Raw genomic sequence first — 56,234 nt, forward strand, 5'->3', positions numbered from 1 at the left:
TGTCACGCCAGTGGCATCGCCGGGTAGCTATGTTCGGAAGAGATAACCGCTGAAAGCATCTAAGCGGGAAACTCGCCTTAAGATGAGATATCCCTGGGGACTAGATCCCCTTGAAGGGTCGTTCGAGACCAGGACGTTGATAGGTCAGGTGTGTAAGCGCAGTAATGCGTTCAGCTAACTGATACTAATTGCCCGTAAGGCTTGATCCTATAACAAGTCTGCCTTGTAGATCGGCGCCGTGCGAAAGCACCGGCCGCGATCCAAAGCGACAAGTTGGATTCTCGTGTGTGATACACACAACTCAAGATTACTGCTTCTTCCCAGATTGGTCGCGTTGCGAAGCAACGTGACAACCCTCTTTGCCTGATGACCATAGCGAGTCGGTCCCACCCCTTCCCATCCCGAACAGGACCGTGAAACGACTCTACGCCGATGATAGTGCGGATTCCCGTGTGAAAGTAGGTAATCGTCAGGCTCCCTCGAGGGGCAGGGTATCAATTCTCCACGATTGCCTTAACTGGATCCAAATAGCAATCGCATCCTATCGATATACAAATAGGAGCACTAATTATTTCGCCAATTCCTAGAAGGTCACCGTCGCTGCGGCTGAAACCATTTCAAGGATATCGAGAGAGGTGGCGGAACGAGTGCCTAGAGGCGGGTGGTGGTGAGGTTGCTAGCTGGTGGTCTTGCCATAGCGATCGAATGTTGCCCGGAGCGCACATTTTGAGATCGCACGAACGCGACTGTCTATGCTACATTGCTGCGGGTATTGATTTTGTTTCGAGGACGACGCGCAAATGATACCCGACGCATTGACAGCAAAGGAAGCCGCAGAGCGCATTGGCATATCAGAGCAACGTGTCCGTACCTTGCTACGCAACGGTGCCATAAATGGTCGCCAGGTCGGCAAGCAGTGGCTTACGACAGAAAGCGCGGTTTCGGCTTACCTGCAAGATGGCGGGGCAAAGCCGCCTGAAGATCGCAAACGTAAGTTAGGCCCCCTTCCTAGGCTGAAGGCGCTCTCATTTTTTTCTGGTGCGATGGGCCTGGATCTGGGCCTTGAGAAGGCAGGTATCCATGTTTTGCTTGCGTGTGAGGTCGATAAGACGTGCCGGCGTACGATTACGGCTAATCGACCGGATATTGCGTTGCTTGGCGATGTTTGGAAATACGATGCGCAACAGATACGTGAAGCTGCTGGGCTAGGCCCAGGTGATGACGTCGACGTCATGGTCGGTGGTCCCCCATGCCAGGCCTTTTCCACGGCAGGTGCACGACGCGGGTTTCACGATGAGCGCGGCAACGCGCTGTTGCGCTACATCGACCTTATTCTTGAGGTGCGTCCGCGATTTGCCGTGATCGAGAACGTTCGAGGATTGTTGTCTGCACCCATGGTACATACGCCCCATTCGGAGCGCGGTTCAGATTGGAGGCCGGATCCCGAGGAGTGCGCAGGGGGTGCCCTTATGCACGTCGTTAGCATGCTTCGCTCAGGTGGCTATGGAGTGTCGTTTAATCTCTATAACGCTGCAAACTTTGGGGTACCTCAGTCACGTGAGCGAGTAATTATCCTTTGTTCTCGGGATGGTGAGCGGCTGCCACATCTGGTTCCAACTCACTCAGAGAGTGGCGCATTTGGACTGCCGAAATGGCGGACATTGCGTGACGCGCTTGAGGGGGGGAACGTGACAGCTAGTGACCACGAAGAATTTCCGGAGGAGCGCCTGCGTTTTTATCGGATGCTTGGCCCCGGCCAGTACTGGAAGCACCTACCTAAGCATCTTCACCGCGAGGCACTTGGTGGATCCCTCGATTCCGGAGGTGGAAAGACGGGATTTCTGCGTCGTTTGGCTTGGGATAAACCGTCTTGTACGCTGGTAACGTCACCGACAATGCCCGCTACCGATATTTGCCATCCAACGGAAGACAGGCCGCTATCTGTGCAGGAGTATGCACGAATCCAGCAGTTCCCAGACGACTGGGTGTTTTGTGGTTCCCTTTCGGATCGCTATAAGCAAATCGGTAACGCTGTTCCGGTGGGACTAGGTGAGGCGGTGGGGCGCGCTATCCTTGACCATATCGACGGTCGTTCGAAGGCCCCGCCCATCGGATTTCGCTTCAGCCGTTATAAGGATACCGACGACGTTTCGTGGGAAATGCGAACGCGTACCGCCATGGATTTGGACAACATTTCGGAGGTGAGCGTTGAGCAATCTGCTATGCTGACGCAGCCTAAGCCTGCACGCCGGAAAAAGAAGAAACTAGAAGACCAACAACTTGCTCTTTTCTCGACAGAAATGGTGTGAAAATGGTACGAGGAAAAACGGCCTTCATTCTTATTGCATCCAAGGCTGAACTTCTTGATGGCGGAGTCATCCACGCGGAAGAATTGGCTCGCCGCAGATTGAACGCTGGCAAGTGGGGACTTTATATCAATACCCCGCATAAGGCAGAGATCAGACCGGGTGACGCACTTATCGTCTATCTCGCAGGTCCCGGAGGTCAGCGTTTTATTGCTGCAGCGGAGGCAGGCGAGGTCGATTTCAAGGATCGTAGCTATCAAGCCGATGGCGATGCTCTTACGAATCCGCCCGCTGCGGTACTGTCGCTTCATTCAACGGAATTTTTCCCGATACCATTGCCAATTGCCAGAGTAAAGGATCGGTTGGAATTTTTTCCAAAAAATAATCCTAAATGGGGGTGTGTGTTTCAGCGAGGGGTAAAGCGCATTTCTGTTGAAGATGCTATGCTAATACTTGAGGAGGCTGGATCGCTAAAAAAATATCTGACGGAATGGTTAGCCTAAACGGTTAATAAGGGCACGTCGTATTCGTGCTGCGACAGCGTCGGCGTCTCCAAGAGAATGTTCCCAGAAACTAAGTACACGCCAACTAAGACGCCGCAATTGGCGAGCTACTTTTGCATCTCGCTTTCTGTTGCGGGCGATTTTTTCTCGCCAATACTCGACATTGCTCCTAGGCTCTTTATAGCAACGTGGGCAGCCGTGCCAGAAGCATCCGTGAACGAATACAGCTACATGACCTACTGGAAATGCGAAATCTGGCGAGCCTGGAAGTTTCATATGGCGGCGCCAGCCTGATATTTTCTGGGAACGGAGAATTTTCACCATTCTCCGCTCGGTGGATATGTTATCTCGCCCGCGTATGGCGGACATGATTCGGGAGCGCTGTGGCGTTGTGGGCAAGTTGAAGGATCCCATGACGTATAACCTAGAATGCGCCCTTTTGTGTTTCCGTCAAGAAAAGTGCATCGAAGCGCCGAATATCAAGTAGGAACGATGATTTTGCATTTCTATCGGATGGATCCGTTCGGCGAGCATAATGATGTTCTGGAACACCATTATCTATCATAGCAGAAACCTCATGAAATGGAAGAGTGAAAATTCCACCGAGGTAATCTACTTGGATATCTCTGTATTGTGTTTGTGCCCAATCTATCCAAAAGTATATGGCAATTTCTGGATAGAGTGAGTTGTAGCGATCGTAATCCTTTCGGTTGAAGGTAACGGTAAAGCGCGGATCCATTCCGTAGCGTCCTGCTGTAAAGAATGGTGTATTCTGCGTTTTTAGATCGGCTAGAACTCCAGAAACTAATAAATCAGGTGCGGTATTGTCGTGGGATTTCTGTGGGTTGATTTCGGCATCGATGTTTAGTTTGTTGCGGCAGATTTGAACGAACTGATCTTCTAGTAATTGTCCGTGGATATACCACCACGCTCTATCTTCGGTGTCGTGCGATATTCTCGTGTTTCGGTGATTATTGATCATTGTCGATGCACCCGAAGATAGTTTTCGACGAATTTTTTGAATTCATCTTCATTAATAATTTTTCGGAATTCGGTGTCCGGAAATGCTCCCCAGTTTGTTCTTTCTACTCTAGAAAAACTTCGATGCCATTTCTCAATCGGTGTTCCGTTGCGTATTGCGGAGGACGATGAGTTTTCTGAATTGTCGCGATTTTTTACCTGGATAAGTCTTGGTTCGCCATTGACGTCGATCGATGGTTTAATAAAATCCACTGATTTTACAATTGATCCTGAGCACCACACCCAACCCTTCGGTTCTAGAACGGAAGCTAGATATCTCTCGAGGAGATGTCCGACCATATTTTCCGCGCCCATGGATAGAAGGTGCTCGTGCTTTATACGCTCGGCGTCATCTTGATTGATGTTGAAGTACGATACGAGTATGACCGATACCATTGCATCGGGAATGGTTTTAGGGGCCTGCGGAGTTCTCGGTCGTCGCTCATTTGAGAATACAGTCGCCAATCGACGAATATATTCGGGTGACCCAACTGGTGGAGCCTTGGCGCCCTTAAACACTATTGCCATGTCAGGCTGACTAATAAGAAACCTGATAACAGTTGCAAATTTTTCGGTGAGCGTGTAGTCATGCTGCTGCATCGCTTCGTGGGCGATGTCAAGCGTGTTTGCGACGAATGTCATTGTAATTCTCCTTCAGCGAACGAAACTTTAACGCAGAGCGTATGCCGCGTACACCCCCTTATTAAGAAGATTGTTGACACTGTAGATTTTTTTGCCAAAAAAAACCCAATTCCTCGAGATTGGAGAAATTGGGCTCTTTCTAAAAGATCTAAATAGCTTTTTTGGAATGCGTGGTAGACCGTATTGATTTTAAGGGGAGAGAATGATATGCGGATTAGGGTGGGTAGCCTACCAACCACGCATCCTTGGAGCTAGAGCGCGACGTGTAGAAAGACTCATATCGCGAGAAATCGCGCCTTATGGAATAAGGATTCTGAGCAGAGAGCGGACCCATAATCAGAGAAAGTGGACGCATAAATCGAGAAGAACCGTCCAGGCCACCTCGGACTTGTGCCTGAGCTTGTGACGGGACGGGTCCTATCCCACAAGCATCGCTCCCTCAGGTTCGTACAAGGTACCGCAAAAAACTGCGCGTCCGGCAAGGCAATTTAAGCGATTTGTGCTGGCGGACGAAGCCTCTCCTTGCACGCCGGCAGTCAAGAAATGTCCAAGTTTCGGAGACCGGCCTACAAACACGCCAAGCAAATCACGCTGGCCGATTAACGAAGCAGCTACTGAATAAGCCCCTCTCTATCTCGGCCCGCGCCGGTGCCGTCGGTGGCTGGTCGAGGCGCCGGCGTCCGCTCGTCGCAACCTGGCCTGGAGGGCACTCATGAAATCGCCACGCCTCTGTCTCGCCTGTGGCACCGCGTTCGTGCCGCTGCCGCACGTTCCCCGTCAGCGCTATTGCTCATCGGAATCCTGCCAGCGAGCCCGTCGACGTGACTGGCAGAACCACCGGCTCCGTATCGACAGCGACTATCGCGACAACCAGGCACGGGCGCAGGCCAGATGGTGCGCGGGGCACGGCTACTGGCGCGAATATCGAGCCTCGCATTCGGCGTATCGCGAGCGCAATAGCAGCATGCAGCAGACGCGCAACGAACGGCGGAATTTCAGGCCGATTGCAAAGATGGACGTGTCAGGGCGTCCGCAGTCCCTAGGCTCGGGCTTCTACGTCCTGTGCCACGCGGATGACGCCAACGTTGCAAAGATGGACGCGTGGACCGTCCATATAACCGTGCTGTCTGCGCCGACGGCGCCGCCGGTCTGATTGCAAAGAGATGACGTGTTACGCGTAGGCGTCCGGCCTGCTACCTTTGCCTTGTCACCGTTCGCTTTAGAGCGCCACGCCCCGATTTGAGGACGCGGCGTTCGCATTCGGGCTTCTCCCTGCGCATGGTGCCTGCTGCGTGTCTGTGTCTGAGTTGTGGAGCGGAGAATGTCATTCAACAGCGCAGGTGCACCAAGCGTAGCCAGCTCCCTGGCAGGACGGGCAGCTGAGTACGTCCGCATGTCCACGGAACACCAACAGTATTCGACTGAGAATCAGCGCGACCGGATTCGAGACTACGCAACCCGTCGCGGATTCGACATCGTGCGCACATATGCCGATGAAGGGAAAAGCGGTCTTCGAATCGACGGTCGCCAAGCACTTCAGAATCTCATTTCCGATGTGACGAATGGGAAGGCTGATTTCTGCATAATCCTCGTCTATGACGTGAGTCGTTGGGGCAGATTCCAGGATGCCGACGAGAGTGCGTACTACGAATACATTTGCCGCCGTGCGGGAATTCAGGTTGCGTACTGCGCCGAGCAGTTCGAGAACGACGGGTCGCCAGTCTCGACCATTGTGAAGGGGGTGAAGCGCGCAATGGCCGGCGAGTACAGCCGAGAACTGTCTGCGAAGGTGTTTGCCGGCCAGTGTCGTTTGATTGAAAAGGGTTTCCGGCAAGGAGGCCCAGCAGGCTATGGGTTGCGTCGAGTATTGGTCGACGAGCACGGTCTCATGAAAGCGGAGCTGCGTCGAGGCGAACATAAAAGCCTGCAGACGGACAGGGTTGTCCTGATGCCGGGGCCGGAAAGCGAGGTGCGAATCGTCAATTTAATCTATAACTGGTTTATCGACGAATCGCTCGACGAATACGAGATTGCAGCTCGCCTTAACGGTATGAATGTGCGCACTGACCTTGACCGCGAGTGGACGCGGGCGACGGTACGGGAGGTATTGACCAACGAAAAATACATTGGCAATAACGTATACAACCGAGTGTCATTCAAGCTGAAAAAGATGCGTGTGATGAACACCCCCGACATGTGGATTCGAAAGGAGGGAGCATTTCAGGCACTTGTTCCGAGCGAAACCTTCTATACCGCTCAGGGCATCATGAGAGCGAGAGCACGTCACTACTCAAATGAGGAGTTAATTGAGCGATTGCGCAACCTGTACCGTGCCCGCGGATTCCTGTCTGGCGTGGTGATTGACGAAACAGACGGCATGCCTTCTACGTCGGTCTATGTTTATCGCTTTGGCAGTTTAATCCGTGCCTATCAGACTGTCGGTTTCACTCCTGGTCGAGACTATCGTTACATTGAGACCAATCGCTTCTTGCGACAATTGCATCCAGAAATTGTCGCGCAGACGGAGAAGAAAATAGCCGATTTGGGCGGCACGATGATACGCGACACCGCAACCGACCTACTGACAGTGAACGACGAGTTCACAGCGTGTATTGTGCTCGCACGGTGCCAGGCGCATGGCAATGGCCGAAATCATTGGAAGGTGCGCTTCGATACGAGTCTTCTGCCGGACATCACCGTTGCGGTTCGGCTCGACCAGGCGAACGCATCGACGCTCGACTACTACCTGTTGCCGCGTCTCGATTTTGTGCAACCGCGTATTCATCTCGCCGACCAAAATCCAATCGAGTTCGAGAGCTATCGCTTTGACACGTTGGACTACTTGTATGGAATGGCCGAGCGCGCTCGTCTCAGGAGAGTAGCGTGAACTCGCGACAGCAGCCTGGAGAAATTCGGATGATTCCGGTCTCTCAGATTGAAGTCATTAATCCGAGAGAGCGCAATGGTCGGGTCTTCAACGAAATCGTCGACAATATCAAGACCATCGGCCTGAAGAAACCTATCCTGGTCACTCCGCGAGTGACGGCTACGGGCATAGAAAAATACCTGCTTGTATGTGGCGAGGGGCGATTGAAGGCATTTCGCACGCTAGGGGAAGCGACTATTCCCGCACTCGTGGTGCATGTGAGCGACGAGGATGCGTACGTAATGAGTCTGACGGAAAACATCGCGCGCAGACAATGTCGGCCCATCGAGCGGCTTGCCGGCATTCGGCTACTGCAGGAGCAGGGTTATGCGCCGAAAGTCATTGCCGAAAAAACGGGTCTTACATCGACCTACGTTCACGGCATCCTCACGCTATTGCACCAGGGAGAAGAGCGACTTGTCGTTGCAGTGGAGAAAGGCCTCGTTCCCCTCAATGCGGCTCTCATGATTGTTGGTGCCGGCGACGACGACGCTGAAATACAGGCAGCGCTCCAAGAGGCCTATGAGTCGGGAAAATTGCGGGGCAAGCAACTGATGAGTGCTCGCCGCGTCATCGAGCGCAGAAAAGCACTCGGAAAGAGCACCGCGCACAATATGTCGAGCAAGTCCGCCGCCGTCACGACGTCGAGCCTCGTGCGGACGTATGAACGCGAGGTCGAGCGTCAGAAGTCGATGGTGAGAAAAGCGGAGTTCGCGCAGCAACGGTTGTTATTTGTGGTCGGCGCATTGCGGCAACTGTTTGCCGACGAGAACTTCGTTAACCTGTTGCGCGCGGAGGGACTGGCAAGTCTGCCGAAGTATCTTGCCGAACGCGTCTGGCCAAGCGGGAGTGCCACATGACAGGCGTAATTCTTGGGTTCATCCCCGAGCCATTGTCGCTGCCGGTCACCGGCATCTTGCCTTCGCGCAGAGTACCGACACCCGTGGTTGAATCGCGAAAATTCAAGCAGATAAAAGCCTCCATTGAGGAGGTGGGCCTTATCGAACCGCTCTCGGTAACGCCGGTGAACCAGTCGTCGGGGCAGCACATCCTGCTAGACGGGCATCTACGTTTGCGTGCTATCCAGGAGTTGGGCCACGAGCAGGTTGCTTGTCTTGTCGCGACCGACGACGAGAGCTACACCTATAACAATCGTGTCAACCGCCTCTCCACAGTGCAGGAGCATCACATGATTCGGCGAGTGATTGACCGAGGCGTATCACCCGAACGATTGGCGAAGGCTCTTTCCGTCAATGTGTCGCAGATAGTGAAGAAGATGTCATTGCTCGACGGCATTTGTCCGGAAGCGGCTGAGCTTCTGGGAGACCGGCAATTCTCGCCAGAGCTTGTCCGTGCGCTTCGCAAAATGAAACCTACGCGGCAGGTCGAATGCGTTGAACTGATGGTGGCTGCGAACAACGTGTCGGTCGCCTACGCAGAGGCATTGTTGGTGGCAACGCCTGCAGCGCGTCTTGTGGGTGAAAAGAAGCCACGAAAACTCAACGGTGTTAGCCCGGAGCAGATGGCCAGAATGGAGCGAGAGATGAGCAATCTGCAGGCACAGTACAAGCTCGTGGAACAGACATACGGCCAGGACGTGTTGAATTTGGTGCTCGCAAAGGGATATCTGGCCAAGCTCCTCGAAAACGAATCTGCTCGGCAATACGTTGCGCAACACCATCCTGACTTGATGGTGGAGTTCGAATCTATTATTGCAACCATTTCTCTCGACCAGCAGCAAGTCAACGCGGTCCTCTAGTCAAACAGGGACCATCAGCTCAAGGCGACAACTTTCGGCCCTTTTGCAAGACACAAACTGCTTTCGCCTCACGACTTCAGATGAAACCTGCGGTCGGCGGCAGTTACGGGATAGAATTCTCCCAGCAGTCGGTCTCGTGGGTCGAACTTCGGACTTGTACCAATCGGGGAAACGAGTACGTGCGTTCTAAATTGTTCTTTTTTTATTGACCTGACCATTCCGAATAAGACCTGCTTTGTAGGCGAGTCACGGTGATAGTGGATACTCCGACTCGTGCTGCTCAGGCAGAACCATGGGTCATATGGAAATTCCACTAACACATCTCTCGTCTGTGCCCTTGCCATCATCATTGATTCTTCGTTTCCCTCGGACTCTTTGTCTGGGGTGTAGAAGAAGTCTAGCTTTACAGATATAAAATCTCCATTCGTGACCAATTCCGTCAAAAGCTTGGGTTCGTTCAGATAAGGCGTGATATCTAGGACCGCCCTATTTCGTGCCAGCAATTCAATCAGTTGAGTGATGTAGGCGGCGAGGTAGATTTGCTTGTCGCCACTTACAAAGTACCCTCCGTTGTCGCGGGGCGCCTGCCAGTTCTCGTCGACGAAATGTCCATGTTCATTCAGAATTCCAAGTTCGGTCAATCTCTCGCGCGCCAGACCCGTCGGAAAATCGGGGAATTCAAGCGTGCTTTGCAGAACACGACGAAAGTTTACCCAGTCCCAGCGTGCTTCATAAATCCGCCTGGCCGCAGACTCGAGAATCCACCGCTCAATGGATTCGCAAGATTTCTCCCATTTCTTTTTGTAATTTATTATGCGCTCAGGCGTCAAATTCTGCTCCAACTCAAAGTTGGCGTGAGCTTTTGAGTGGTGTGCCGTGCACAATGCGGCAAGATTGGAGATATCATGGTTTTTGGAAATGCTATATTTTTTGATGTGATGAATCACGACCCCAAGTCCCCGCTTTCTGCAAACGCAACATAGCTCGAGATTGCTCGCGAGCACCTGCCGTAGTGTTTTTTCTGGTACAGGTGTTCGTCGCTTATTCAATGACGAGATGACCGATTCGGGCAAGCCCAACTGCATGAGCTTCGATGCGGACAAATTCCGTAAATCTTCTATCGAGTACCTAACCGATAGATTTGCGGCAACTCGAGTGTCACATCCTATGCCAACAAGATAATAAAATGTTGCGTTGGGGGCGTGCAAAGTAGAAGTAATTTCCATATTGCTCGATAGATTTATTGGAGCAACATTAATCGGTGAATTAAAATAATCGATGTCGTTGCGAATCTTGGATGTGTACCCGATTTTCACATAAGTTTCTGGGTAATGCGCGGAAAAACAATCTGATGTCAGGCGCTATCATGTCGCTTGTGACGGCGGCTTTCGCCGAGGTTTACTAGCGCGCTGTCTCGGAATCGCATGCCTGGTCATCATCACAGGATTGATAGTTGGGATGGGGGCAATCAGCTCGAGCCAGGACTCGCGGCCCAAGGTGCGTACGACCTCGATAAGCGTATGCAAGGACGAACCGTTTCCGCTCTCGAGATTCCGGAGCGAACGTACGCTGATGCCTGCTCGTGCCGCCAGCGTCGCTTGGTCAAGATTTCGATGAAGGCGCAGCGTTCTCAAGCTATCGCCCAACTCGATTTCCCACTCCTGGACCGTTCGGATGCGCATCGTTGATTTCCCACGTGAATTGTCGCGTCAACCATGCGTCAAATTATAGGCAATATTTTGCCGATTGAACTGGAAATCTTCAGTTAATGGGCAAGATATTGCCTTTTGTGGTGAGCCAATTAACCGAGGCCAGATGGACACAGCCTGCGCTGATTGCTCCTCTCCGGAACGTCCGTTCGTCGGAGCCCGGATGCAAGTGCGGAAGTCATGCGTCTACTCGGGGCGCTGAACGGCACGGGATGAGCACCTGCGCTCCGTATATCGCCCGCGAGCGTCATGTTGGACCGTTCATAAAAACCAATTCACGCTATAAAGACTTCGTTTTCGATAAGAAGTTTTTATGTGACGTGTTCCTGGGGGGCGGCCCTCGGAGACCCCTATACCGTTCTGCATTGCATTCGCGCTTGCCCGCCGAGTCATCGAGCCGCCGGGCAGGAGTGCCGCCCAACCCGCCTGGTTGGCTTCGGCCGCACGATGCAATGCCGCTTGCGTGAACGGGGGAATCCACCGGCAGCGCGCAGGGGAAAGCCGAGACTGCGGGGATAGCGTCTGAGATATCGGCAACGGGATGGCGAAGCTAGCGTCCCGGAGGGCGCGTATAGGCTGGCGGGCGAGGCGGCTCCATACCGGTGACAATGTGGGTGGAGAGGTCGAGTGGAAGGTTCTCCCGGGCATTGGTGCCGTAGGGAGGGCTGGGCTCAGCCTCACCACCCAGCGACTCAGACCCACGGATATGCTCAAGGCTGAGCCGCTTTGGGATAGTCGCAATCGTTGTGAAACGAGCGGCAGCCGCTACCTGCTGTGTTGCCGATGTGACGCAGGTAGACCGCAAAAGACTACCTTCATCGTCTATCAGAGCAGGTAGCGCCCCTCAGCCGATGATTTTGTCCCATGCCCTATCAACTGCAGATGCCTTTCGCTGGCAGCACGTTCTTCAGGGCAAGTCATCACCGTATCGAGCGCGTCCTGCATTGCTCTCGCAGTCGGCCCCACTGCCGACCGCCCTCGTCTGCACTTCATCGGTGCTGAGGTGCGGCCCAGAGTCCGGGCAATGCTGCTGCCGAAACCCCTAGGTCGACATCGAGCGGGTAGTGCCGAAGCAACCGTACAGCGATTGCTTGAACTGCACTACGGCTAGCGAGGTCGTCGCAAGAGGCAAGCAGCTTCAGGAGCTCGCGCGTCTCAATGACGGCTTTCGTACGTTCATACGGGGTCGTCATCATCACCTCCATCAAGCAGGCGTTCAGTGACGTCGGTGTATGACGTCACCTCGTTCAGTTCGCACCATCTTTTCCAGATGTACTCGCCATCGAGCGACCAGCCTTTCTTGCCGACCAGTTCGTAAACGCGTCCCGATTGAGTCACCCCCTGCAAACTGACCCGGTCGAACGTCAAAATCTGAGAGCTGACTCGTCCCGACGAGTCCAGCATATCCACGCCAACAAAATGTCGGCTCCCATTCTGCGTTTCGAATATGCACCATCGAGATAACGAAATCTTCGGCAGTTCGGACGCGGGGCGTGGTTTCCAGATGGGCATCGCAGTCTCCTAGTGGTGGAAAGTCACATCCTTCTGCTCAGTCACTTGGACCGGGCTGCACTACGTGAGAGTCGAACCACGTCCCGAACGGCGCTTACATCGCCGCTTGAAGCACACTGTCGGTTCGACGTATCGCTTTCTTATTGCGCCAACGATGCAGGAACAAACAGGTCGTGCCCAGCTCTTGCTCCGATAACGGCTAACTGGCCGAGGTCAGCGATACAAATCAGGGCGCCCCGCATTGCGCCATCAGGAAGCCGTTTCGCACCGACCAGTTCGACGCGGGGCAGCAGGCGCGACAACGCCGACGACGTCGTACCCATGGCACGCGCCAGGTCCGCCAGCGGGACGTAGGTCTGCCTGAACGCCAGCAACTGGTGCGGTAGCACGACGTGGCAAGGTTGGCCGCGTCGTTGAATCGACACGGACGCGAGTAATCCTTCGTCCACCCAATGCTGAATGGACTCCCATTTCCAGCCGGTCGCTTTCGCGAGCTGCTGAATCGACATGCCGGATTCGAGCAGCGGCGTACCGAAATACTGCGACACGTCAGCCATCAAGAAGGACAATTCGCCCAGTGTCGGAGCGTGCTTGATGGCTTTCACGTTGCCGTTTGCGATGGCCTGCATCAGCGATTCGATAGCCCGCTGGTCACCCATACGTCGGCTGGTCATTTCCGCCCACGTGAGCGTCGAATCATCGGCAATGGCAGCAGGTTCGACCCGCTGGTCGACCCGCTCGTACAAATCCAGTATGGATTGGTGCTCGACCGGGCCGCCCTTCATCAGGTCTTCCCGCCAGCGGACGTCTGACCGGATTACACCCGCTGCTTTCATGCGTTTGAGTACGGCAGGTGGAACGCCCGCGACTTCACAGGCGTCCCTATCGGAAATCCATTCAGCGCGTTGTTGTTGGATGCGTTCGACTTCAGCGCACGGAATTTCGAATAACTGACCACGCGTGCCGGTGCGCCGTGCACGGTGCTCGCACTCGCCGGCAAGAATGGAGCCATGGAGGCGTGAAACGCTGACGCCGATGGCCTTTGCGGCGTCCGGCGCACGCATGTATCCAGTCGCATCCTCGGCTATTGCCTTGGCCGAATCCAGGCCCAAGACGCAATCGGACTTCTGGGCCGCGACATCGATGATGATTTGCAACAGGGGCTCGAGCTTCGTGCCCTGGCATACCTTGCGCAAATTTACGTACCAGTCGCCCAGCAATGTGTTCAGCGTGCGTGCGTCCTTGCGGCCGGCGGCAATGCGTTGCTCGACGTGATGCCGGAAACCGGTTGGCCAGTCGGCTAGCAAGGATTCGAGCGGCGAGAGATATTCGACCGCCTCCGTGACGAATTTCGGTAATGCCGCGCTGCGCGGCAACCCAGGGTGCGTCGGGGCCGCATGTTGACAGAGTGTACGGATAACCTTCACCAGCACATTGATGTCCACGTCGTGCAGAGAGGGTTTCGCGCTGCCAGCCTGCTGCCCGTTGCTCGCAATCAGCGTCGATAGCCACTGCTGCGCCGGGCTTGCCGGCACACGCGGCATGCTGCTCAAGTCATGACCGCACGAGCACAATCCAATGTAGAGCCGCTCCGGTGAAAGGTGCGTGCCGCACGCGTTGCACTGGTCGACCAGCAGAATTTTATGTTGCGGACATGCTGTGACATAGGCGTGTTCCCAGTGGTGTCGTAGGTAAGGCGATTCAGCCAGACACGCCGGACACACAGCATCAGATTGCGCACGGTGCAGACGTCCCCAATCCCGGCAGAGATGTTCCTGATGTCTGGTGCGTTCGGCCCATGCCGGTTCCAGGCCGAGGTTACGCGCTACATCGTCCGTACGTGTGAGCAAGGCGCGGCGATTGCGCTCGACGCCCGCCGAACTCGCGAGGTCGCGCCAATTGAAAAGCGCATTGTCTGCGGCAAGGCGTCGGTAGTAGCCCATCCCCGACTCGTCGTCCCGGGGAGCGTAGGTGAGAACGAGGCTCATTGTTTGTCTCCTGATTTTTTCCGAACTGGTATGGACGCTGCATTACTGGTCAGGACTTGAACGTATGCCTGTTTCAACGCAGCTGGCTCCACGCCTGCGTCATCGATGCCAGAATCCTGGAATGCCCGTCTGTGCGGTGACCCTGCGTGACTGACCTCTTCAAGCGCCTTTTGGCAGTCGACGTATGTAATGGCGCGCGGTGCCTCGTGTGCCATCAAGCTCGCCAGCTCACGCATGAAGTCAGCGAGGACCCCAACTAGGCCGCCGGTGAGCAAATAGCTTTGCTGCGTCAACACGCGGGCGGGCACGTCAATGGGATAGCCAGCCGCAGCGAACAGGCGCGCGTAATTCACGACACATGAGATGTAGGCAGCCATTTGGTCAGCAATGCTCGCGTCGTACGGTAGAAAATTGCGAGCAGGGCAAGCGCGGCGACGCAGCTGCTCGTTTGCTAAAAAAAGTTTCTCGAGCCGCGGAATGCCGAAGAGAATCAGCGTCATGCCGAGCGTGTCTGTTAGGGTCTTGAGCCAATCGCTAGCGGCGCGCGGAGGCACCCTAGACCCTTCATCAACGAGGTGCGATATCTCATCAAAAATCACGATACGTGTGCCGGCCAGGCGAAGCTGCGTCACCATCAAGTCGAACATCGCACCCGCTGTCATGCTGCCAGGAACCAGGATGCCCAACGCACGCAGCACACTTTTAGGAAGCAGCTTGGCCGTTGCGGATTGGGGTACCTTGACAACCAGCACGGGCACATGGCGCCGCCCATCGATACGAGTTTCAGGATAGTCACGAGACAGTTTGGCGATGAGCGAAGACTTGCCCACACCGCTCGGACCAGGAACACGAACGACTTTGGGTGCGAAGCCATTAAGCGCGTCGTCGATTCGTCGTTTGAGCGCAGTGAGATGCTCCACGAACATAGGATGAGCGAGTTCGCAGGCCTCAATGTCCCTGCGCAGTTGTTGGGCTGGCGTCACAGCAGTTTTTCTCCGGTGTTTCTGTTCACGATGTCCATCACGGGTGCGTCTTCGTACGAGATGGCATCAAACTGAAGGTCTTCCGCCGGCAGCGACGGATTGGTCGAAGGTGATGGCCCGAACGGCGCTGCCGCAGATAGCGGTCGGCCGATGGCTCGCTGGACCGCTGTTCCTTCTTTTGCGCGCCGCACGGTTTCTTGATTTTCTTCGCGCTTACCGCGGCTTCTTCGCTTTTTGGCTGTCCCGTTTTGGGTGACGGCCTCGTCCATGTCGCGCTGGAATTGCACCTTTTCGTCCGGAACTGTCCAGTCATCCATGCCCGCATCGAATCGGGCTTTGGCCTCCGAAAAAGTCCATGCCGGGGTGTCCGGGCGAACGTGTTCGTGCGTCAGCGTGACGAGCGGAAGGTCATCTCCCTCGTACACGTACGCCTGGCGGAAATCGTCCGGGTTGTAGACTATGTGGAGCTGCGCACGGTCGCCGTACCTGGCTAACAAATACGACATGGCTTCACCGCGGTACCTGAATCCATGTTCAAGCGTGATTCCCGTCTTGGCGCTCAAGACGCACTTCTTATGTTCGAACAGTGCCGCCATCCATTCACGACGTGGCGGCGGCATGGTGATGGGGTGGCCCATTTCTTCGGTCTGGTAAGTCAGGCGCTCATGGGGCGTCTTTCCCTTGACCGAGTCGACCAGCAGTTCGTCCCAACGCAGCCGGTCGAGTGGGCTGTTGACCCAATCCTCATAGAGCCACCTGACAATCCACTTCTCGAGTGCTTCGACGCTCATCAACTCGTCGCCCAGCGCCTCTGGGTCACGCATGCCGTCCTTTCCTTCGAAGCGCGTGCAGCCGGGGAGAAGCTGTAATGCCTCCTTGAGCGCTCTGTTCAGGCGCTCGATGAATGGCTTGCCTTGAGCCTCCTTCGCCTTGCAGTGTTTGACGTCCATCCCCAGTCGCTCAAGGCCGACAATTCGTCCGCCTTTGGTTTCCGGGCCGTTATCAAAAATGACTTGTGCGGGCGTGCCATAAATATTCAGCGCATGAGCGATGCCAAATTCCTGGAAGCGGGCCGCCTTGGCAGGCGTCAGGTACATTTCGAGGCATAACAGCGAATCCATCTCGCGCGGCGAACCAATGACAAGGTGCCATCCCACCGGATATCCAGTGCAGACATCAATTGCGAGCACCAGATAAGTGGTTCGGGCAATGCCATGGGGGGTGCGCACAACGAATGGCAGATGGAGGGCATCCTGCTCAATGCGGGCGAACGGGAACGCTGCCCGTATACGCTTCTTCGCGAACGACTTGCCGGCGACCCGATTGAGCGGGTCCATCCGGTCGTATTGAGCATCGACGGTCAAGCCGCGAATTGCGGCGCACACGAACTTGCGGCTGATGGCGTGCTTAGCCACATGCAGGCCTCGACGACGACCTTCACGATTGACGTATCTTGTCACGTCGAGAACCGTCCACTTGGAATCGGTGACCAGGAATTCGTTCTGGATGACCTCTTCGACGAATTCGATAAGGTCCTTCGAATACCTCGCCGTCGCATTGCCCTTGTTCTTGTCCCCCTTGAGGACCGGAAGGCCGAGCAGTTGATTGCAGTGAGCTCGGTACAAGGTTGCGCGCGAAGGAAACGAGCGAACGGGCTTGTCACCGTTTTCCATCAGATAAGCTTCGCGGGCCAGCGGAATCGCTGCGTTAAACGACAAGCCGCGTTGGTCACGGATGGCATCAATACGCCGCAGTGTGTCGTTCAGCAGGCAGACCTTGCCGTGCAATTCCGGATTGTCGTACTGGGCGGCAATGCTGACGCGTGGCATTCCCTTTCGATGCAGGACCAGCCTGCCTTCCGAAATCTGTGCGCGGATGTCATCGTATTTGACGTAGAGGGCTTCACTTTTCTCGACATCGAATAGCTGGATGGCGCCGGCGTGGAGGCGACCATCTATCACCTCGAAGTAGCTGTCCGTTTTCCCGGGAAGCGCCAACTTGTCTCCGGCACGCAGGTCGGACATCATGACCGCAGCTCCTCAATCAAATAGAGGTGGCTCAGGTCACCATATGCGGCCGACAGTTCGAGCGTCGCGCAGATGTGGTGATGCGCGAGGTCTGCTTGCAGTACACCGACAGCGAGCAATGACGGAATCAGGCCCGTCGGAATCTCGAGGTCGGCGCACAGTGCACGCTGCAGCGCCGGACCGGATTCGCAATAGCGTTCGACCCGGTCAATGATGTCCGCCGTCAGGTGTTCGTGGGCCCGAGCTATCGCCGGCTTCAACAGTTGGGCGTTGACAACGGCCGGGTGCCACTCATCCGCGGGCACGACCACCGTGGAGAGCGGATAGCAGTACGCCTCCATGATTTCCCGGGCTCGCTCGACCTTGGCCCAGTACCGCTCATCGCCCTCGAAGCCCTGCAGTTTGACCTCGTATGCACGCTGCAGGCCGTCGGCCTGAACAGTGGCGAAGTCAGGCGTGTACTCGACCTCCCCGGCGCGACCGCTGCGCATCTTGCGTGCTTCGGATAGTTCCTCACGCGTAAACAGCAACCGTTCACCGACCAGGTCGACGGTGAACGGTTGCTGTCTGAAAGAGCGCACGCGCGGGTCAATGCACAGCATGTGCGCTACCAGACGTTCCGCGTCGGATTCGACGGTGATGTGGCCGTCGGCCTTCTCGGCATAGGTGCCGATTCGGGCCTTGCCATACGCACGGGCCGTAAGTCGGACGCCGGCGTTCGCAGCACTCCGGCGACTACGGACGCCATAGGACGGTGCGCTCCTCATTTCGCATCTCCGGCCGGCGCGCGCAATCGGCTGCTGGCCTGGCTGGTCGTGCGGGATGCCGCTGCGGTCCGTCGGGCCGGTGAGTTGGGGTGTAAAGATTTTGTCAGCATTCTGTCCTCGCAAAAATGGCTTGCTAAGGACGTGTAGCGCTGCCGGTTTTGAATCGGTCGTATACGACCGAAATTTGCCGTGACAAAATTCCAGTCCGAGAAAAACAGAGGCGCGAGAAACGTCGAGAGGGAACGATGGAAGAACTGCCGCACAACCGTGTCCGGGCGCCGGGTCAGCCCTACGAGCAGTGGGAAGAAGAAGCGAAGGGGCTGATAGAAGAGCGGATGGTGCGGTGCAAAATCAGCTATAAACAGCTTTCGCGGATGCTCGAAGAGTTGGGAATCGAGGAGTCGCCCGACCAGATAAACCGCAAGGTGAATCGCAAGCGGTTCTCGGCGGCATTCCTGCTCGCCTGCTTGCGCGCCATGGATGGGGAGACTATTTCGCTCAAAAAGGAACTGAGTAATGCGAAGGCGAAGTAGGCGATAGGCCGCCCACTTCGACGGATTAGTCCATAGCCAGACCTGTTTCATCGCCGGCTCCCGTGTCGTACCCTCTCATAAATAGGGGGCCTGACCGTGCGGGCGGTCGATAGACGAATACAGGCTCGTTCTTGGTACTACGCGCCGGCGTTGCACCGGCGTGGGTTTACCACGGTAGGCAATGGTCAGGGGATTTTCAAGCCGGTTGGACTCCCGAGCTGGCGGTGATATCAATAGTTCCCTGGCGGGTAGGGGCAGAGGATGAGTCTGTGGACTTCGCGACCAGGGTTCCATGCGCGTCAGCGTGACATGAGTCCGGGCTCGCCGGCACAGCCTCACCAAGGACAAGGCCCGGCGTGAGTCCGCATCTGGACGCCTCAACGCGCAGCGCTCAAGCCCGTCGGCGAGCCTATGCGGCGTTCACGGTAAAATCGCCGTCGATTTTTTGAGGAACACACCGGCTTATTGTCCTGGATGTGGCCCCTAACTATGAACGGACAATCCTGTACTGATGCTTGACGACATAAAAAAAGCCCTCTGGGCTACCGCCGACAAATTGCGCGCCAATATCGACGCCGCCGAGTACAAGCACATCGTGCTGGGTCTCATCTTTGTCAAGTACATCTCGGATACCTTTGCGGCACGACGGGCCGAGCTGACCCGGCGCTTTACTGACGAGACCGACGAATATTTCCTGCACGATAGCGACGATGAGATGCTCGCTGAGGAACTCGAAGACCGTGACTACTACCGCGAGGTGAATGTCTTCTGGGTGCCCGAAACCGCGCGTTGGGAAAGCCTGCGCGGCGCGGCCAAGCAGCCCGACATAGGCAAGCGCATCGACGAGGCGCTGGCCGAAATCGAGGCGGAGAACCCCAAGCTCAAGGGTATCCTCGACAAGCGTTACGCACGGGCGCATTTGCCGGATGGCAAGCTTGGCGAATTGGTCGACCTTGTTTCCACTATCGGCTTCGGCGATGAGGCGGGCCAAGCTCGCGATGTGCTTGGACAGGTCTACGAATACTTTCTCGGTCAGTTCGCCAGTGCAGAGGGCAAGAAAGGTGGCCAGTTCTACACGCCTGCCTCCATTGTCAAGACGCTGGTCGCGGTCATGGCGCCACATCACGGAAAAGTCTATGACCCGTGCTGCGGCTCTGGTGGCATGTTCGTACAATCCGAAAAGTTCATCGAAGCCCACGGTGGAAAGCTTGGGGATGTGTCCATCTACGGGCAGGAATCCAACCCCACTACCTGGCGGCTGGCGGCGATGAACCTCGCCATTCGGGGTATCGACTACAACCTCGGGCGCGAACCGGCCGACACCTTCGTGCGCAACCAGCATCCGGACCTGCGTGCCGATTTCGTGCTGGCCAATCCGCCCTTCAACGTGAGCGACTGGTGGCACGGCAGTTTGGAGGGTGACCCGCGTTGGATTTATGGGACACCGCCGCAGGGCAACGCAAACTACGCCTGGCTCCAGCACATGCTGTATCACCTTAAGTCCAATGGCCGCGCGGGTATCGTGTTGGCCAATGGCTCGATGAGTTCCAGCCAGAACTCCGAGGGCGACATTCGCCGCGCCATGGTCGACGCCGACGTTGTCGAAGTTATGGTGGCTCTGCCGGGCCAGCTTTTCTTCAACACGCAGATTCCAGCCTGCCTGTGGTTCCTTGCCAAACAAAAGTCCAGCCGCCAAGGAGAAGTGCTGTTCATCGACGCCCGCAAGCTCGGCAGCATGATTAGCCGTGTGCAGGCGGAACTGACCGACGAGACTATTGAGCGCATCGCAAATACTGTCGCCGCCTGGCGTGGCGAGGCGACTGATGGCGTCGGCGAATACTCGGACGTTCCCGGCTACTGCCGGACCGTGAGTCTCGCCGAGATTGCAGAGCACGGTCATGTGCTGACACCGGGTCGCTATGTCGGCGCCGAGGAAGTCGAGGACGACGACGAAGCCTTTGCCGAGAAAATGCAGAAGCTCACGGAAAAGCTGGGTGAGCAGATGGCGAAGGGCGCGGAACTGGACCAGTTGATTCGGCAGAAGTTGGGGGGGCTGGGGTATGAGTTCTGAGTCGTTGCGCAGCCTAAGTCATTACATAACCTTGATACGGGGGACGACGTACAAAGGCAATCTCGTAGGTGCGCCAGGCCCAGCATTGCTAGGACTGGGAGCAATTGAGCCTGGTGGTGGGTTTCGCGAAACGGATTTCAAGACCTACGGCGGTGAGTGTCCTGAGAAGCTAATGCTATTTCCCGGCGATTTATTCGCCGCGCTAAAGGGGGCTACCAAGGACGGCAAGATGATTGGCTCGGTGGCAAGAGTGCCGAAATCCGTGGCGGTCGGCCGCCTGACCCAAGACACTGTAAAGCTAGAGTTCATCGAATCGCACAAAGCCACGAGAACATATATATATTGGCTGCTTCGAACTCCACAGTACCGGGAGTATTGCGCAGGCCGGGCTATGGGTAGCGCTGTCGTCGCGCTAAGTCGAGAGGATTTTCTTTCGTACCCCGTTCCTCCGTTGACGGCTCAGCGAGCGCATATCGTCGATTTGCTGGAAGAGATAGAACATAGATGTCGGGTGCTCCGAGAAACCAATGTGACCCTGGAAGCCATCGCCCACGCTCTGTTCAAGTCCTGGTTTGTCGATTTCGACCCAGTCCGTGCGCGGCAGGACGAGCGCGCGCTCGATGGCATTGGCGAAGCAACCGCAGCGCTATTCCCAGACAGGTTTGAGGAGTCGACCTTGGGGCGGCTGCCGCAGGGTTGGCGGGTGGGCGAACTAGGAGAGTTATCGGTTCTAAATCCCGAGTCTTGGACCTCAAAAAAGCACCCAGAATGCGTTGCTTACATTGATTTGGCAAATGTCAAAGACAATCAAATTGGTGCCGTCACGAATTATTCGTTTGACGAGGCGCCGAGCCGCGCCCGCCGAGTTGTACGCCATGGAGACACGATTGTCGGCACAGTCCGGCCTGGCAATCGCTCCTTCGCCTATATTCACCAACCAATTGAGAACCTGACGGCAAGCACAGGGTTCGCGGTATTGAGGCCCGCTCGCGCCCAGAACACTGAATTCGTGTATCTGGCTGCTACCCGCGAATCGAGTATCGAACATCTCGCACACGTGGCAGACGGTGGCGCATATCCGGCCGTACGGCCAGAGGTCGTCGCCAGCTTGGCGTGCGTCGTGCCGCCAGATGAAGTCATGGCTGCTTTTCATCAAACTACAGCGCCAATCATAAGTAGTGTGGCAGAAAACGAGAAGAAAGCTCAGGTACTTTGTGAGTTACGTGACGCCCTTCTTCTCCGCTTGATTTCGGGCCAACTTCGTTTGCCTGAAGCCGAGGCATTCGCTGCCTGAGACCGACCATGACCGAAGACCAAATCGAACAAGAAACGCTGGACTGGCTGGCCAATGTGGGCTACAGCTGCCGCTTCGGTCCGGACATTGGCCCGGATGGTGACAATTCCGAACGGGCTGACTATCGTCAGGTGTTGTTGGTCGAACGTCTGCGAAGCGCTATCGCGCGTCTTAACCCCGACATCCCGCTCCAGGCTCGCGAGGATGCTGTGCAGGTGGTGCGAGACATGGGTATCCCCGCGCTGCTCTCCGCCAACCGGCGTTTTCATCAGCTGTTGGTCGGTGGCGTGCCGGTGGAGTTTCAGTGCGACGGCGAGACGCGGGGTGATTTCGTACGTCTCGTCGACTGGGCGAACCCAGCGGCGAACGAGTGGCTCGCGGTCAATCAATTCGCCATCAAAGGCCCGCACCACACACGGCGACCAGATGTGCTCATCTTCGTCAATGGCTTGCCGCTGGTGCTCCTGGAGCTGAAAAATCCCGCCGACCAGAACGCCGACATCTGGAAGGCCTACGACCAGATTCAGACCTACAAGGCGCAGATTCCGGACGTCTTCCAGTACAACGAGGTCCTGGTGATTTCGGATGGGTCGCAGGCGCGCATGGGCTCGCTTTCAGCCAATGCAGAGCGCTTCATGCAATGGCGCACCATCGATGGTGTCAGGCTTGACCCGCTCGGCCAGTTCAACGAGCTGGAAACCTTGATACGCGGCGTGCTGGCCCCGGAATACCTGCTGGACTACCTGCGCTTCTTCGTCCTATTCGAGGACGACGGCGGTTTGGTCAAGAAGATTGCCGGCTACCACCAGTTCCACGCGGTGCGCGCGGCTATCCACCAGGTGGTGACGGCATCGCGTCCCGGAGCGAGCCACAAGGGCGGGGTGGTCTGGCACACGCAGGGCAGCGGCAAGAGCATCACGATGACCTGCTTCGCCGCGCGCGTCATGCAGGAAGCGGCAATGGAGAACCCGACCATCGTCGTCATCACCGACCGAAACGACCTCGACGGACAACTTTTCGGTGTGTTTTCGCTGGCACAGGACCTGTTGCGCGAGCAGCCAGTGCAGGCTGGCAACCGCCAGGACTTGCGTTCCAAGCTCGCCTACCGCCCCTCAGGCGGCATCGTGTTTGCCACCATCCAGAAGTTCATGCCCGGCGAGGACGAAGACGTGTTCCCGGTGCTCTCCGACCGAAGCAACATCGTGGTCATCGCCGACGAGGCGCACCGCACCCAGTATGGCTTTGAGGCGCAACTGAAAGGCAAACCCGGCCAGGAGAAATATCAGGTGGGCTACGCGCAGCACCTGCGGGATGCACTTCCCAATGCCACCTTTGTTGCGTTTACCGGCACACCTGTTTCGAGCGAGGACCGTGACACGCGCGCCGTGTTCGGCGAGTACATCCACGTCTACGACATGCAACAGGCCAAGGAGGATGGCGCCACAGTTGCCATTTACTTCGAGTCGCGTCTTGCCAAGCTCTCGCTCAAACCGGAAGACTTGCCGCACATCGACGCGGAGGTCGACGAACTGGCCGAGGACGAGGAGGAAAGCCAGCAGGCCAAGCTCAAGAGCCGCTGGGCCGCATTGGAAAAGGTCGTCGGTGCGGAGCCCCGCGTGGCCGCCGTGGCGGCCGACCTGGTGGCGCACTTCGAGGAACGCAACAAGGCGCAGAACGGCAAGGCTATGGTGGTGGCGATGAGTCGCGAGATTTGCGTCCACCTCTACGACGAAATTATCAAGCTGCGCCCCGACTGGCATGACCCGGACCTAGAGAAAGGCGCTATCAAAATTGTCATGACGGGTTCAGCGAGCGACAAGGCGCTGCTGCGGCCACATATCTACAGCGGCCAGGCCAAGAAGCGGCTGGAAAAGCGGTTCAAGGACCCGGCGGACCCGTTGCGCATCGTTATCGTGCGCGACATGTGGCTGACCGGCTTCGATGCGCCGTGCGTGCATACGTTGTACGTGGACAAGCCCATGAAGGGCCACAACCTGATGCAGGCAATTGCCCGGGTGAACCGCGTTTTCAAGGACAAACAGGGCGGTCTTGTAGTCGACTACATCGGCATCGCCAACGAGTTAAAGAGCGCGCTGAAGGATTACACTGCCAGCAATGGACGGGGACGTCCGACGGTCGACGCGGCCGAGGCCTATTCCGTGCTCGCGGAAAAGCTCGACATCCTGCGCGGGATGCTTCATGGCTACGACTACAGCGACTTCCTGACCGGGGGCCACAAATGCCTCGCCGGGGCGGCCAACCACGTGTTGGGACTGAAGGACGGCAAGAAGCGCTTTGCGGACACGGCGCTCGCAATGAGCAAGGCCTTTACGCTGTGCTGCACGCTCGACGAAGCCAAAGTCGTGCGCGAGGAAGTAGCCTTCATGCAGGCCGTGAAGGTCATTCTCACCAAGCGCGAACTGAGCGACAAGAAGAAGACTAACGAGGAGCGCGAACTCGCCATCCGGCAAATCATCAGCTCGGCCGTGGTGTCCGAGAAGGTGGTGGATGTGTTCGAGGCCGTCGGTCTCGAAAAGCCGAACATTGGCATTCTCGACGAAGACTTCCTCGCCGAGGTTCGCAATCTGCCGGAACGCAATCTGGCCGTGGAACTGCTGGAGCGGCTGCTGGAAGGTGAAATAAAGAGCCGCTTTGCAAGCAATGTCGTGCAGGAGAAGAAGTTCTCTGAGATGCTCGCCAACGTCGTGACGCGATACCAGAACCGCGCGATTGAAACTGCACAGGTCATCGAAGAGCTCATTGACATGGCGAAGAAGTTCCGCGCTGCCGCGAACCGAGGCGAGGAGCTGGGCCTGACGGAAGACGAAATCCGCTTCTACGACGCCCTTGCCAATAACGAATCAGCGGTCCGCGAGCTGACCGACCAGACGCTCAAGAAGATTGCACACGAACTCACCGAAAACCTGCGCCAGAACATCACAGTGGACTGGTCGGAGCGGGAGAGCGTGCGAGCCAAACTGCGGCTGATGGTCAAGCGCATCCTCCGAAAATACAAATACCCGCCAGACCAGCAGGACGGCGCGGTGGAACTGGTCCTGCAGCAGGCCCAGGCGCTCGGGGAGGCGTGGAGCTAGCCTGGCCGTAACGTATTCCCAAGCTCTCCCGCGGTCGCGTCGGGACTCTAGCTGCTCAACAGAAGTTGCTGGAGACGCATAACACGGACGAGAACGCCGTTCTTGAGTTTCGCCCGAGCACCCGGCAGCTGATGCACGTCACCTGCCTGAGAATATTGAGGCGTGGCTCAATCCGGGCACATCGAGTCTGGAAGCGATGTACGCCAGCCTTGATGACAAGGACAGGCCATACTATGAACAACGTCTCGCGGCGTGACGCCGCTCTTGAAGTCGTTCACAGGCTCCCATCATGACTTTCCAAAGCGAATTCGCAGTAGTCGACGCAATCACGCGGAGCCAACTGCCCACTCATGGAGTTGATGCTTTTTCGCTATCCATTATCAAGATGGAGCGGCAGCTTCGAAAGCTCTTCACTTATCTCGTCTTTCAATCTCCAGCGTTCGGCCCTGAGCATATTGGACAGTTGAGGGAGGTATTGGGTGCCAGTAAGCGTGCATATTACGAAGGATTCGAACTAGGCATAAATGCGCTGTACCGCGCATCGGTCGAAGACATGGTAGGCGCGGCCTACGCCGAACTCAGGCCAGTCCTTGATGACGCGAGAGACGTCCGAAATAAAATTTTCCATGGCCAGCTGACCGAGCGTTGTTTGCAACGAGAGGGCCTCGCTGAACTATCCGACTCCATTCGCAGATGGTGCTTCGACCTCGCGACTGGAGCAAGTGCTGAGGTTGGCTACGACGGATTCGAGAGACCCTCTTTTCGAAAAGGGCCGGCGAAAATCGCTGATGGCTTCCAAATTCAAATTCAGACGCCCGAGGAATATCGAGCCTTTATCCGGCGCCATGTTAACCGTTAGAGGAAACGCGGTCGAACAGATTGCCTCGCTCACTCTGCAGCACCTTCCGACGGCCGGAATCAAGCCATCACAGTCCAGCGTACGTCAGAGATACGCCTCAACGAAGCTCCTGAAGCGCTCGGACCAGAGCAATCGCGGCAGCTCTGTGCCTAGCAGACCGGCCGAGCAACTCGGCGAATTGCTCGACGATGCAGTCTGGCTCCCCGACCCCGTCGTCAACTTGAATTTGCAAAAAAGCGGCGACTTTTTGCAAATTCTGAGACACGATTTTGAACTCAGCTCTCTCAAATCGGGAAAGCTGGCCGACATCCACGTTTAGCTTGGACGCTAGCTGTTCCAACGTTAAGCCGAGCTCCTTCCGTCGGTGACGAAGTGCGTCACCGAGTTGCTTTGCCGCCAGAACTGACTTGCGATTTGTTTGCATATTGCTTATCATTTTGCAAATATTTTTGCAAAATGGCAAGTATGGCAATCTACGTTGACGATGAGCGCATATCTTGGCGCGGGAAGCAGTGGTGTCACCTAGTTGCGGATTCATTGAACGAACTGCATGATTTCGCCCAGCAACTCGGTCTCCGCCGGTCTTGGTTCCAAGAGCGTTCTATCTACCCGCACTACGACGTTACCGTAAGCGTAAGAGAGAAAGCCTTGATGCTTGGTGCTTTGAAGGGTGACCGCGGGACCATCGTGACATGCGCGAAGCGGCTGAAGACGGAGCTTCGCAGTGGGAAAAATGTAGTGTCGCAGCCATAGACAAACCAGAACTAGGGGCCACCGTCGTGTTCAATCCGGACAATTCCGCAAGGAACTCAGCTTTGCCGCTTTCCGAATATGAGGCACGAGCCTCGGCGTCGAACCAGTTCAACGGGACCCCTGAAGCGTTCAATCAACTCAGATACGGCCTTTTTGGTGAAGTCGGAGGAATTCTGGCTGCCATCAAAAAATCTAAGCGCGACCTCGGGCCGGCGGAGCAGGCGAACGTAACGGAAGAAATCGGCGACGCGCTCTGGTATCTAACAACCGTCGGCATTGAATGCAAACACAGCCTGAACGACCTCGGGCTCACCGCCCTGGAAGAACTTCAGCGCCGCCTCGAAGTAAATCACAATAGGCCAACAGGCTACGTAACGTTCGCTGAGTTCGATGGCTTGATAGCGTTCTGCCAGAATAAGCTTGCCTCAGACACTCGCACTGAAACGCTTTGCGGGCTCGGTGCACATTGTGGCCAACTGATGGCCATATCGGGTGTAGGCGACCTCGCAAGCCACTCAAGCCTCGAACTGCTCGGCTCGTTGCTGGCAGACATGGTACTTGTCTGCGCCCAATTTGGCCTCTCAGTCGCCCAAGTCGCCAAAGAAAATCTGGATAAGTTCGAATCAAGGTGGCCACGAGAGGGAACCGCCTATCATGCGCTGTTCGATGATTCGTTTTCGGAACTCGAACAACTGCCTCGGGAGCTCACGATGCGGTTCATCGAACTGCATGGACCCGATGGTGTCCCCTATGTCGTCCAGCAAATGAACCGTGTGAACATCGGTGACAGGCTGACCGACAACCGCACGGAACCGGACGGTTATCGGTTCCACGACGTATTCCACCTAGCCTACATCGCTCACTTAGGCTGGTCACCGGTCGTCCGCGGCCTGCTGAAGCTCAAGCGTAAGAGCAACCCGCAGGTCGACCGTGACGAAGATGGCGCTCGAGCGATGATTATCGAAGAAGGCATTGCCACCTGGATTTTCAATCATGCCTATCGCCATCGGTATTTTACGGATACCGCACCTGGTAAGCTGGACTACGGCGTGCTGAAGCAGGTCCGCGAGATGGTGAAGGGCTACGAGGTCTACGCGTGCCCGCTGTGGCAGTGGGAAAAGGCCATCCTTGAGGGGTTCAAGGTTTTCCGTGAGCTTTGCGAAGCAGGAGGCGGCGAAGTGACTGTGGATATGAAAGCACACACCATCGCCTTCTCTCCGATACGGGAAGAGGAGAAGCCAACCTCGGTGGTGGTGGTCCCGAAGAAGATGGTGGTCGGCGCTGTGCATCCCGACTTTTGAATAAAGAAGAAGTATGACTCCTCGTTCATTTGTTGCTGCGCTGTCCGAAATCGGAATGGAAGGCGTATTCAATCCCTACAGAAATCGCTGCGAGGTTCATGACCTTGCCGACGCACCTGCCGTCCGCCGAAGAAACCTTCGCAACTATCTGAGCGCCATCGAGCAGCTCGGCGTCGACACGATTTGGATGGGCCGCGACCTTGGTTATCGAGGCGGCCGACGCACTGGATTGGCGTTGACAGACGAGCGGCGGCTCGACGCCGTTGCGCTGTCGTATCCGGGCGCGGCTGCCAACAAAGCAACCAGAGGGCCCGTTGTCGCGGAGAGGACCGCTGCTGAGATTTGGGCAATCTTGGAGCGACTGGAGCGGCGTCCGCTTTTGTGGAACGTATTCCCCTTCCATCCGCATGAAGCCGACGACGCGCTGACGAACCGGAAATTCACCGCAAGAGAGTTAGCCGCTGTATCCGAACTGAATGCCGCGCTCTTCAATTGGCTAAAGATACGCAGAATCATCTGCATCGGTCAGGATGCTGCCACGTACGCCAAAGCATTCGGCGTAAGTGTCGAGTGTGTGCGTCATCCGAGTTACGGCGGCGTCTCGGACTTTCGTCGAGGCATGCAGGAAATATACGGAGACAGCTTGGCACCGCCAGCCTCCGCGACGCAATCGACTTTATTCTGACTCAGCAAGGCCCAATACTTCTTGGGCTCGCTGTACGCCGCCCCAAGTCTCGGCATCGAGCACGGCATGCGACGAGAGGCAAGTAAGTGTCCCGACTTTCAGTTCTGCCTCTTTCGCAACAAAGGAAAGAAGTTGAGCCAGGCCCAAAAGATTGCCGAGTGCTCGAGCGCAGTAATGATGTGACCGATACATCGCCGTGAGGTGCACAGCATAGCCGTCCGCCTCTCTGACACGCTTGAAACTGAGATGGGAGAGGCAGGGCATCCCCATCCATCGACGCCCGTCTATCGCAGCGTTGTATGTCGGCACATCGCCTTCCACGCCATCGTCAATGGCCAAGTCCGCTGCCGGGTCCGCGACGCCGAGTTCGTAGGCGGACGCAAATGAAGAGACTGACCCGTCCTTCTTCGTCGGTTGCCCGTCTTGGCGTAGTCGGTTAACGAGCATATCCAAAGGATTGATTGACTCTTTTCCCTTCACAGGAGGCCTGTCAATCATTCTCGAAGCGTAAGTGCCCCACGTGCCATGCTTCTTTCCGCGCTTAAGCATGGCCCTGTACTTGTCGTAAAAATCGGGACGGCCATGGCGCTCGTACAGGTCCAACGGAAAGATGGTGCCTGCAACCGTACGGAGGGTAAGGTCTTCGGCCTCCAGAGCGACGTCCACTCGCTGCATTATTGCCCGGTCCTCGGCAGTTACGGCGAGCGGTTCAGTGATTTCGAGCACGAGGTTCATCGCCGTACGATTTGGAGATGACTCAAGATGCTTGGCGGCAGCTAGCCACGTCGGCACTACCCGCAATTGCTTGTCAAAGAGAATGGCCATATCGTTGTTTTATACCGCAAATCCCTCTTGCATGTGCAGCCGAAGATGTCTTTCTGGCACCCAAGCATGCCCCTGATTACCCCATTCAGCTCCCCAAGAGTTTCGGAGATAAATATGCGTTTCGTTGGTCGTGCGATGCGTGCCGACTCCCACGGCGACCATCGCGTGAAACTGGTCCGGAATGACATATGGGTCGAACTCGACAATACCATCTCGCGGATAAAACAGCGACTTCGTGACCGCCATCACTACACCGACTGCCCGCCCCTGGCGGACCAAGGCGGTAACTTCAGAGAGTGCCAAGGCACGCTTGTTTGATGGGCTTCGATAGAGCGGCATCAACCCGATAGGCGGAGCTTGAAGCGGCGCGTCCTGCGAATCTGGGCGATAAGGGTAGATGTGTTCTTCCGGTTGTCCCGGGCTCGCGACTGCCATGAAAACCTGGTCTACGGTAAAACCGTCGCCAGGCTCCCAGCTTTCCTCCGCCTTAGCGGCATGATGGCACAGGAACTCGACGCTTAGATGTGCAGTTGCGTTGGCGAAAGCATTCAAATCGGAAGTCGTGAACACCAAGCATGTCGGTCGCCGACCTTGATTGCGCGGTGGCCCGAGGCGCTCCGAGTGATTCACTTCAACCTCAATCATTCGATACCCCGAACGCTATTGAGCCTGCGTGCGCGCTCAGGTCTCGACAGCCCGCCATTCACGTCGTCGAATTCGGCACTGAAAGCAAGTGAATCTTGAATCTCGGACTCATGGGACCACGGCGCGGTTTCATGAACCGAGATTGTCGAGCGCCTCTTGTGGTCAATTGTGGAGTCGCTGCTGAAGTCGATTGTCGGCGTCAGTGCATATCTCATCGTGGTACCCGCGCCCAGACCACCCACTCGAATTGGCCTGTCTTCACGGCCGGATACCACGCGTGCATCCTGCACGAACGGTTCGAGCGTAAATCCTTCACAACGCAACTCATCGACGGTCCACAAATGACCCGCGGCGGCATGATTGGGCAAATCAACTACAAAGCGGTCGGTCGACGCTGGTTCGATAATCCGGTCTTTGTCAGTCTTATCAAGAATCCAGACGTCGCCGGGCGCCTTCGCTGACATGTCGTCGATGTTCAAAGCAGCAAGCTTGAGGGCCTTTGGTTTCTGCCCGAGTATGCGAGTCGCCGAGAGTGTAGACAGCAACCCAAGGCGTACGAGCGACCAGGTCATCGCTTCGAGGCTCGTGCCCAGCCGAAGAGAGAGCTGATAGACAATCGCCGGGTTGTTCAAGTGTCCCTTCGACCAACCCTTCATTCTCATGACGGCAATGACAAGCCAGCGAGGCGCAAGCAGCGAATATGCAAACTGATTTGCCTGCTGTTCGACGAGGGCCGCGTTGGTCCCGATGTCTACGGTCTCGTCAGTGTTACTCTCATGTCCGAGAAAGTAGTGACCGAGCTCATGTGCGCATGTCATATGCACCAGTCCGCGGGGGCGCAATACATTGACCAATATCCCCGCTTCACCATCCTCTCGAAGAAAGCCACCGAGAAGCTTTTCCAACGGCCGGAACATCACTGTCACATCGGCCTCGCTGGCTAACTGGGCCGGGTCAACTCGCGTATATCCGTCCCTAATGCGGTCCTTTGCTCGGAATTCATCCAGAACTTCAGCGGCCCGGCGTCCAGCTTGCAACAAGTCGTCACGCGCCATTACGAGCCTCGTCGTTTTGATTTTCCAGAGCTACGCAGGAATTCGGCGAACCGACCTAGCTCTTCGAAGTCCCGGTCGCTCAGGCCGTGCGTCGCCCGCGCAAGAAAGACAACACGAGTATCCTGAACGTTCGATTCGCCAGTGAGAAAGAACTGCACCGTTTTCCCGTACAACTGGCTCAGCTTGTCCAATTCAACGGCCTCGACCTTGCGGGTGCCGGCTTCGATGTTCGTGACCGCTGGTCTCGAAATTCCGAGAACGGTGGCTACATCCTCTTGCGACATCCCGACGTACTCCCGGGCTTCGCGCAGGCGCTGGGCGAGGAGCAATCTTTGTTCATCAGTCGAGTCTGGGGTGCCCTGGCTCATTTTTTCTTGGCTTGGAGGTACGAAATGACCTTGGCGGACAGCCCGTCTACGAATTCCTCTCTCGTTTTGTAGCCGCCGGCTCGAATAACGCTGTTCGGGAGCTCAGTTCCAACAATCTTATCGAGTATTGCCAACACCTCGACTGCTGTCATTGATTCAATCGGCTCAAGCAATTCATCTACTGTGCTCGGCCCACCCGCTTCGGGTATCAGTGCATGCTCGTCCCAGAATTCTTCCAACGCCGCTTTAATCTGTTTCTCAAGGTCCGCCATTGTTCCCTCGCACGCAGCTGTTGATGTACGAAAATCGTACAACCAATGTTTGATTTTGTCAAAGAACAGAGCTGGCCACGACCGCGAAACTTGAGGGAGTTGAGCGGAGGTTGAGGCGCCGCAGTCTTATATCCGCAGGTAACAGCGCCTTTCGATTGGATTCAAGCTCTCGCCGCGCGGATGTCGTTGCGTCTACCGACAATCAATAGCCGCCACGCTTCGAGCTTCTCGATGTCCTCGCCAAGTTCGTCAGGATGCGGAATAGGTATTCTGCTGACCAGGACGGCGGCATCGTGCTCGAACTTCGAGCTTTTGGTCATCCCTGCTTCAATCGTGCGGTACTGCCAGGCGGGAAACTGGCGCGGCGGACGCGGTGAAATGAACTTAACCCTCGCTATCTTCCGAGAATCCGGACATGCCTCGATACCTTGTTCCATCATCTGCATTTCAGCTTGCGCTCGACTTGGCGCGGGCGGTTGTCGCTGGAAGCCTGCAACTACCGCAGGCCGAACGAGCATTGCGCGATTCCTATCCTGAAATGTCGCCTCGCGCTGCGAAGGGCTACATCGGAGGTTACGTTGCTATGCGCCGCGGCGCCAAAGGCTTCGCGACGACTATCGCGGCGAATGCTTGGAAGCTTTACCTGAAGGATATTGCACAAGATGGCGCCGGTCCGCTTTCTGTCGCGCTGGACGCGTTCTTGTCCCATATCGTCTATATCCAGAGCAAAACGAAGGGCCCGGAAGCTCCACTGCACCAGGTGCACGATGAGTTTGTTGAGTTGCTGAAGGGTATGGCCGTCCACGAGACGGTTGTTGAGAATCTGGACGTCGCTGTCCAGAAGTCCCTGAAGTCTTCTGCGGATGAACGTAGAGAGCGTCTCGCCAGTGCAAACAGGCAACCCGAACAAGTCGTCGTGTTGACCCGCGCTTTTAGGCGGAATCCGGACGTCATTGCGGAAGTTCTGCTGCGAGCTGATGGGACGTGCGAAGGGTGTGGGCAGTCGGCACCGTTTCAGCGTTCAGACGGGAGGCCGTACCTCGAGGTGCATCATCGCCGGCGTTTGGCGGACGGCGGTGACGACAGCGTCGAGAACGCGATGGCCTTGTGTCCGAACTGTCATCGCGAGCGACACTACGGTATCAACTACGCCAATGGTTGACGCCAGGAAGTGAGCGCGCGCGGCTGCTAGGCGAGAAGCGGCGCGCCAGGCGTGGTGACGCTGGGTGGAAAGACGCGGAAACTGCGGGGGAGCGGGAGGGAGAGACCAGAGCCGAAGCCCCGGCCCGCCCGCTCGATGGATTCATTCCGTGACAGTTTTTTCGGAATTTCCCTTCGAAAGCGGGCGATTTGGTGTCGCCGGACTAGAAGTGTTCACCTTGCGCAATCAAGCGCTTGCAGTCGAGTAACAGCTTCTTGTGCGGAAATCTCGGTGTTGTGTAACGACTTCTAATCCACATTGCCGCAAACACCGCTTCCCAGCCGGCCACCCGGTCCACCGTCACCGACTTCGCCAGATTCCAGGTTTGTCGACGTCAGAAAGGAAGGCATCAACGGCCAATCCAGCCCGTGGTCTTTTGGAGGAGCTGGGCGTCGCGCGATTGGAACGAGAAGAAACGACGAAGCCAAGCAACACGCGTCGTCGCCGGGCGCTCCGAAGAAAATCGTTGGGGCGCCCCACCAAAGTATGTCTGCCGAGCAGCGCAGCCGGCAGAAGGCGGCCTGAAAAGCCGCCGCACGATTTTGCAAGACTGCCAAAACGACGGCTACATCAACAACGTGGCCGTCGTTCTCGCGGCTGTGGCGTCAGTCTGGAGCCGTCACGTGAGCTATCGGAGCGCATCCATCGATAAATGTCTCAACGGATGCTTCCCAAAATCCCATATTATGGTTCCCGCTACACGACGCCTCAAACGTCAATATTCCCCGCCCGCAACGCATTCGACTCGATAAACGCCCGCCGCGGCTCCACATCATCCCCCATGAGGGTAGTAAAGATCCCATCCGCAGCAATCGCGTCTTCGATCTGCACACGCAGCAACCGTCGCACCGCCGGATCCATCGTCGTTTCCCACAGCTGCCCGGGGTTCATCTCCCCAAGCCCCTTATACCGCTGCTTCGAAACGTTCCGCTCCGCATCCGCCAGCAGCCACTTCATCGCGCTCTTGAAGTCGCTCACAGCCATGCTGCGTTCCCCACGCTTGATAACCGCACCTTCCCCAATCAGCCCCTTGAACGTATTCGCGGTGGTCACGAGTTGCTGATAATCCGCCGTGTGCTGGAATTCCTGGTCGATGACCGAAACCCGCACATTGCCGTGATGCGTACGCTCGACATTCAGCGACCGTTGTTCGCGAACCGGGTCATACGAAGGCACCACGCGCACTTCGTTCTTCAAAGCCTCGTCATGCAGCGCGGCGTGTAGCGCCTTCGCCGAAGCCTCCGTCGAAGCCTCATTGGAGAGATCGATCACCACCCCATCCATGACCGCTTCCAGCGCGGCCGGGTCATACAACCGGCTCAACCGCTCGATCACGCTCTGCGACAGCAGATACGACCGTGCCAGCTCCCCAAGCGCATCGCCGGAAATCGCAGCCGCATTTTCAACAGGCACCAGCTCCGACCCTTGCAGCGCCAACCGCAGCATATGCGCGTTGAGCTCCACGTCATCCTTCAGATACCGCTCGTCCTTGCCCGCCTTGATCTTGTAAAGCGGCGGCTGTGCGATATACACGTACCCGCGCTCGATCATGTCCGGCATCTGGCGATACAGGAACGTGAGCAGCAGCGTCCGGATGTGCGCACCGTCCACGTCCGCGTCGGTCATGATGATGATGCGGTGATAGCGCAGCTTGTCGAGGTTGTAATCCTCCTTGCCGATCCCGCACCCGAGCGCAGTGACCAAAGTGACGATCTGTTCCGACGACAGCAGCTTGTCGTAGCGCGCCTTCTCGACGTTCAGCACCTTGCCCCGCAGCGGCAGGATCGCCTGGAACTTCCGGTCACGGCCTTGCTTGGCCGACCCACCCGCCGAGTCACCCTCGACGATGTAGATTTCGCACTTCGCCGGGTCTTTCTCCTGGCAGTCCGCGAGCTTGCCCGGCAGGCCGACGCCGTCGAGCACGCCCTTGCGGCGCGTCATCTCACGCGCCTTGCGCGCCGCATCGCGCGCACGCGCAGCTTCAACGATCTTCCCGCAGATGATCTTCGCGTCGAGCGGCGTTTCGAGCAGGAATTCTTCCAGCGCCTTCGCGACGACTTCTTCAACCGGCGCGCGCACTTCCGACGACACCAGCTTGTCCTTCGTCTGCGAGCTGAACTTCGGCTCCGGCACCTTCACGGAGAGCACACACGACAGCCCTTCGCGCATGTCGTCGCCGGTCGTCTCGACCTTCGCCTTCTTCGCGATTTCGTTGTCGGTGATGTACTTGTTGATGACGCGCGTCATTGCGGCCCGCAGGCCGGTCAGGTGCGTGCCGCCGTCGCGCTGCGGAATGTTGTTCGTGAAGCACAGCACGTTCTCGTTGTAGCTGTCGTTCCACTGCATCGCGACTTCAACGCCCACGCCGTCCTTTTCGCCGTTGGCGAAGAACACCGTCGGGTGCAGGTTGGTCTTCGTCTTGTTGATGTACTCGACGAAACCCTTCACACCGCCGGCGAACGCGAAATCGTCTTCCTTGCCCGAACGCAGATCGGTGAGACGAATCCGCACACCGTTGTTCAGGAACGAAAGCTCGCGCATCCGCTTCGCGAGGATGTCGTAGTGATACTCAACCGTGCCGAAAATGGTCGGATCGGCCATGAAGTGCACTTCGGTGCCGCGGTTCTCGGTGTCGCCCGTTACCAGCATCGGCGACACTTCCACGCCGTCCACCATCTCGAGCACGCGATCCTGCGCGACGCCGCGATGGAACTCCATGAAACGCTTCTTGCCGCCGCGGCGCACGGTAAGGCGCAGCCAGCTCGACAGCGCGTTCACGCACGACACGCCCACGCCGTGCAGGCCGCCGGACACCTTGTAGCTGTTCTGGTCGAACTTGCCGCCGGCATGCAGCTCGGTCATCACGATTTCCGCGGCACTGCGCTTCGGCTCGTGCTTGTCGTTCATCTTCACGTCGGTCGGAATCCCGCGGCCGTTGTCGGTCACGGAAATCGAGTTGTCGGCGTGAATCGTTACGTGGATGTCGTTGCAGTACCCGGCCAGCGCTTCGTCGATCGAGTTGTCGAGCACCTCGAACACGAGGTGGTGCAGACCGGTGCCGTCAGACGTGTCGCCGATGTACATCCCGGGGCGCTTGCGCACCGCTTCCAGGCCTTCGAGGATCTGGATCGACGAGGCGCCGTAGCTGCTGTTATCGGGTTGCGAATTGTGCTGTTCACTCATGGATATCTTCCGGTTCTGCGAGGCCACTCTCGTGGCGGCGCGGTGCGTTTCAGCGAGAGAAATCGCCGGGCCGCTCGAGTTTCCTGGCCCGCCCCAAGCGCCGAAAAGGCGCCAAAGGGGCGGGTTGTCGGTTCGCCATAAAAACGCCAAAGGGGCTTGCCGCCCCCTGGTGTGTGTCGCGATGTCGAGCGCGTCAGATGCGCATCGGCATCACGACATACTTGAACTCTTCGTTCTCGGGCACGGTAATCAATGCGCTCGAGCTGGCGTCGCCGAGGCTCACCTGCACGGTGTCGACCTTCAGGTTCGCGAGCACGTCGAGCAGATACGTGACGTTGAAGCCGATGTCGACGGTATCGCCCTGGTAGGCGATTTCGAGTTCTTCCTGCGCCTCTTCCTGATCGGCGTTGGTCGACATGATCTTCAGCTGGCCCGGCGCGATGATGCAGCGCACGCCCTTGAACTTGTCCGAGGTCAGGATCGCCGCACGTTGCAGCGAGCGCTGCAGTTCTTCACGGCCGATTTCGAACGTGTTCTTGTGCGCCTTCGGGATCACGCGCTGGAAGTCGGGGAACTTGCCCTCGACGAGTTTCGACACGAGCTCGACCTGGCCGAACGTGAACTTGGCCTGGGTTTGCGCGATGTCGATGGTGACGGTGTCGTCGATGTCTTCGAGCAGGCGCTGCAGCTCGAGAATCGTCTTGCGCGGCACGATGACTTCCTGGCGGCCGAACGTGCCGCCTTCGAGCTTCATCGACGAGAACGCGAGGCGGTGGCCGTCGGTGGCCACGGCCATCAGCTGGTCGCCGTCGACGACGAGCAGCATGCCGTTCAGGTAGTAGCGGATGTCCTGCTGCGCCATCGCGAAGTGCACCATGCCGAGCAGCTGGCGGAACGACTTCTGCGGGACGGTGAGCGTGGCGCCGAAATCCTTCGCCTGCGCGACGGTCGGGAACTCGTCGGCCGCCAGCGTCTGCAGTGCGAAGCGGCTCTTGCCCGATTGAACGGTGAGGCGCTTGTCGGCGAGCGACAGCGTGACCTGGCCGTCAGGCATCGCGCGCAGGATGTCGAGCAGCTTGCGCGCCGCGACGGTGGTCGCGACCTGGTCGCCGCCGACGCCGAAATCGGCGTGCGTGGTGATCTGCAGCTCCAGGTCGGTCGACAGGAACGAAACGTCCGAGCCGTTCTTGGTGATCAGCAGGTTGGCGAGGATCGGCAACGTATGGCGGCGTTCGACGATGCCGCTGACCGTTTGCAGCGGCCTGAGGAGGGTGTCTCGTTCGGTCTTGACCAGTTGCATAGAGTTCCTTCGTTGAGTAACGGCCTGCAGCGCAGCAGCCACGCAGCGCCCCGCCGGCCGGGCTCTTGGCCCGCCACCACCGGGGCGGTCAAACCAGTATTGTGCCTCAAAACCGAACCGCCCCCCTTAAATTGGGGCGGAGGCCGAATTATCAAGTGCGCCGCGCGCTCAGCCCTTCAGCGTCTGTTCCAGCACGTGCAGCTCGTGGTTGAGCTGTGCGTCCTTGCTGCGCTCGTCGGCGATCTTGCGCACCGCGTGCAGCACGGTGGTGTGATCGCGCCCGCCGAACAGCTCGCCGATTTCCGGCAGGCTCTTCTGCGTGAGTTCCTTCGCCAGGTACATCGCGATCTGCCGCGGCCGCGCGATGTTCGCGGGGCGCTTCTTCGAATACATGTCGGCGACCTTGATGTTGTAGAAGTCGGCGACGGTCTTCTGGATGTTCTCGACCGAAATCTGCCGGTTCTGCACGGTCAGCAGGTCCTTCAGCGCTTCCTTGGTCAGCTCGATCGAGATCTCGCGGCCGTGGAACTTCGAATACGCGAGGATCTTGCGCAGCGCGCCTTCGAGTTCGCGGACATTCGAGCGCAGGTGCTTCGCGACGAAGAACGCGACGTCTTCCGATAGGTTCACGCCTTCCGACTGCGCCTTGCGCATCAGGATCGCGACGCGCATTTCCAGCTCGGGCGGCTCGATCGCGACGGTGAGGCCCGAGTCGAAGCGCGAGATCAGGCGATCGTCGATGCCCGAGATTTCCTTCGGATACGTGTCGCTGGTGATGATCACCTGCGCCTTGTTCGCGACCAGCGCCTCGAACGCGTAGAAGAATTCCTCTTGCGTGCGCGACTTGCCGGAGAAGAACTGGATATCGTCGATCAGCAGCAGGTCGAGCGAGTGGTAGTAGCGCTTAAAGTCGTCGAACGCCTTGCGCTGGTACGCCTTCACCACATCCGACACGTATTGCTCGGCATGGATGTAGCGGATTCGCGCGCCGGCCTTGTCGAGCAGCAGCTGGTTGCCGATCGCGTGGATCAGGTGGGTCTTGCCGAGGCCGACGCCGCCGTACAGGAACAGCGGGTTGTACGAGATGCCGGGGTTGTCCGCGACCTGGATCGCGGCGGCGCGCGCGAGCTGGTTCGCCTTGCCGGTCACGAAGTTGTCGAACGTGAGCACGGGGTTCAGCTTCGAACGTTCGTACATCGAATCGGCTTCGCCGCCGTTGGCCGGCGCGGCACCCGGGCCCGGCCGCCACGTGCGGCGGCCGGCGGCCGCCTCGTGCGCGGGCAGGCTCGGCAGGTCGATGTCGGCATCGTCGGCGTTCAGGTGGTGCGCGGCGGCTGCCGACGGCGTCATCGGCACGTCGGCCGGCGCGGCGGGTGCGGCCGAAGCATTCGCGGCCAGGTTGGCGGCGATCGCAGCGACCGTGGCGGCAGGGCCGCTCGGTGCCAGCGGCGCACGCGGGGCGGCCGATGCTGCACCGGCTGCGGCGCTGCGCATGCCTGCCTTCGGATCGAGGACGAACTGGACTTCGATCGGCGCGTTCCAGAAATCCCGGGCCAGATCGGAGATCCGTCCCGAAAACTGGCTCTTGACCCAGTCGAGCTTGAAACGGTTCGGCGCGGCGATGGACAGCGTGTTCGCCGACGCATCGAAGGCCACCGGGGCCAAGGGTTTGATCCACGTCACGTACTGCTGGGGCGTCAGCTCGCGCTCCAGCAGTGCGGAACAGTGTTGCCAGAAATCGTTCATCAAGTCACTGTCGTTTTTTGCATGCACAGCGCGGCTCGCCGGCGCCCTTGTCGCGGTGGCGCAACAAGGCCCGAAGCGGTCGTGCGAGCGTGCCTCGGACGCCTGCGTCACAGTCTTGGAGGGGCAGGCGCGAGCCGAGGCGGCGTGCGGGATTCTTGGAGATAAGGCGAGATTCTAACGCCAAAAGCAGCCACAGCGGGAGTTATCCACAGGCCGTGATTGTGGGTCGCGGGGCCGGATCCGCCGGGGTGGGCACAGGCGAGCGACGCCTAAAGTATTGACCGTCAACGGAAAAACGGTTTAAATAGCGGGTTCCGCGAAAACCAATCCTGTATTCCCGGCGATTGCGTTCGCCCGAATGCCTCCGGTTAGGGCACGCGGTCCCCTGAATTTCGACATTCTCGAACAAGTGAGAACATCATGAAACGTACTTACCAACCGTCCGTGACGCGCCGCAAGCGCACCCATGGCTTCCGTGTCCGCATGAAGACGGCAGGTGGCCGCAAGGTCATCAACGCTCGCCGTGCGAAGGGCCGCAAGCGCCTCGCCATCTAAGGCAGGTTGCGCGCTGTGTCCGCCGTCCGCAGTCCTGCGGAAGGTGCCGTCGAGCCGGGTGCGAATCCGTCGCAGACGAAAGCCGCCTTCCCGAAAGCTGCGCGACTTCTGAAAACGGATGAATTTTCATCCGTTTTTCGTTTGCGTCCCTGGCGGCGCTCCGCGCACTTCGTGATCTACGGCAAGCCGACCGGCCAGCCCGCGCGTCTGGGGCTCGTCGTCGGCAAGAAGTATGCGCCGCGTGCGGTAACCCGTAATCTCGTGAAGCGGCTGGCGCGCGATGCGTTTCGCCTGCGCCGGGCCGAATTCGCCGGTTACGACCTGCTGCTGCGGCAGCACACGCGCTTCGACAAGAAAGCGCTGCCGAGCGCGGCTTCCGCCCCGCTCGCGGCGATGTGTGCGGCCGAGATTCGCGAACTGCTCGACAGGGCAGTCCGGGAGATCGCCCGCCGTGCGTCGAAGCCCGCGTCCGAGTGACGCATCCGTGCCCGGTGCGGCGTTCGCGCCTGCCCGGCCGGTTTTGACGCGGCGTCATACGGCGCCGCCCAAGGTATGGAAACGGTATTGATCGCCTTGCTGCGCTTCTACAAGGTTGCCGTGAGCCCGATGCTCGGCAACCGTTGCCGTTTTTATCCTTCCTGTTCGGATTACGCGCGCGAGGCAATCCAGTATCATGGCGCCGCGCGCGGCACGTATCTCGCCGTCAGGCGCGTGTGCCGATGCCATCCGTTTTCCGCGGGCGGCATCGACCTCGTCCCGCCGCCCAACTCCGACACTCGCGCTCGCGGCGAAGCCGACGCGCGGTCCCATCGACTCTGAGACAACGCATGGATATCAAACGCACCGTCCTATGGGTGATCTTCTTCATGTCAGCTGTCATGCTGTACGACAACTGGCAGCGGTCCCATGGACGCCCGTCGATGTTCTTCCCGAGTGCCACGCAGACGGCCCCCGCGGCCGCTGCCGGCGGCGCATCGGGCACGGGCGCGACGACGACCGCAGGTGAAGTGCCTGCCGCCGCAGCCGGCGCCGCACCGTCGACGACGGCACCGGCCGCCCAGGCGCAGCTCGTGAAGTTCTCGACCGACGTGTATGACGGCGAAATCGACACGCGCGGCGGCACGCTCGCGAAGCTGACGCTGAAGAAGCAGGGCGACGGCAAGCAGCCGGACCTGTACATCACGCTGTTCGACCACACGGCCGGCCACACGTATCTCGCACGCTCGGGCCTGCTCGGCGGGGATTTCCCGAACCACAACGACATCTACTCGCAGCTCAACGCGGGCTCGACGTCGATGACGGGCGACCAGAACACGCTGAAGCTGTCGTTCGAATCGCCGGTGAAGGGCGGCGTGAAGGTCGTGAAGACCTACACGTTCACGCGCGGCAGCTACGTGATCGGCGTCGATACGAAGATCGACAACGTCGGCACGGCGCCTGTCACGCCGACGGTCTACATGGAACTCGTCCGCGACAACACGGCCGTCGAAACGCCGATGTTCTCGCATACGTTCCTCGGGCCGGCGGTCTACACGGACGCGAAGCACTTCCAGAAGATCAACTTCAGCGACCTCGACAAGAACAAGGCCGACTACGTGACCTCTGCCGACAACGGCTGGGTTGCGATGGTGCAGCACTACTTCGCGTCGGCCTGGATTCCGCAGCAGGGCGTGAAGCGCGACATCTACGCTGAAAAGATCGATCCGACGCTGTATCGCGTCGGCGTGAAGCAGCCGGTCGCCGCGATCGCGCCGGGCCAGTCGGCCGACGTGCAGGCGCGCCTGTTCGCCGGTCCGGAAGAAGAGCGCATGCTCGAAGGCATCGCGCCGGGCCTGGAACTCGTGAAGGACTACGGCTGGGTGACGATCATCGCGAAGCCGCTGTTCTGGCTGCTCGAGAAGATCCACGGCTACATCGGCAACTGGGGCTGGTCGATCGTGCTGCTGACGATCCTGATCAAGGCCGTGTTCTTCCCGCTGTCGGCCGCGAGCTACAAGTCGATGGCGCGCATGAAGGAAATCACGCCGCGCATGCAGGCGCTGCGCGAACGCTTCAAGAGCGATCCGCAGAAGATGAATGCCGCGCTGATGGAGCTGTACAAGACCGAGAAGGTCAATCCGTTCGGCGGCTGCCTGCCGGTCGTGATCCAGATCCCGGTGTTCATCTCGCTGTACTGGGTGCTGCTCGCCTCGGTCGAAATGCGCGGCGCGCCGTGGGTTCTGTGGATCCACGACCTGTCGCAGCGCGATCCGTTCTTCATCCTGCCGGTGCTGATGGCCGTGTCGATGTACGTGCAGACGAGCCTGAACCCGACCCCGCCGGACCCCGTCCAGGCGAAGATGATGAAGTTCATGCCGATCGCGTTCTCGGTGATGTTCTTCTTCTTCCCGGCCGGCCTGGTGCTGTACTACGTCGTGAACAACGTGCTGTCGATCGCGCAGCAGTACTACATCACGCGCAAGCTCGGCGGGGCCAAGAAGAAGCCGGCCTGACGCCCGTTGCTCACGCGGGCGGCGAGCCGCCCGCGCGAGGCACGCAAAAAAGCCGCATGGTTCGCCCATGCGGCTTTTTGCTTTTTGCGGCCCCGGTACGGGCTCAGCCCTTCTTCGATTCGCCCGAGTCGCCGTAGAACTGCTCGACCAGTTCCTGCACGAGGTAGCGATGATGCGGCGACAACGCTTCGATTTTCGACGCGAGTTCGATCGTCTCGGGCGTCGGCGGATAGCGCTCGTCGCGCGGCAGCGGTTGCGGCGTCGGGTGTTCGATCACGCTCGGCGACGGGCCGTAATGCAGCCAGTGGACTTCGACGCGCAGCCATTCGGCGAGCGTAGCGAGTTTGTCCGACGTCGGAATCGTGCGGCCCGTCAGCCATTTATGCGCGGTTTGCGGCGAAACGGGCTGCGCTCCGCGGTGGCGCAGATTGAATCGGTTCGCCAGCTCCGTCGCACCGGTGACCTTCTCCGGGCTGCGCCGCAGGGCGAATTTCAGGCGTTCCGAGAACGCGGCTTTTTCTTCGGATGTCGGCATGGGGGAGATTGTGCAATTCCATCGCCGCGTTTCAGACAACCGTTCGGGATAAACATATCTCCTTCAGACGAATCCCGGTCTTGATCGGGTGGGTGGTGGAATTGAGGGCCACGGCGTTGGGCCGCTCCAGCAGGCATACTCGTCCGAAACGGTGGCCGTGGCATTGCGCTGGGCTGATACTTGGCTTATCCCCGGCGGGATAAATTCGAGCATGTCCGAATCCTGTGCGGCGGCCGGTGGCGTGTGTGCCGGCACGCTACAATGCCGGCGTTCCTGTGCCCGAACTGTTGCGCGGGCGCACCATATTCACTGATCACCCGATTCATTCGATTCCATGCTCGCTACCGATTCCGATCCGATCGTCGCCATTGCCACTGCTGCCGGCCGGGGTGGCATCGGGGTCGTCCGCGTGTCGTTCGGGCGTGGTGGAGAGGCGGCCGCGTTGCCGCTGATCGACGCGTTGTGCGGGCAGAAGCTCGCACCGCGCCACGCGAGCTACGTGCCGTTCCTCGACGCACACGGCGCGCCGCTCGACCGCGGGATCGCGCTGTATTTCCCGGCGCCGCATTCGTACACCGGCGAGCACGTGCTCGAACTGCAGGGGCATGGCGGGCCGATCGTGATGCAACTGCTGCTGCAGCGGTGCCTCGATGCGGGGCGCGGTTTCGGGCTGCGGCTCGCGGAGCCCGGCGAATTCACGCGGCGCGCGTTCCTGAACGACAAGCTTGATCTCGCGCAGGCCGAGGCCGTTGCCGACCTGATCGAGGCGAGCACCGAAGCCGCGGCGCGTTCGGCCGGGCGTTCGCTTGACGGCGCGTTCTCGCGACAGATCCATGCGCTCGTCGAAGATGTGATCACGCTGCGGATGCTGGTCGAGGCGACGCTCGATTTTCCCGAAGAAGAGATCGATTTCCTGGAGGCGGCCGACGCGCGCGGCAAGCTCGCGAAGATTCGCGCGCAGCTCGCGCACGTGCTGGGCGACGCGCGACAGGGGGCGTTGCTGCGCGAAGGGCTGTCGGTCGTGCTCGCGGGGCAGCCGAACGTCGGCAAGTCGTCGCTGCTGAATGCGCTGGCCGGCGCGGAGCTGGCGATCGTCACGCCGATTGCGGGCACGACGCGCGACAAGGTTGCGCAGACGATCCAGGTGGAAGGAATTCCGCTGCACATCATCGATACGGCCGGGTTGCGCGAGACGGAGGACGAGGTCGAGCGGATCGGCATTGCGCGCACGTGGAGCGAGATCGAGCGGGCGGATGTCGTGCTGCATCTGCTGGATTCGCGCACCGGGATGACGGCGGATGACGAGACGATCGCTGCGCGGTTTCCGGGCGGCGTGCCGGTGGTGCGCGTGCTGAACAAGACGGATCTGACCGGGGTGGCGGCGTGTGTCGAGCATCCGGCGGCGGAAGGCGATCTGACCGAGGTGCATCTGTCGGCCAAGCGCGGCGACGGGATCGACATGCTGCGCGCGGAGCTGCTGCGGATCGCGGGGTGGCAGGCGGGGGCCGAGGGCGTGTATCTCGCGCGCGAGCGGCATCTGATCGCGTTGCGGGCCGCGCAGGAGCATCTGGCGCAAGCGGCGGATCACGCGGAGCAGCGCGCGCAATCACTCGATCTGTTTGCCGAGGAACTGCGGCTCGCGCAGGAACAACTGAATTCGATTACCGGGGAATTTACTTCCGACGATCTGCTGGGAGTGATTTTCAGCAGGTTTTGTATTGGGAAGTGAGCGGGCCGCTCACCGTAACCAGACCTTCTCTCCCCATCCTGTCCTACAGGTACCAACTGGACGACTGTCGATGCGCGTTCGATCGACGATGTGCTGGGAGCGGGCGACTTCTGGCCAATGCCCTATATCGATGGCAAGCGGCCGTATGGGGATCGCGCTTACTTCCAGATCGACATGGCCGAACTGCTCGGCGAACCCCGCCAATTCGTTGCCGCGCGCAATCTGATCGAAGATGCCGAAAAGGATGCGCGCCTCGAGCGTCTCCACTACGAAACGCTTGCCGTCCTACGGGTATTTCTGATGCATGCCGAACGAACCTCGCCGGCCTGATTGCGTGAGGGCCCGGATCGACCCCTCCGAACCCTCACCCGCATCAATCCCAATGACGGTGATGGTAATACCCGCCACCACCGTAATACCCGCCACCATCCGGCACCACGATACAGCCGCTCAACAGCACGGCGACGCTGGCAATCAGCAAAAGGGTCTTCTTCATCGCGTTCACCTGCTCGGGTTCAATATGGAACCCAGCATAGCGAGCGCCTGCAACACCGGCTGTAAGCGATCGTTTCCCTGCTCGGCAATCCGTAACGGCGGATTATTCCGGTCACAATGACCGTAACAAATCCCCGAGGAATCCCTGAAACAGCAGACGTTTTCAGGCGGTGACGACCCTGTTTCGTCCCGTATCCTTCGCCCGATACAGCGCGGCATCGGCGGCTTCGATCAACGCATCGGGTGTCGACAGATCGTCGGCCGACACGGTTGCGCAGCCGATACTGACGCTGACGCGCCCGGCGGGCGACGTTGGCATCGCGAGATCGAGCCGCAGCACCGCTTCGCGCGCCTCGTCGGCAACGACTCGCGCGCCGCGCGCGCCCGTGTTCGGCAGCACGATCGCGAACTCCTCGCCGCCGTAACGCGCGACGATGTCCGCTGGCCGCCTCACCGCGCCGGCCAGCGCGTTCGCGACTGCGATCAGGCACGCGTCGCCCTTCACGTGACCGAACGCGTCGTTGTATGCCTTGAAGCGGTCGACGTCGACCATCAGCAGCGACAGCGGTTCGCCTTGCCGTCGCGCCTGCAGGAACAGCGCGTGGAAATGATCGTTGAAGTGCATGCGGTTGAACGCGCCCGTCAGGCCGTCGCGCGCGGACGAACGGATCAGCGTCGCGTGCGCCTCGAACAGCCGCTGGTACAGCATCGTCACTTCCCACGCGAGCACGCACACGAGCACGCCCGGCGTGAACATGCTGAAGATGCGCGCGAGATACCAGCCGACCGTGAAGCGGCTGGTGCTCATCAGGTTCAGCGTCGTGTCGGTGAGGCATGCGAGCATCGCGATCGCGAGCCACAGGTCGAGCGTCGTGCGCAGCCGGCCGGTGGCCAGCACGGCAACGAGCGCCAGCGCATTGAGCAGCCACACGACCAGTGCGACGCCGTTGACGGGCAGCACGGCCGCTTCGCCCGGCGGATGAAACGCAGGCGGCAGCGCCACGTTCAGCGCGAACAGGCACAGCACCCCGGCGGCGACAGCCGGCCCGCCGACCAGTGCGAGCGTCCACCAGCGTGTCTGCTTCGCGCCGATCGGTGCGCGCGTCAGCCGCTCGCGTGCGAGCAGCGCGACCATCACGAAACCCGGGAACCCGGCGTGCCAGAAGATCCACATCCACGCGGCGCTTTGCGGTTGCGCGCCGAACAGCCCATGCGGCGCAAATACGCCGGGAAAGGTGAGCAGCTGCAGCGCGACGGCAAGCGCGGTGAACGCGTAGGCGCCGCCGAGCGCGCCGAGCACCGGCTGGCGCGTCACGGTGAACTGCGCACCGAGAAAGAACGCCGCGATGCTCGCGGTCGTGAACACGGTGAGCGCGCACATCGGCATGAAGGGCTCGACGGCCGGCAGCGCGACGTTCGCGTGCGGCGCGGCGATCCCGAGCGCGAGCACGATGACGAGCGCCGTCAGTGTGCCGAACCAGAGCTGACGGCGTGTCGTGTGCTGGATCAGGATGCCTTCCATGGGGTTCCCCGGGCACGTACGCGGAAACGCCCGGTCTTGTGCCGGGCGACAGGCAGCCGGCCGCTTTGCGGCCGGTGCGGCCTGATCCTATCGCGTTATGCGTGCGCGCTCAAACCCCGAGGCCGGGGCCGAAGTTGCCGGCGACCCAGTGCGTGACGGCGTTGACGTCCGCGTAGTCCTGTTCGGGCAGGCCGTCGAGCATCGACAGCACTTCGTTGCTGGCGCCGGCGTCGCGCGCGGCATCGACGATCGCATCCTTGTTGGCCGGGTAGCGGACGGCCGCCAGCACGTCGGCGATCTGCAGGTCGATCGTTTCGCTGGGAATGTCGTGCGGAGGCTGGGCGGGCTGGTCGTTCACGGCGGCGTCTCGCGGAGTGAGCGGGTTGAGCGGGAATCGGATCGAGGCGGAATTCGGGTGCGTAACGGGGCGCGTCGCGCGTTCACATGCCGGGGCGGCCGGGCCGGCGCGCCCCATGGATGAACGGCGATCGGCTCAATGCCCGCGTCGCACGCGGCGCCACGGATGCTTCCAGTCGATGTGCGGTGCGTTTTCGTCGCGCGGATGCTGGCGCCGATGTTCCTGCCAAAGTTCGTCGGAAAACAGCGCCGCCACGATTACGAGCGGCAGCACGAGGAAAATTCCGAGTATGACTTGCTCGATCACGATAGCCTCCTTGCGGTGGCAGGAACCCTTGCTCCCATTCTAGGCTCTGAACTTCGCCCGCGTTCAATTTCTTACAGTGCGAAACAGGCCCGGATGCGGGCGTTCCGCACGTGCGCCGGCCTCAAAAAGGACATGAACATGCAACTCCAGAACGATACCAATACGCTCGCGCTGCGGCCGCTGGAGCGCCAGGACCTGCGCTTCGTCCACGAACTGAACAACGATGCCAAGATCATGCGCTACTGGTTCGAGGAGCCGTACGAAACCTTCTCCGAACTGTCACAACTGTACGACCGCCATGTGCACGACCAGCGCGAGCGCCGTTTCGTCGCAGTCGACGCGCAAGGCGAGCTCGTCGGCCTCGTCGAGCTGATCGAGCTCGACTATATCCACCGCCGCGGCGAGTTCCAGATCATCATCGCGCCGCAATGCCAGGGGCGCGGCTATGCGGGCCAGGCGACGCGCCTGGCGATCGAGTACGCGTTCAAGGTACTGAACATGCGCAAGCTGTACCTGATCGTCGATACGTCGAATGCGGCGGCGATTCACGTGTACGAGAAATGCGGATTCCAGCACGAGGCCGAATTAAAGGAAGAATTTTTCGGAAACGGCGCGTATCACAACGCTTATCGCATGTGCATCTTCCAGCGCGATTATTTCGAGCACCAGCAATCCAGCGCGAATAAAGCAGGGTAAACACGCTGGCGAAAGGCGCTTGCGGCGGGGCTTCCGCGGGCGCTGAATCCATGCCGAGAAGTACGGATAAATACGGATTCGCTTATACCTGGCATTTTTCTTGTATCAGGGAAATGCGATTCCGCGTTGCGGTAAAGTCGAATCGTTTCGGATGACTTTATGTGCAACGCATCAAAATGATCCGGATAGCGAAATGGATTATCCAAACCGTTCAATCGCCGCATTGTAACTTTGCTGAAAGTGTTGCTGCGCAACGCTTTCAGCCCGGCGACGCGGGCCTGCCCGTCGTGCGGCGCATGTCGTCTCGCCTGCGTCCGGCGCGAAAAACGGGCTGCGCACGGGGTGCGACAATCCGCCGCTATTGCGGTCGCACAACAAATGTGCTTGCTATCGCTTGGCGGTCTTCTAAAGTGAAAAATGCGGGTTGACGATCACCTTTAAACACATAGCTAACCCGAGCCTGGTGCCCGCAAGCCTGGAGACAGAACATGATGAAGCGTACCGGTATCCTTTTTGCCCTCGTCGGCGCATTTTGCGCAGTGTCGATTGCCCAGGCCGGCGGCGATTCGGCCGTCAAGCCGACGCAGGAAATCCAGTTGACGAAGAACGCATGGGGCTGCCTGTCGAAAGACAATCTGGACTCCGTACTGAGTCACGAGCGTGACGGCAAGTCGCAGGCGAAGCAGCAATACTTCGACGACTTCCGCTGCCTGTCGGTGCCGGAAGGCCAGCGCTTCCGCGTGGTGTCGGTCGACCAGGGCGACGTGCAGTTCGTCAGCGCCGACAACAGCGACCAACAGGGGCTCTGGACCGATTCGCGCTTCGTCAAGCAATAAACGTCCATTCACCGCGCCGTCAGACGACGCGCGGGCGTGCCGGCTTGATGAGCCGGCGGCGCGAACCGAACACGGCCCGGCCCATGCCGGGCCGTTGCGCTGTGGATTGCACATGACACGCGCCGGACGGCGCGCATTCGGTATCATCACGGCCCGACCGAACCGAACGCCCGCCCGGGCCGCATCCGCATGGCGCTGAAATCCACGATCTACAAAGCCGAACTGCAAATCGCCGACATGGATCGGCATTACTACGCCGATCACGCGCTGACGGTGGCGCGCCATCCGTCGGAAACCGACGACCGGATGATGGTGCGCATCGTCGCGTTCGCGCTGTTCGCGCACGAGCGGCTCGAATTCTGCAAGGGGCTGTCGGACGTCGACGAGCCCGACCTGTGGCAGAAGGACCTGACGGGCGCGATCGACGTCTGGATCGAAGCCGGCCAGCCCGACGAACGGCGCATCTCGAAGGCGGCCGGCCGCGCCGGGCAGGTCACGGTGATCGCATACGGCGGCAAGACGTCGGATATCTGGTGGCAGGGCGTGCGCAGCAAGGTCGAGCGGCTGCGCAACGTGCAGGTGCTGTCGCTGGCCGACGGTGTCGCGGCCGCGCTCGGGCAGCTCGCGGAGCGCACGATGCGCCTGCAGTGCACGGTGCAGGACGGCGCCGCGTGGATCTCGAGCGCCGACCACGATCCGGTCGCGGTCGAGTGGACCGTGCTGAAGGCGCGCGCCGACGCGTGACGGCCCGCGCGCCGGCCGCGCTCAGCCGCGTTCAGCCGCGTTCAGCCGATCGCGGCCGGCGGCCCCTTGAATTCGAGCATGTTGCCTTCCGGGTCGAACAGGTAGATCGACGGCCCGTAGCCGCCGGCGCCGTAGCGTTCCGCGGGCGCGTCAGGCCGGGCGCCGTGCGCGGCGAAATGGGCGGTCAACGCGTCGGGATCGAACGGCTCGACGCGCAGGCATAAGTGATCGAGATTGCGTCCCGTGCCGGGCGGGCCGCTGTCGGGCCGGTCGATCGGGCCGCCGACCGACAGCAGGTCGATCAGCGCGTCGCCGGCGCGCAGTTGCACCAGGCCCAGATCGGGCTGTTCCTTCTCCACATGGCAACCGACGGCGTCGCAGTAAAAGCGCGTCATCGCGGCCATGTCGGTCACGCGCAGCACGATGTGATCGATCGCGCGGATGGTCGGTTTCATGGGCAGGCACTCCTTCGCAGTCGACGAGCATCGAGTGTAGACGCATCGCGCCTGCGCCGCCCGCCGGAACGCGGCACAATCGACAGACGAAAAAAAGCCCGTTCACGCAGAGCGGAACGGGCTTAATCCATATCAGGAGGAGACATGGAGGAGACAGTTCCAACTATACACACGGCGATGGTGCGACGCAATATTTCGAATGCAAAAAAACGTCAGGACGGCGATTTGTCGCATCCGCGGTGCAGCAAAAGGGGGACGGGACGATGACGAAAACCGCGCTGGAACAGCCGGCGCGCACATTTTGTCCGTTTATCTTCAATTGATGTGCCCCCGGTTTGCCGGCACGAATCACAGAGCAAGATTCAGGGCGCGACGGCACATGCCGATGTCTAGAGTAGGCACCATCTACACTAGAGAGTGCGAGGTTCAGATGAAAACCGCCTATCCGACCGATGATGCCCGCTGGGGCGCCGTCACCGAGCGCGATCCGCATGCGGACGGCGCGTTCTTCTACGCCGTGAGCACGACCGGCGTGTTCTGCCGCCCGACCTGCGCGTCGCGGCTGCCGCGCCGCGAAAATGTGTCCTTCTTCGCCGATCCGGCCGCCGCGCGTGCGGCCGGCTTCCGGCCCTGCAAGCGCTGCCAGCCGGAAGGGCTGCCGCGCGAGCTCGAGATCGTCAACCGCGCGTGCGCGGTGCTCGACGCTCATGCGGAGCGGCTTACGTTGCAGCAATTGAGCGATGCCGTGCACGTGAGCCCGTTTCATCTTCAGCGGCTCTTCAAGCGCGTGGTCGGCGTGTCGCCGCGGCAATACCAGGCCGCGCAGCGCGGCGCCGCGCTTCGGCAGGCGCTGCAAAGCGGGCAGCCGGTCACGCAGGCGGCCGTCGACGCGGGCTTCAACTCGCCGTCGCGGCTCTATGCATCGGTGCCGCGCGAGCTCGGGATGGCGCCGTCGGCGTTCCGCCGCCAGGGTGCCGGCCTGCGGATCGACTATGCGACCGCGTCGACGTCGCTCGGCACGGTGCTCGTCGCCGCGACCGAACAGGGCATCTGCCGGATCGCGTTCGGCGACGAACCGGCAGCGCTCGTCGGCGAGCTGAAGGATGCGTTCGCGCGTGCCGAGCTGGTCGAAGCGTCGGCACGGCTCGCGCCGTTCGTCGCGCAGATTCGCGCGTACCTGGACGGCACGCGGCACGCGTTCGACCTGCCGCTCGACATCGCGCCGACCGCGTTCCAGCAGCGCGTATGGGAGGCACTGACGCATATTCCGTACGGCGAAACGCGCAGCTACTCGGAGATCGCCGAGGCGCTGGGCGCGCCGCGCGCGGTGCGGGCCGTCGCGTCCGCATGCGCGTCGAACCCGGTCGCGCTCGCGATCCCGTGCCACCGCGTCGTGCAAAAGGGCGGTGCGCTTTCGGGGTATCGTTGGGGCGTGCGCCGCAAGGCGACGCTGCTCGCGTCCGAGGCGCGGCATGTACACGACGATGAAACCGAATCCGTTGCGGAGGGCAGCGCAGTTTGAGCATCGCAAAAACGACGATTACATCCATCGCGAACGGCGGCCAGGTGCCGCCGTCCGCGCAAATGGAACTGCGCTTCAATGCACCTTACGACTGGGCGCGCGTGCTGCGCTTCTTCAGCGGGCGCGCGATTCCGGGTGTCGAGCAGGTGGCGGACGGCGTGTATCGCCGCATCGTCGACCTGCACGGCGACGCCGGCCGGCTCACGGTCGCGAAACATCCGCGCAAGCATTGCCTGGTCGCGACGGTCGAAGGCGCGGTCGCGCGGCATGTCGATGACGCGTTCGTCACGCGCGTCGCGACGATGTTCGACCTCGGCGCCGATCCGGCTGCCATCGGCAGCGGGCTGGCGCGCGATCCGTGGTTCGCGCCGCTCGTCGAGGCCGCGCCGGGGCTGCGCGTGCCGGGCGCATGGTCGGGGTTCGAGCTGGCCGTGCGCGCGATCGTCGGCCAGCAGGTGAGCGTGAAGGCCGCGACGACGATCGTCGGCCGGCTCGTCGAGCGGGCCGGCGAGCGTGTGGTTCATGAAGACGACGGCGCGCCCGCGTGGCGTTTCCCGACGCCCGACGCACTGGCTGCATGCGATCTCGACAAGATCGGGATGCCCGGCAAGCGGGTGGCGGCGCTGACGGGCGTGGCGCGCGCGGTGGCGGCCGGCGACGTGCCGGTCGATCGCGAGCACGCCGATCTCGCGACGCTGCGCAGTGCGTGGCTCGATCTGCCCGGCATCGGCCCGTGGACCGTCGAATACATCGCGATGCGCGCGTGGCGCGATCCGGACGCATGGCCGGCTTCGGATCTCGTGCTGATGCAGTCGATCGCTGCGCGCGATCCGGCGCTCGACCGGCTCGCGACCCAGAAGCGCCGCACCGAAGGCTGGCGCCCGTGGCGTGCGTACGCGGCGCTGCACCTGTGGAACGAAGTGGCCGACCGGGCGGGCGGCGCGCGCGGCGGGTGATCGCTGAGGCTCGCGGCCGGGTGCGACCTGGCGAGGCCGCGATGCAACCCGTTGCGCAGGTCGTGCCGACATTCTCAGGCTAGCCGCCGGGCACCGGCCGCCACGCCAATGTCGCGCATCCGTCGCCTGCCGAATGCCGGATGCGCGACACACACTTACCTCGCTTTCCCCGGCCGGTTCGGCGGCACGGTTGCACCTGCCGCCACCCGTTCGCGCATCACGTTCCGTCGGACGAATTCGCATAACCGGCGTGCCCGTTGCCGCCGCCCGGAACCGGTCGCAAACGCGGCGATCGCCGCGACCGGCCCGTCCGGCGGCCCGTTCCGGCCTGCGCACCGTGCCCGGAGCCACCTCAAGCGCGTGTTCCGGCGAGATGTTAAAGTGCCCGCTACCAACGAAGCGACCAACAATCCAGCCGGCCGCGCGCGGCGTTCTGCGCGCGGCCGTCACGCACTTGCGTCTCCATGTCGAACACCATGACTCACCGCCAGTCCGAACTGCTGCTGAATCGCCTCGAAGCGCTGAGCTCGGGCCCGACGCGGCAGCATCTGCCCGACGGCCTGCGCGGCATCGAAAAGGAAAGCCTGCGCGTGACGCGCGACGGGATGATCGCGTTCACGCCGCATCCGCGCGCGCTCGGTTCGGCGCTCACGCATCCGTCGCTGACGACCGACTATTCCGAAGCGCTGATCGAGCTGATCACGCCCGCGGAGCGCGACGCGTCGATCACGCTCGAACGTCTCGACGATCTCCACCGCTACGTGTATGCGTCGCTCGGCGACGAGATGCTGTGGAACGACTCGATGCCCGGCCTGCTGCCGGCCGACGACCAGATTCCGATCGCCGACTACGGCACGTCGAACATCGGCCGCCTGAAAACGGTGTACCGGCGCGGCCTCGCGTATCGCTACGGCCGCACGATGCAGTGCATCGCCGGCATCCACTACAACTACTCGCTGCACGAGGAAGTGTGGCGGCGCCTGCATGCGGAAGAAGGCTCGACGGCCACGCTCGTCGATTACCAGTCGGAGCGCTATCTCGCGCAGATTCGCAACTTCCGCCGCCGCAGCTGGTTGCTGATGTACCTGTTCGGCGCATCGCCCGCGCTCGATACGAAGTTCCTGCGCGGCAAGCCGCACAAGCTCGACACGTTCGATGCCGATACGCTGTACCTGCCGTATGCGACGAGCCTGCGGATGAGCGATCTCGGCTACTCGAACACGACTGCCCAGGCCGCGCTGCACGTCGACTACAACACGCTGCCCGGCTATCTCGACGCACTGTCGAAGGCCGTGAGCGAGCCGTACCCGGCCTACGAGGCGATCGGCACGCATCGCGACGGCGAGTGGATCCAGATCAACACGAACGTGCTGCAGATCGAGAACGAGTTCTACTCGACGATCCGGCCGAAGCGTGTCACGTATTCGGGCGAGCGGCCGCTGCATGCGCTCGCGTCGCGCGGCGTGCAGTACATCGAGGTGCGCTGTCTCGACATCGATCCGTTCGAGCCGACCGGCATCGCGCTGGAGACCGCACGCTTCATCGACGCGTTCCTGCTCGCGTGCGCGCTCGACGAGAGCCCGGCGCTCGATTGCCCTGCGTACAAGGAAGCGAACGCGAACTTCGGCAGCGTGACGATGGAAGGGCGCAAGCCGGGGCTCACGCTGGAGCGCGACGGCCAGTCGATCACGATGCGCGCGTGGGCGGACGAGCTGATGGCCGATATCGAAACCGTCGGCCGCCGTCTCGACGAAATCCGCGGCGGCGACGAGCATGCGCGCGCGATCGCCGCGCAACGCGAGAAGCTCGCCGATCCGGAGCGCACGCCGTCCGCGCACGTGCTGCGCACGATGCGCGAGCGGGGGCAGTCGTTCCTCGGGTTCGCGCTGGCGCAGAGCGAAGCGCATGCCGCGCATTTCCGCGCGCATCCGCCGTCGGCGGACACGCTGCGCACCGAGCAGGCGCTCGCCGCGAAGTCGCTGGCCGAGCAGGCCGAGCTCGAAGCGAAGGAGGCCGGATCGTTCGACGCGTTCGTCGCGGCCTATCGTGCCTATACGCTGAACCGCTTCAGCGTGTGATGCTTGGCGCACGCGCATCGCGCCGGTCGGCGCGGTGCACGATGCGCATCTCCGTCGCCGGTCGGGGCGCGCCGTTGCGCGCTCGATCCGGATCGATCAGCCGTCAATGGTGTGCGTATGTGCCGCGATCGATCGCGTGCGGCAGCGCCGGCTTGCCCGATTCCACGTTTGCCCCGCCGTCGCTGCCGTAGCCGGCGTCCTCGCCGCGCGCCTGCGCGGCACGGTGCATGATCGCCTGCATGTTTTCCGGAAAGTCGGGACTGCTCGCGAGGCTCGTCCGGTAGCCGGCGGCCTGCAGCTCCACGAGTTCCTGGCGGACCTCGGCGCGCGTCAGTGTCGACGCGGCCTGCGCGTGAGCGGCGAATGCCGTGCCGATCAGCACGAATGCGCACGCCACCTGTTTCATCGTCTTCATCGCGTTCACTCCGTGAGATTCCAGTGCCGCGTCGTTGCCGGCGCGCGTGGAATCGATGTGGCCAGTCTAGGCTTCGGACGCCAAACGAAACATCCCGCCCGCCGTCAGGCACCTTTGCCGCATGTGCAACATTGCGCAGGTGGCGGCGTCGCGCTGCGCCGGTGAGCCGATCGTGACGGGCTTCCTGTCGGCTGCGACAGCCGCCTGCCCACTGCCGGTCAGCGTGTGGCGGCCGGTCTGTATCGGGTCGGCACGCATCGGGCTTGTCCTCCTTGTACAAGCGCCGCGCGCCTCCTAACCTCTTTTAAGCGACTGATCGGTTGGCCGTGCGACGTCGTTGCGCGCGCAAGCGCCTGATCGTTGCCGCGACTGCAGGACATCGCCTTGTACCGAACCCGGGGCATCCCGATGCCAACCCGGGTCGACTTTGGAGACACGATGAACCCCACCGACGCCCTACCGCCCGGCATCGTCTTCGCGCAGCCGTTGACGCCGGTCGCGAACTCGCTGCTGCTGTCCTTCCTCGTCGCCGCGATCCCGATCGCGGTCGCGCTGATCGCGCTTGGCGTGCTGCGCCGCCCCGCGTGGCAGGCCTCGCTCGCCGGGCTCGTCGCCGGCCTCGCGGTCGCGATCGGCGCATGGGGCATGCCGGCCGGGCTCGCGTTCAACGCGGTCGGCGCGGGCATGGCGCTCGCGGTCGTGCCCGTGATGTGGATCGTCTTCAACGCGCTGCTGCTGTACAACATCGCGGTGAAGTCGGGCCGCTTCGACCAGTTCCGGCAGTGGATGCTCGACAACCTGCCCGACGATCGCCGCCTCGTGCTGCTCGTCGTCGCGTTCTCGTTCGGCTGCCTGCTCGAAGGGATCTCGGGTTTCGGCACGCCGGTCGCGATCACGAGCGCACTGCTGATCGCGCTCGGTTTCCCCGCGCTCGAAGCGCTCACCTATACGCTGCTGTTCAACACGGCACCGGTCGCGTTCGGCGCGCTCGGCGTGCCGATCACCGTGCTCGGCGCGGTGACGTCGTTGCCGCCCGCAACGCTCGCGCAGATGGTCGGCCGCCAGCTGCCGTTCTTCGCACTCCTGCTGCCGTTCTACGTGGTGGGCGCGTACGGCGGGCTGCGCTCGATCTCGAAGCTGTGGCCGGCGCTGCTCGTGTCGGGCGGCAGCTTCGCGATCGCGCAGTTCGTCACGTCGAACTTCCTCGGCTAC

Annotated in this window: 55 protein-coding genes and 2 rRNA genes (1 of these 57 running past the window's edge); 30 read left to right on the forward strand and 27 right to left on the reverse strand. The window is 60.0% G+C overall.

Annotated features, from left to right (window positions below; all coding sequences use genetic code 11):
• From B7G54_RS34665 to B7G54_RS38845, 4 genes are all read left to right on the forward strand, one after another.
• A 23S ribosomal RNA gene (locus B7G54_RS34665) occupies window positions 1–209 on the forward strand; the annotation flags it as partial.
• Window positions 210–362: 153 nt separating this feature from the next.
• Window positions 363–475: ribosomal RNA gene (rrf, locus tag B7G54_RS34670) — 5S ribosomal RNA — on the forward strand.
• 325 nt (window positions 476–800) lie between these two features.
• A complete protein-coding gene (locus tag B7G54_RS34675) occupies window positions 801–2,309 on the forward strand; it encodes a DNA cytosine methyltransferase (protein ID WP_085043215.1) in 1,509 nt (502 codons plus the stop codon).
• Window positions 2,306–2,809 carry an EVE domain-containing protein gene (locus B7G54_RS38845; RefSeq protein ID WP_133059248.1) on the forward strand — a complete coding sequence of 168 codons (504 nt, stop codon included), beginning with the start codon at window positions 2,306–2,308 and terminating at the stop codon, window positions 2,807–2,809. The genes B7G54_RS34675 and B7G54_RS38845 overlap by 4 nt, the downstream gene beginning before the upstream one ends.
• Here B7G54_RS38845 and B7G54_RS34680 read toward each other — a convergent pair.
• Genes B7G54_RS34680 through B7G54_RS34685 form a run of 3 tightly spaced genes read right to left on the reverse strand, consistent with a single transcriptional unit; the run spans window position 2,801 to window position 4,471 of the window.
• The gene (locus B7G54_RS34680; protein WP_085043216.1) at window positions 2,801–3,223 is read right to left on the reverse strand and encodes a very short patch repair endonuclease; all 423 of its coding nucleotides are present in this window, start codon (window positions 3,221–3,223) and stop codon (window positions 2,801–2,803) included. The two genes, B7G54_RS38845 and B7G54_RS34680, sit on opposite strands and share 9 nt — an antisense overlap.
• Before the next feature lie 10 nt (window positions 3,224–3,233).
• Entirely contained in the window at window positions 3,234–3,791 is a 558-nt protein-coding gene (locus B7G54_RS38850) for a hypothetical protein (protein ID WP_133059249.1), read from the reverse strand.
• Complete coding sequence (locus B7G54_RS34685) at window positions 3,788–4,471, reverse strand: SinI family restriction endonuclease (RefSeq protein ID WP_085043217.1); 684 nt, start codon at window positions 4,469–4,471, stop codon at window positions 3,788–3,790. The genes B7G54_RS38850 and B7G54_RS34685 overlap by 4 nt, the downstream gene beginning before the upstream one ends.
• A 712-nt stretch (window positions 4,472–5,183) precedes the next feature.
• Between B7G54_RS34685 and B7G54_RS34690 the strand changes: the two genes are divergently transcribed.
• The 4 genes from B7G54_RS34690 (at window position 5,184) to B7G54_RS34705 (ending at window position 9,156) form a co-directional block, all read left to right on the forward strand.
• Complete coding sequence (locus B7G54_RS34690; RefSeq protein ID WP_085043218.1) at window positions 5,184–5,624, forward strand: hypothetical protein; 441 nt, start codon at window positions 5,184–5,186, stop codon at window positions 5,622–5,624.
• A 168-nt stretch (window positions 5,625–5,792) separates the two neighbouring features.
• Window positions 5,793–7,358, forward strand: coding sequence for a recombinase family protein (locus tag B7G54_RS34695; RefSeq protein WP_085043219.1), 1,566 nt, complete (start codon window positions 5,793–5,795; stop codon window positions 7,356–7,358).
• A complete protein-coding gene (locus B7G54_RS34700) occupies window positions 7,355–8,257 on the forward strand; it encodes a plasmid partitioning protein RepB C-terminal domain-containing protein (protein ID WP_085043220.1) in 903 nt (300 codons plus the stop codon). Before B7G54_RS34695 ends, B7G54_RS34700 begins: the two co-directional genes overlap by 4 nt.
• Window positions 8,254–9,156 carry a plasmid partitioning protein RepB C-terminal domain-containing protein gene (locus tag B7G54_RS34705; RefSeq protein WP_085043221.1) on the forward strand — a complete coding sequence of 301 codons (903 nt, stop codon included), beginning with the start codon at window positions 8,254–8,256 and terminating at the stop codon, window positions 9,154–9,156. The genes B7G54_RS34700 and B7G54_RS34705 overlap by 4 nt, the downstream gene beginning before the upstream one ends.
• A gap of 68 nt (window positions 9,157–9,224) precedes the next feature.
• Here the strand turns inward: B7G54_RS34705 and B7G54_RS38855 are convergent, their stop codons facing one another.
• From B7G54_RS38855 to B7G54_RS34740, 8 genes are all read right to left on the reverse strand, one after another.
• A complete protein-coding gene (locus B7G54_RS38855; protein ID WP_133059250.1) occupies window positions 9,225–10,103 on the reverse strand; it encodes an HNH endonuclease signature motif containing protein in 879 nt (292 codons plus the stop codon).
• A gap of 417 nt (window positions 10,104–10,520) precedes the next feature.
• On the reverse strand, window positions 10,521–10,838 hold the full coding sequence (locus B7G54_RS34710) for a helix-turn-helix domain-containing protein (RefSeq protein WP_085043222.1): 318 nt from the start codon (window positions 10,836–10,838) through the stop codon (window positions 10,521–10,523).
• 1,016 nt (window positions 10,839–11,854) lie between these two features.
• On the reverse strand, window positions 11,855–12,070 hold the full coding sequence (locus B7G54_RS40170; protein WP_341866407.1) for a BPSL0761 family protein: 216 nt from the start codon (window positions 12,068–12,070) through the stop codon (window positions 11,855–11,857).
• Complete coding sequence (locus B7G54_RS34720) at window positions 12,042–12,377, reverse strand: hypothetical protein (protein WP_085043223.1); 336 nt, start codon at window positions 12,375–12,377, stop codon at window positions 12,042–12,044. Before B7G54_RS34720 ends, B7G54_RS40170 begins: the two co-directional genes overlap by 29 nt.
• Window positions 12,378–12,517: 140 nt before the next feature.
• The gene (locus B7G54_RS34725) at window positions 12,518–14,365 is read right to left on the reverse strand and encodes a TniQ family protein (RefSeq protein ID WP_085043224.1); all 1,848 of its coding nucleotides are present in this window, start codon (window positions 14,363–14,365) and stop codon (window positions 12,518–12,520) included.
• Window positions 14,362–15,348, reverse strand: coding sequence for a TniB family NTP-binding protein (locus tag B7G54_RS34730; protein WP_244289470.1), 987 nt, complete (start codon window positions 15,346–15,348; stop codon window positions 14,362–14,364). The genes B7G54_RS34725 and B7G54_RS34730 overlap by 4 nt, the downstream gene beginning before the upstream one ends.
• Complete coding sequence (locus B7G54_RS34735; protein WP_085043226.1) at window positions 15,345–17,375, reverse strand: DDE-type integrase/transposase/recombinase; 2,031 nt, start codon at window positions 17,373–17,375, stop codon at window positions 15,345–15,347. Before B7G54_RS34735 ends, B7G54_RS34730 begins: the two co-directional genes overlap by 4 nt.
• Window positions 17,372–18,142, reverse strand: coding sequence for a hypothetical protein (locus B7G54_RS34740; protein WP_085043227.1), 771 nt, complete (start codon window positions 18,140–18,142; stop codon window positions 17,372–17,374). Before B7G54_RS34740 ends, B7G54_RS34735 begins: the two co-directional genes overlap by 4 nt.
• A gap of 245 nt (window positions 18,143–18,387) precedes the next feature.
• Between B7G54_RS34740 and B7G54_RS34745 the strand changes: the two genes are divergently transcribed.
• The 5 genes from B7G54_RS34745 to B7G54_RS38860 all read left to right on the forward strand — a co-directional run bounded on the left by B7G54_RS34745 (window position 18,388) and on the right by B7G54_RS38860 (window position 25,994).
• Window positions 18,388–18,675 carry a DUF6471 domain-containing protein gene (locus B7G54_RS34745; RefSeq protein ID WP_060102835.1) on the forward strand — a complete coding sequence of 96 codons (288 nt, stop codon included), beginning with the start codon at window positions 18,388–18,390 and terminating at the stop codon, window positions 18,673–18,675.
• A 511-nt stretch (window positions 18,676–19,186) separates the two neighbouring features.
• Window positions 19,187–20,746, forward strand: coding sequence for a class I SAM-dependent DNA methyltransferase (locus B7G54_RS34750; protein WP_085043228.1), 1,560 nt, complete (start codon window positions 19,187–19,189; stop codon window positions 20,744–20,746).
• Window positions 20,736–22,040, forward strand: a complete 1,305-nt coding sequence (locus B7G54_RS34755) for a restriction endonuclease subunit S (RefSeq protein WP_244289471.1) — start codon at window positions 20,736–20,738, stop codon at window positions 22,038–22,040. Before B7G54_RS34750 ends, B7G54_RS34755 begins: the two co-directional genes overlap by 11 nt.
• Before the next feature lie 8 nt (window positions 22,041–22,048).
• Window positions 22,049–25,135, forward strand: coding sequence for a type I restriction endonuclease subunit R (locus B7G54_RS34760; protein WP_060102837.1), 3,087 nt, complete (start codon window positions 22,049–22,051; stop codon window positions 25,133–25,135).
• A gap of 289 nt (window positions 25,136–25,424) precedes the next feature.
• On the forward strand, window positions 25,425–25,994 hold the full coding sequence (locus B7G54_RS38860) for a hypothetical protein (protein WP_133059251.1): 570 nt from the start codon (window positions 25,425–25,427) through the stop codon (window positions 25,992–25,994).
• 97 nt (window positions 25,995–26,091) lie between these two features.
• Here the strand turns inward: B7G54_RS38860 and B7G54_RS34770 are convergent, their stop codons facing one another.
• Window positions 26,092–26,532 (reverse strand): helix-turn-helix domain-containing protein, encoded by a 441-nt coding sequence (locus B7G54_RS34770; RefSeq protein WP_085043230.1) that lies wholly within the window; start codon window positions 26,530–26,532, stop codon window positions 26,092–26,094.
• Between B7G54_RS34770 and B7G54_RS34775 the strand changes: the two genes are divergently transcribed.
• The 3 genes from B7G54_RS34775 to B7G54_RS34785 are packed head-to-tail and all read left to right on the forward strand — an operon-like array spanning window position 26,460 to window position 28,733.
• Window positions 26,460–26,747: a DUF4031 domain-containing protein gene (locus B7G54_RS34775; protein ID WP_081067823.1), complete on the forward strand. Its 288-nt coding sequence runs from the start codon at window positions 26,460–26,462 to the stop codon at window positions 26,745–26,747. The genes B7G54_RS34770 and B7G54_RS34775 overlap by 73 nt on opposite strands.
• Window positions 26,687–28,048, forward strand: coding sequence for a nucleoside triphosphate pyrophosphohydrolase family protein (locus tag B7G54_RS39235; protein WP_165765650.1), 1,362 nt, complete (start codon window positions 26,687–26,689; stop codon window positions 28,046–28,048). Before B7G54_RS34775 ends, B7G54_RS39235 begins: the two co-directional genes overlap by 61 nt.
• A 55-nt stretch (window positions 28,049–28,103) precedes the next feature.
• A complete protein-coding gene (locus tag B7G54_RS34785) occupies window positions 28,104–28,733 on the forward strand; it encodes a uracil-DNA glycosylase (RefSeq protein ID WP_230947426.1) in 630 nt (209 codons plus the stop codon).
• On the opposite strand, the gene B7G54_RS34790 is transcribed toward B7G54_RS34785, so the two are convergent.
• The 6 genes from B7G54_RS34790 to B7G54_RS34815 all read right to left on the reverse strand — a co-directional run bounded on the left by B7G54_RS34790 (window position 28,725) and on the right by B7G54_RS34815 (window position 32,335).
• The gene (locus B7G54_RS34790; protein ID WP_133059252.1) at window positions 28,725–29,558 is read right to left on the reverse strand and encodes a thymidylate synthase family protein; all 834 of its coding nucleotides are present in this window, start codon (window positions 29,556–29,558) and stop codon (window positions 28,725–28,727) included. The two genes, B7G54_RS34785 and B7G54_RS34790, sit on opposite strands and share 9 nt — an antisense overlap.
• A gap of 9 nt (window positions 29,559–29,567) precedes the next feature.
• The gene (locus B7G54_RS34795) at window positions 29,568–30,128 is read right to left on the reverse strand and encodes a C1 family peptidase (protein WP_165765651.1); all 561 of its coding nucleotides are present in this window, start codon (window positions 30,126–30,128) and stop codon (window positions 29,568–29,570) included.
• Window positions 30,129–30,199: 71 nt separating this feature from the next.
• Window positions 30,200–31,258, reverse strand: coding sequence for an ImmA/IrrE family metallo-endopeptidase (locus B7G54_RS34800; protein ID WP_060102840.1), 1,059 nt, complete (start codon window positions 31,256–31,258; stop codon window positions 30,200–30,202).
• A complete protein-coding gene (locus B7G54_RS34805) occupies window positions 31,258–31,626 on the reverse strand; it encodes a helix-turn-helix domain-containing protein (RefSeq protein ID WP_060102841.1) in 369 nt (122 codons plus the stop codon). The genes B7G54_RS34800 and B7G54_RS34805 overlap by 1 nt, the downstream gene beginning before the upstream one ends.
• Window positions 31,623–31,898 (reverse strand): hypothetical protein, encoded by a 276-nt coding sequence (locus tag B7G54_RS34810; protein ID WP_038709815.1) that lies wholly within the window; start codon window positions 31,896–31,898, stop codon window positions 31,623–31,625. The genes B7G54_RS34805 and B7G54_RS34810 overlap by 4 nt, the downstream gene beginning before the upstream one ends.
• A 161-nt stretch (window positions 31,899–32,059) precedes the next feature.
• Entirely contained in the window at window positions 32,060–32,335 is a 276-nt protein-coding gene (locus tag B7G54_RS34815) for a hypothetical protein (protein ID WP_244289472.1), read from the reverse strand.
• Between B7G54_RS34815 and B7G54_RS34820 the strand changes: the two genes are divergently transcribed.
• A complete protein-coding gene (locus B7G54_RS34820) occupies window positions 32,314–33,060 on the forward strand; it encodes an HNH endonuclease (RefSeq protein WP_085043254.1) in 747 nt (248 codons plus the stop codon). The genes B7G54_RS34815 and B7G54_RS34820 overlap by 22 nt on opposite strands.
• Window positions 33,061–33,807: 747 nt before the next feature.
• On the opposite strand, the gene gyrB is transcribed toward B7G54_RS34820, so the two are convergent.
• The 3 genes from gyrB to dnaA form a co-directional block, all read right to left on the reverse strand.
• Window positions 33,808–36,282, reverse strand: coding sequence for a DNA topoisomerase (ATP-hydrolyzing) subunit B (gene gyrB / locus B7G54_RS34825; RefSeq protein ID WP_085043232.1), 2,475 nt, complete (start codon window positions 36,280–36,282; stop codon window positions 33,808–33,810).
• Window positions 36,283–36,475: 193 nt separating this feature from the next.
• Entirely contained in the window at window positions 36,476–37,582 is a 1,107-nt protein-coding gene (dnaN, locus tag B7G54_RS34830) for a DNA polymerase III subunit beta (protein ID WP_085043233.1), read from the reverse strand.
• Window positions 37,583–37,750: 168 nt separating this feature from the next.
• Window positions 37,751–39,328: a chromosomal replication initiator protein DnaA gene (dnaA, locus tag B7G54_RS34835; protein ID WP_217483667.1), complete on the reverse strand. Its 1,578-nt coding sequence runs from the start codon at window positions 39,326–39,328 to the stop codon at window positions 37,751–37,753.
• A 420-nt stretch (window positions 39,329–39,748) separates the two neighbouring features.
• On the opposite strand from dnaA, the gene rpmH reads away from it, so the two are divergent.
• From rpmH to yidC, 4 genes are all read left to right on the forward strand, one after another.
• A complete protein-coding gene (rpmH, locus tag B7G54_RS34840; RefSeq protein ID WP_004198824.1) occupies window positions 39,749–39,883 on the forward strand; it encodes a 50S ribosomal protein L34 in 135 nt (44 codons plus the stop codon).
• Between the two features lie 15 nt (window positions 39,884–39,898).
• Window positions 39,899–40,360 carry a ribonuclease P protein component gene (gene rnpA, locus B7G54_RS34845; RefSeq protein WP_021157986.1) on the forward strand — a complete coding sequence of 154 codons (462 nt, stop codon included), beginning with the start codon at window positions 39,899–39,901 and terminating at the stop codon, window positions 40,358–40,360.
• Between the two features lie 75 nt (window positions 40,361–40,435).
• Complete coding sequence (yidD, locus tag B7G54_RS34850; RefSeq protein WP_006750110.1) at window positions 40,436–40,702, forward strand: membrane protein insertion efficiency factor YidD; 267 nt, start codon at window positions 40,436–40,438, stop codon at window positions 40,700–40,702.
• 8 nt (window positions 40,703–40,710) lie between these two features.
• Window positions 40,711–42,375 (forward strand): membrane protein insertase YidC, encoded by a 1,665-nt coding sequence (gene yidC, locus B7G54_RS34855; protein ID WP_085043235.1) that lies wholly within the window; start codon window positions 40,711–40,713, stop codon window positions 42,373–42,375.
• Window positions 42,376–42,478: 103 nt separating this feature from the next.
• Here the strand turns inward: yidC and B7G54_RS34860 are convergent, their stop codons facing one another.
• Window positions 42,479–42,910, reverse strand: a complete 432-nt coding sequence (locus B7G54_RS34860; RefSeq protein ID WP_085043236.1) for a transcriptional regulator — start codon at window positions 42,908–42,910, stop codon at window positions 42,479–42,481.
• A 334-nt stretch (window positions 42,911–43,244) separates the two neighbouring features.
• Here B7G54_RS34860 and mnmE point away from each other — a divergent pair, with 334 nt between their 5' ends.
• Both mnmE and B7G54_RS34870 read left to right on the forward strand, forming a co-directional pair.
• Window positions 43,245–44,639: a tRNA uridine-5-carboxymethylaminomethyl(34) synthesis GTPase MnmE gene (mnmE, locus tag B7G54_RS34865; RefSeq protein ID WP_085043237.1), complete on the forward strand. Its 1,395-nt coding sequence runs from the start codon at window positions 43,245–43,247 to the stop codon at window positions 44,637–44,639.
• Window positions 44,640–44,756: 117 nt separating this feature from the next.
• Window positions 44,757–44,969 carry a hypothetical protein gene (locus tag B7G54_RS34870; RefSeq protein ID WP_085043238.1) on the forward strand — a complete coding sequence of 71 codons (213 nt, stop codon included), beginning with the start codon at window positions 44,757–44,759 and terminating at the stop codon, window positions 44,967–44,969.
• Between the two features lie 43 nt (window positions 44,970–45,012).
• Here B7G54_RS34870 and B7G54_RS40055 read toward each other — a convergent pair whose 3' ends face one another.
• The 3 genes from B7G54_RS40055 to B7G54_RS34880 form a co-directional block, all read right to left on the reverse strand.
• Window positions 45,013–45,135, reverse strand: coding sequence for a hypothetical protein (locus B7G54_RS40055; RefSeq protein WP_269431974.1), 123 nt, complete (start codon window positions 45,133–45,135; stop codon window positions 45,013–45,015).
• 162 nt (window positions 45,136–45,297) lie between these two features.
• Window positions 45,298–46,656 carry a sensor domain-containing diguanylate cyclase gene (locus tag B7G54_RS34875; protein ID WP_085043239.1) on the reverse strand — a complete coding sequence of 453 codons (1,359 nt, stop codon included), beginning with the start codon at window positions 46,654–46,656 and terminating at the stop codon, window positions 45,298–45,300.
• Window positions 46,657–46,765: 109 nt separating this feature from the next.
• On the reverse strand, window positions 46,766–47,014 hold the full coding sequence (locus B7G54_RS34880; protein WP_085043240.1) for a DUF2795 domain-containing protein: 249 nt from the start codon (window positions 47,012–47,014) through the stop codon (window positions 46,766–46,768).
• Window positions 47,015–47,458: 444 nt separating this feature from the next.
• Between B7G54_RS34880 and speG the strand changes: the two genes are divergently transcribed.
• From speG to B7G54_RS34895, 3 genes are all read left to right on the forward strand, one after another.
• A complete protein-coding gene (gene speG / locus B7G54_RS34885) occupies window positions 47,459–48,016 on the forward strand; it encodes a spermidine N1-acetyltransferase (RefSeq protein ID WP_085043255.1) in 558 nt (185 codons plus the stop codon).
• 488 nt (window positions 48,017–48,504) lie between these two features.
• Entirely contained in the window at window positions 48,505–48,852 is a 348-nt protein-coding gene (gene sap1, locus B7G54_RS34890) for a surface attachment protein Sap1 (RefSeq protein WP_085043241.1), read from the forward strand.
• A gap of 189 nt (window positions 48,853–49,041) precedes the next feature.
• The gene (locus tag B7G54_RS34895) at window positions 49,042–49,596 is read left to right on the forward strand and encodes a YaeQ family protein (protein WP_085043242.1); all 555 of its coding nucleotides are present in this window, start codon (window positions 49,042–49,044) and stop codon (window positions 49,594–49,596) included.
• A 41-nt stretch (window positions 49,597–49,637) separates the two neighbouring features.
• On the opposite strand, the gene B7G54_RS34900 is transcribed toward B7G54_RS34895, so the two are convergent.
• Window positions 49,638–50,051 (reverse strand): VOC family protein, encoded by a 414-nt coding sequence (locus B7G54_RS34900; RefSeq protein ID WP_085043243.1) that lies wholly within the window; start codon window positions 50,049–50,051, stop codon window positions 49,638–49,640.
• 430 nt (window positions 50,052–50,481) lie between these two features.
• Between B7G54_RS34900 and ada the strand changes: the two genes are divergently transcribed.
• The 3 genes from ada (at window position 50,482) to gshA (ending at window position 54,607) form a co-directional block, all read left to right on the forward strand.
• Window positions 50,482–51,573: a bifunctional DNA-binding transcriptional regulator/O6-methylguanine-DNA methyltransferase Ada gene (gene ada, locus B7G54_RS34910; RefSeq protein ID WP_085043244.1), complete on the forward strand. Its 1,092-nt coding sequence runs from the start codon at window positions 50,482–50,484 to the stop codon at window positions 51,571–51,573.
• Window positions 51,570–52,529, forward strand: a complete 960-nt coding sequence (locus B7G54_RS34915) for a DNA-3-methyladenine glycosylase family protein (protein ID WP_085043245.1) — start codon at window positions 51,570–51,572, stop codon at window positions 52,527–52,529. Before ada ends, B7G54_RS34915 begins: the two co-directional genes overlap by 4 nt.
• Window positions 52,530–52,993: 464 nt before the next feature.
• Window positions 52,994–54,607: a glutamate--cysteine ligase gene (gene gshA, locus B7G54_RS34925; protein WP_085043246.1), complete on the forward strand. Its 1,614-nt coding sequence runs from the start codon at window positions 52,994–52,996 to the stop codon at window positions 54,605–54,607.
• Window positions 54,608–54,710: 103 nt separating this feature from the next.
• On the opposite strand, the gene B7G54_RS34930 is transcribed toward gshA, so the two are convergent.
• On the reverse strand, window positions 54,711–55,022 hold the full coding sequence (locus B7G54_RS34930) for a DUF4148 domain-containing protein (RefSeq protein ID WP_085043257.1): 312 nt from the start codon (window positions 55,020–55,022) through the stop codon (window positions 54,711–54,713).
• A 438-nt stretch (window positions 55,023–55,460) separates the two neighbouring features.
• On the opposite strand from B7G54_RS34930, the gene B7G54_RS34935 reads away from it, so the two are divergent.
• Window positions 55,461–56,234: the 5' end (the start) of an L-lactate permease gene (locus tag B7G54_RS34935; RefSeq protein WP_085043247.1), read on the forward strand. The gene runs 867 nt beyond the window's last position; the window shows 774 of its 1,641 coding nt (coding positions 1–774); its start codon is at window positions 55,461–55,463; its stop codon lies off the right edge, out of view.

Source organism: Burkholderia puraquae (assembly GCF_002099195.1).
Lineage (GTDB): Bacteria > Pseudomonadota > Gammaproteobacteria > Burkholderiales > Burkholderiaceae > Burkholderia > Burkholderia puraquae.

Coding starts and splice junctions, on each gene's coding strand:
- B7G54_RS34675 (WP_085043215.1), top strand. CDS start 801: ATGATACCCGACGCATTGACAGCAAAGGAAGCCGCAGAGCGCATTGGC.
- B7G54_RS34680 (WP_085043216.1), bottom strand. CDS start 3,223: ATGGGATCCTTCAACTTGCCCACAACGCCACAGCGCTCCCGAATCATG.
- B7G54_RS38850 (WP_133059249.1), bottom strand. CDS start 3,791: ATGATCAATAATCACCGAAACACGAGAATATCGCACGACACCGAAGAT.
- B7G54_RS34685 (WP_085043217.1), bottom strand. CDS start 4,471: ATGACATTCGTCGCAAACACGCTTGACATCGCCCACGAAGCGATGCAG.
- B7G54_RS34690 (WP_085043218.1), top strand. CDS start 5,184: ATGAAATCGCCACGCCTCTGTCTCGCCTGTGGCACCGCGTTCGTGCCG.
- B7G54_RS34695 (WP_085043219.1), top strand. CDS start 5,793: ATGTCATTCAACAGCGCAGGTGCACCAAGCGTAGCCAGCTCCCTGGCA.
- B7G54_RS34705 (WP_085043221.1), top strand. CDS start 8,254: ATGACAGGCGTAATTCTTGGGTTCATCCCCGAGCCATTGTCGCTGCCG.
- B7G54_RS34710 (WP_085043222.1), bottom strand. CDS start 10,838: ATGCGCATCCGAACGGTCCAGGAGTGGGAAATCGAGTTGGGCGATAGC.
- B7G54_RS40170 (WP_341866407.1), bottom strand. CDS start 12,070: ATGGAGGTGATGATGACGACCCCGTATGAACGTACGAAAGCCGTCATT.
- B7G54_RS34720 (WP_085043223.1), bottom strand. CDS start 12,377: ATGCCCATCTGGAAACCACGCCCCGCGTCCGAACTGCCGAAGATTTCG.
- B7G54_RS34725 (WP_085043224.1), bottom strand. CDS start 14,365: ATGAGCCTCGTTCTCACCTACGCTCCCCGGGACGACGAGTCGGGGATG.
- B7G54_RS34735 (WP_085043226.1), bottom strand. CDS start 17,375: ATGATGTCCGACCTGCGTGCCGGAGACAAGTTGGCGCTTCCCGGGAAA.
- B7G54_RS34740 (WP_085043227.1), bottom strand. CDS start 18,142: ATGAGGAGCGCACCGTCCTATGGCGTCCGTAGTCGCCGGAGTGCTGCG.
- B7G54_RS34745 (WP_060102835.1), top strand. CDS start 18,388: ATGGAAGAACTGCCGCACAACCGTGTCCGGGCGCCGGGTCAGCCCTAC.
- B7G54_RS34750 (WP_085043228.1), top strand. CDS start 19,187: ATGCTTGACGACATAAAAAAAGCCCTCTGGGCTACCGCCGACAAATTG.
- B7G54_RS34755 (WP_244289471.1), top strand. CDS start 20,736: ATGAGTTCTGAGTCGTTGCGCAGCCTAAGTCATTACATAACCTTGATA.
- B7G54_RS34760 (WP_060102837.1), top strand. CDS start 22,049: ATGACCGAAGACCAAATCGAACAAGAAACGCTGGACTGGCTGGCCAAT.
- B7G54_RS38860 (WP_133059251.1), top strand. CDS start 25,425: ATGACTTTCCAAAGCGAATTCGCAGTAGTCGACGCAATCACGCGGAGC.
- B7G54_RS34775 (WP_081067823.1), top strand. CDS start 26,460: ATGGCAATCTACGTTGACGATGAGCGCATATCTTGGCGCGGGAAGCAG.
- B7G54_RS34770 (WP_085043230.1), bottom strand. CDS start 26,532: ATGAATCCGCAACTAGGTGACACCACTGCTTCCCGCGCCAAGATATGC.
- B7G54_RS39235 (WP_165765650.1), top strand. CDS start 26,687: ATGCGCGAAGCGGCTGAAGACGGAGCTTCGCAGTGGGAAAAATGTAGT.
- B7G54_RS34785 (WP_230947426.1), top strand. CDS start 28,104: ATGGAAGGCGTATTCAATCCCTACAGAAATCGCTGCGAGGTTCATGAC.
- B7G54_RS34790 (WP_133059252.1), bottom strand. CDS start 29,558: ATGGCCATTCTCTTTGACAAGCAATTGCGGGTAGTGCCGACGTGGCTA.
- B7G54_RS34800 (WP_060102840.1), bottom strand. CDS start 31,258: ATGGCGCGTGACGACTTGTTGCAAGCTGGACGCCGGGCCGCTGAAGTT.
- B7G54_RS34805 (WP_060102841.1), bottom strand. CDS start 31,626: ATGAGCCAGGGCACCCCAGACTCGACTGATGAACAAAGATTGCTCCTC.
- B7G54_RS34810 (WP_038709815.1), bottom strand. CDS start 31,898: ATGGCGGACCTTGAGAAACAGATTAAAGCGGCGTTGGAAGAATTCTGG.
- B7G54_RS34820 (WP_085043254.1), top strand. CDS start 32,314: ATGCCTCGATACCTTGTTCCATCATCTGCATTTCAGCTTGCGCTCGAC.
- B7G54_RS34815 (WP_244289472.1), bottom strand. CDS start 32,335: ATGGAACAAGGTATCGAGGCATGTCCGGATTCTCGGAAGATAGCGAGG.
- gyrB (WP_085043232.1), bottom strand. CDS start 36,282: ATGAGTGAACAGCACAATTCGCAACCCGATAACAGCAGCTACGGCGCC.
- dnaN (WP_085043233.1), bottom strand. CDS start 37,582: ATGCAACTGGTCAAGACCGAACGAGACACCCTCCTCAGGCCGCTGCAA.
- dnaA (WP_217483667.1), bottom strand. CDS start 39,328: ATGAACGATTTCTGGCAACACTGTTCCGCACTGCTGGAGCGCGAGCTG.
- rpmH (WP_004198824.1), top strand. CDS start 39,749: ATGAAACGTACTTACCAACCGTCCGTGACGCGCCGCAAGCGCACCCAT.
- yidD (WP_006750110.1), top strand. CDS start 40,436: ATGGAAACGGTATTGATCGCCTTGCTGCGCTTCTACAAGGTTGCCGTG.
- yidC (WP_085043235.1), top strand. CDS start 40,711: ATGGATATCAAACGCACCGTCCTATGGGTGATCTTCTTCATGTCAGCT.
- B7G54_RS34860 (WP_085043236.1), bottom strand. CDS start 42,910: ATGCCGACATCCGAAGAAAAAGCCGCGTTCTCGGAACGCCTGAAATTC.
- mnmE (WP_085043237.1), top strand. CDS start 43,245: ATGCTCGCTACCGATTCCGATCCGATCGTCGCCATTGCCACTGCTGCC.
- B7G54_RS34870 (WP_085043238.1), top strand. CDS start 44,757: ATGCCCTATATCGATGGCAAGCGGCCGTATGGGGATCGCGCTTACTTC.
- B7G54_RS40055 (WP_269431974.1), bottom strand. CDS start 45,135: ATGAAGAAGACCCTTTTGCTGATTGCCAGCGTCGCCGTGCTGTTGAGC.
- B7G54_RS34875 (WP_085043239.1), bottom strand. CDS start 46,656: ATGGAAGGCATCCTGATCCAGCACACGACACGCCGTCAGCTCTGGTTC.
- speG (WP_085043255.1), top strand. CDS start 47,459: ATGCAACTCCAGAACGATACCAATACGCTCGCGCTGCGGCCGCTGGAG.
- sap1 (WP_085043241.1), top strand. CDS start 48,505: ATGATGAAGCGTACCGGTATCCTTTTTGCCCTCGTCGGCGCATTTTGC.
- B7G54_RS34895 (WP_085043242.1), top strand. CDS start 49,042: ATGGCGCTGAAATCCACGATCTACAAAGCCGAACTGCAAATCGCCGAC.
- B7G54_RS34900 (WP_085043243.1), bottom strand. CDS start 50,051: ATGAAACCGACCATCCGCGCGATCGATCACATCGTGCTGCGCGTGACC.
- ada (WP_085043244.1), top strand. CDS start 50,482: ATGAAAACCGCCTATCCGACCGATGATGCCCGCTGGGGCGCCGTCACC.
- gshA (WP_085043246.1), top strand. CDS start 52,994: ATGTCGAACACCATGACTCACCGCCAGTCCGAACTGCTGCTGAATCGC.
- B7G54_RS34930 (WP_085043257.1), bottom strand. CDS start 55,022: ATGAAGACGATGAAACAGGTGGCGTGCGCATTCGTGCTGATCGGCACG.